This window comes from Selenomonas sp. oral taxon 149 str. 67H29BP, assembly GCF_000146365.1.
Classification (GTDB): domain Bacteria; phylum Bacillota; class Negativicutes; order Selenomonadales; family Selenomonadaceae; genus Centipeda; species Centipeda felix.
In genome coordinates, this window is record NZ_GL397087.1 from 1202762 (window position 1) to 1259877 (window position 57116).

Annotated in this window: 53 protein-coding genes, 1 other RNA gene and 1 pseudogene (1 of these 55 cut by a window edge); 12 read left to right on the top strand and 43 right to left on the bottom strand. The window is 59.0% G+C overall.

Annotation, left to right across the window (positions count from 1 at the left end; all coding sequences use genetic code 11):
• Window positions 1-57: 57 nt before the first annotated feature.
• The 8 genes from kdsB to lpxC form a co-directional block, all read right to left on the bottom strand.
• Window positions 58-792 (bottom strand): 3-deoxy-manno-octulosonate cytidylyltransferase, encoded by a 735-nt coding sequence (gene kdsB, locus HMPREF9166_RS05650; RefSeq protein WP_009753022.1) that lies wholly within the window; start codon window positions 790-792, stop codon window positions 58-60.
• Window positions 793-913: 121 nt separating this feature from the next.
• Window positions 914-3436: a tetraacyldisaccharide 4'-kinase gene (lpxK, locus tag HMPREF9166_RS05655; RefSeq protein WP_009753023.1), complete on the bottom strand. Its 2523-nt coding sequence runs from the start codon at window positions 3434-3436 to the stop codon at window positions 914-916.
• Between the two features lie 3 nt (window positions 3437-3439).
• Entirely contained in the window at window positions 3440-5164 is a 1725-nt protein-coding gene (msbA, locus tag HMPREF9166_RS05660) for a lipid A export permease/ATP-binding protein MsbA (RefSeq protein WP_009753024.1), read from the bottom strand.
• A 7-nt stretch (window positions 5165-5171) separates the two neighbouring features.
• Entirely contained in the window at window positions 5172-6317 is a 1146-nt protein-coding gene (gene lpxB, locus HMPREF9166_RS05665) for a lipid-A-disaccharide synthase (RefSeq protein WP_009753025.1), read from the bottom strand.
• 64 nt (window positions 6318-6381) lie between these two features.
• A complete protein-coding gene (locus tag HMPREF9166_RS05670; protein ID WP_039981091.1) occupies window positions 6382-7185 on the bottom strand; it encodes an LpxI family protein in 804 nt (267 codons plus the stop codon).
• Window positions 7186-7196: 11 nt separating this feature from the next.
• Window positions 7197-8009, bottom strand: a complete 813-nt coding sequence (gene lpxA, locus HMPREF9166_RS05675; protein WP_039981638.1) for an acyl-ACP--UDP-N-acetylglucosamine O-acyltransferase — start codon at window positions 8007-8009, stop codon at window positions 7197-7199.
• A gap of 166 nt (window positions 8010-8175) precedes the next feature.
• Entirely contained in the window at window positions 8176-8616 is a 441-nt protein-coding gene (fabZ, locus tag HMPREF9166_RS05680) for a 3-hydroxyacyl-ACP dehydratase FabZ (RefSeq protein ID WP_006690175.1), read from the bottom strand.
• Window positions 8613-9443: a UDP-3-O-acyl-N-acetylglucosamine deacetylase gene (gene lpxC, locus HMPREF9166_RS05685; protein WP_175279229.1), complete on the bottom strand. Its 831-nt coding sequence runs from the start codon at window positions 9441-9443 to the stop codon at window positions 8613-8615. Before lpxC ends, fabZ begins: the two co-directional genes overlap by 4 nt.
• Window positions 9444-9611: 168 nt before the next feature.
• On the opposite strand from lpxC, the gene ssrA reads away from it, so the two are divergent.
• Window positions 9612-9963: a transfer-messenger RNA gene (ssrA, locus tag HMPREF9166_RS11955) on the top strand.
• 87 nt (window positions 9964-10050) lie between these two features.
• On the opposite strand, the gene HMPREF9166_RS05690 is transcribed toward ssrA, so the two are convergent.
• Window positions 10051-10710 carry an exonuclease domain-containing protein gene (locus HMPREF9166_RS05690; protein ID WP_009753029.1) on the bottom strand — a complete coding sequence of 220 codons (660 nt, stop codon included), beginning with the start codon at window positions 10708-10710 and terminating at the stop codon, window positions 10051-10053.
• A 221-nt stretch (window positions 10711-10931) separates the two neighbouring features.
• On the opposite strand from HMPREF9166_RS05690, the gene HMPREF9166_RS05695 reads away from it, so the two are divergent.
• Complete coding sequence (locus tag HMPREF9166_RS05695; RefSeq protein WP_009753030.1) at window positions 10932-12128, top strand: MFS transporter; 1197 nt, start codon at window positions 10932-10934, stop codon at window positions 12126-12128.
• 117 nt (window positions 12129-12245) lie between these two features.
• Here the strand turns inward: HMPREF9166_RS05695 and leuB are convergent, their stop codons facing one another.
• The 9 genes from leuB to HMPREF9166_RS05740 form a co-directional block, all read right to left on the bottom strand.
• Entirely contained in the window at window positions 12246-13319 is a 1074-nt protein-coding gene (gene leuB, locus HMPREF9166_RS05700; RefSeq protein WP_009753031.1) for a 3-isopropylmalate dehydrogenase, read from the bottom strand.
• Window positions 13309-13812, bottom strand: a complete 504-nt coding sequence (locus HMPREF9166_RS05705) for a 3-isopropylmalate dehydratase small subunit (RefSeq protein ID WP_009753032.1) — start codon at window positions 13810-13812, stop codon at window positions 13309-13311. The genes leuB and HMPREF9166_RS05705 overlap by 11 nt, the downstream gene beginning before the upstream one ends.
• Window positions 13812-15074 carry a 3-isopropylmalate dehydratase large subunit gene (gene leuC / locus HMPREF9166_RS05710; protein ID WP_009753033.1) on the bottom strand — a complete coding sequence of 421 codons (1263 nt, stop codon included), beginning with the start codon at window positions 15072-15074 and terminating at the stop codon, window positions 13812-13814. Before leuC ends, HMPREF9166_RS05705 begins: the two co-directional genes overlap by 1 nt.
• Window positions 15075-15247: 173 nt before the next feature.
• Complete coding sequence (gene ilvC / locus HMPREF9166_RS05715) at window positions 15248-16261, bottom strand: ketol-acid reductoisomerase (protein ID WP_009753034.1); 1014 nt, start codon at window positions 16259-16261, stop codon at window positions 15248-15250.
• Window positions 16242-16772 (bottom strand): acetolactate synthase small subunit, encoded by a 531-nt coding sequence (gene ilvN / locus HMPREF9166_RS05720; protein WP_039981095.1) that lies wholly within the window; start codon window positions 16770-16772, stop codon window positions 16242-16244. The genes ilvC and ilvN overlap by 20 nt, the downstream gene beginning before the upstream one ends.
• A 132-nt stretch (window positions 16773-16904) precedes the next feature.
• Complete coding sequence (locus tag HMPREF9166_RS05725) at window positions 16905-17831, bottom strand: hypothetical protein (protein ID WP_009753036.1); 927 nt, start codon at window positions 17829-17831, stop codon at window positions 16905-16907.
• 114 nt (window positions 17832-17945) lie between these two features.
• The gene (locus tag HMPREF9166_RS05730; protein ID WP_009753037.1) at window positions 17946-18572 is read right to left on the bottom strand and encodes a class I SAM-dependent methyltransferase; all 627 of its coding nucleotides are present in this window, start codon (window positions 18570-18572) and stop codon (window positions 17946-17948) included.
• Between the two features lie 91 nt (window positions 18573-18663).
• Window positions 18664-19644 (bottom strand): diaminopimelate dehydrogenase, encoded by a 981-nt coding sequence (locus tag HMPREF9166_RS05735; RefSeq protein WP_039981097.1) that lies wholly within the window; start codon window positions 19642-19644, stop codon window positions 18664-18666.
• Between the two features lie 45 nt (window positions 19645-19689).
• Complete coding sequence (locus HMPREF9166_RS05740; protein WP_009753039.1) at window positions 19690-20004, bottom strand: hypothetical protein; 315 nt, start codon at window positions 20002-20004, stop codon at window positions 19690-19692.
• 145 nt (window positions 20005-20149) lie between these two features.
• Between HMPREF9166_RS05740 and HMPREF9166_RS13245 the strand changes: the two genes are divergently transcribed.
• Complete coding sequence (locus tag HMPREF9166_RS13245) at window positions 20150-20332, top strand: type II toxin-antitoxin system HicA family toxin (protein WP_009753040.1); 183 nt, start codon at window positions 20150-20152, stop codon at window positions 20330-20332.
• Between the two features lie 12 nt (window positions 20333-20344).
• Window positions 20345-20764, top strand: coding sequence for a type II toxin-antitoxin system HicB family antitoxin (locus tag HMPREF9166_RS05750; RefSeq protein WP_009753041.1), 420 nt, complete (start codon window positions 20345-20347; stop codon window positions 20762-20764).
• Between the two features lie 81 nt (window positions 20765-20845).
• Here HMPREF9166_RS05750 and HMPREF9166_RS05755 read toward each other — a convergent pair whose 3' ends face one another.
• Window positions 20846-27172, bottom strand: a complete 6327-nt coding sequence (locus tag HMPREF9166_RS05755) for an autotransporter outer membrane beta-barrel domain-containing protein (RefSeq protein WP_009753042.1) — start codon at window positions 27170-27172, stop codon at window positions 20846-20848.
• 241 nt (window positions 27173-27413) lie between these two features.
• On the opposite strand from HMPREF9166_RS05755, the pseudogene HMPREF9166_RS12925 reads away from it, so the two are divergent.
• Window positions 27414-27536 (top strand): annotated as a pseudogene (locus HMPREF9166_RS12925) (secretion protein HlyD); the annotation flags it as partial.
• A gap of 72 nt (window positions 27537-27608) precedes the next feature.
• Window positions 27609-28010: a thioesterase family protein gene (locus HMPREF9166_RS05760; protein WP_039981099.1), complete on the top strand. Its 402-nt coding sequence runs from the start codon at window positions 27609-27611 to the stop codon at window positions 28008-28010.
• 69 nt (window positions 28011-28079) lie between these two features.
• Here the strand turns inward: HMPREF9166_RS05760 and HMPREF9166_RS05765 are convergent, their stop codons facing one another.
• The 4 genes from HMPREF9166_RS05765 to HMPREF9166_RS05780 all read right to left on the bottom strand — a co-directional run bounded on the left by HMPREF9166_RS05765 (window position 28080) and on the right by HMPREF9166_RS05780 (window position 31553).
• On the bottom strand, window positions 28080-28817 hold the full coding sequence (locus HMPREF9166_RS05765; RefSeq protein ID WP_009753044.1) for a tRNA1(Val) (adenine(37)-N6)-methyltransferase: 738 nt from the start codon (window positions 28815-28817) through the stop codon (window positions 28080-28082).
• Window positions 28810-29868 (bottom strand): stage 0 sporulation family protein, encoded by a 1059-nt coding sequence (locus tag HMPREF9166_RS05770; RefSeq protein WP_009753045.1) that lies wholly within the window; start codon window positions 29866-29868, stop codon window positions 28810-28812. Before HMPREF9166_RS05770 ends, HMPREF9166_RS05765 begins: the two co-directional genes overlap by 8 nt.
• Before the next feature lie 186 nt (window positions 29869-30054).
• Window positions 30055-31098, bottom strand: coding sequence for a DNA polymerase III subunit delta' (holB, locus tag HMPREF9166_RS05775; protein WP_009753046.1), 1044 nt, complete (start codon window positions 31096-31098; stop codon window positions 30055-30057).
• Window positions 31098-31553, bottom strand: coding sequence for a YaaR family protein (locus HMPREF9166_RS05780; protein WP_009753047.1), 456 nt, complete (start codon window positions 31551-31553; stop codon window positions 31098-31100). Before HMPREF9166_RS05780 ends, holB begins: the two co-directional genes overlap by 1 nt.
• A gap of 317 nt (window positions 31554-31870) precedes the next feature.
• Between HMPREF9166_RS05780 and HMPREF9166_RS05785 the strand changes: the two genes are divergently transcribed.
• Entirely contained in the window at window positions 31871-32596 is a 726-nt protein-coding gene (locus HMPREF9166_RS05785) for a flagellar brake protein (protein ID WP_009753048.1), read from the top strand.
• Between the two features lie 99 nt (window positions 32597-32695).
• On the opposite strand, the gene HMPREF9166_RS05790 is transcribed toward HMPREF9166_RS05785, so the two are convergent.
• The 8 genes from HMPREF9166_RS05790 to HMPREF9166_RS05825 all read right to left on the bottom strand — a co-directional run bounded on the left by HMPREF9166_RS05790 (window position 32696) and on the right by HMPREF9166_RS05825 (window position 39469).
• Complete coding sequence (locus HMPREF9166_RS05790; protein WP_009753049.1) at window positions 32696-33181, bottom strand: YbjN domain-containing protein; 486 nt, start codon at window positions 33179-33181, stop codon at window positions 32696-32698.
• Window positions 33182-33209: 28 nt separating this feature from the next.
• Window positions 33210-33728, bottom strand: a complete 519-nt coding sequence (locus HMPREF9166_RS05795) for a YbjN domain-containing protein (protein ID WP_039981101.1) — start codon at window positions 33726-33728, stop codon at window positions 33210-33212.
• A gap of 453 nt (window positions 33729-34181) precedes the next feature.
• A complete protein-coding gene (locus HMPREF9166_RS05800; RefSeq protein ID WP_009753053.1) occupies window positions 34182-35093 on the bottom strand; it encodes a hypothetical protein in 912 nt (303 codons plus the stop codon).
• A 139-nt stretch (window positions 35094-35232) separates the two neighbouring features.
• Window positions 35233-35841, bottom strand: a complete 609-nt coding sequence (locus tag HMPREF9166_RS05805; RefSeq protein ID WP_050749698.1) for a hypothetical protein — start codon at window positions 35839-35841, stop codon at window positions 35233-35235.
• Window positions 35842-35943: 102 nt separating this feature from the next.
• A complete protein-coding gene (gene metA / locus HMPREF9166_RS05810) occupies window positions 35944-36870 on the bottom strand; it encodes a homoserine O-succinyltransferase (RefSeq protein ID WP_009753055.1) in 927 nt (308 codons plus the stop codon).
• Window positions 36871-36891: 21 nt separating this feature from the next.
• Window positions 36892-37776, bottom strand: coding sequence for a hypothetical protein (locus tag HMPREF9166_RS05815; protein WP_050749699.1), 885 nt, complete (start codon window positions 37774-37776; stop codon window positions 36892-36894).
• 29 nt (window positions 37777-37805) lie between these two features.
• Window positions 37806-38657, bottom strand: a complete 852-nt coding sequence (locus tag HMPREF9166_RS05820) for a histidinol-phosphatase (protein ID WP_009753057.1) — start codon at window positions 38655-38657, stop codon at window positions 37806-37808.
• A gap of 8 nt (window positions 38658-38665) precedes the next feature.
• Window positions 38666-39469, bottom strand: a complete 804-nt coding sequence (locus tag HMPREF9166_RS05825; RefSeq protein WP_009753058.1) for an HAD family hydrolase — start codon at window positions 39467-39469, stop codon at window positions 38666-38668.
• A gap of 133 nt (window positions 39470-39602) precedes the next feature.
• Between HMPREF9166_RS05825 and HMPREF9166_RS05830 the strand changes: the two genes are divergently transcribed.
• From HMPREF9166_RS05830 to HMPREF9166_RS05850, 5 genes are all read left to right on the top strand, one after another.
• A complete protein-coding gene (locus HMPREF9166_RS05830; protein ID WP_009753059.1) occupies window positions 39603-40370 on the top strand; it encodes a MurR/RpiR family transcriptional regulator in 768 nt (255 codons plus the stop codon).
• 154 nt (window positions 40371-40524) lie between these two features.
• Window positions 40525-42636 carry an alpha-glucoside-specific PTS transporter subunit IIBC gene (locus HMPREF9166_RS05835; protein ID WP_009753060.1) on the top strand — a complete coding sequence of 704 codons (2112 nt, stop codon included), beginning with the start codon at window positions 40525-40527 and terminating at the stop codon, window positions 42634-42636.
• 75 nt (window positions 42637-42711) lie between these two features.
• The gene (locus HMPREF9166_RS05840; RefSeq protein ID WP_009753061.1) at window positions 42712-44376 is read left to right on the top strand and encodes an alpha-glucosidase; all 1665 of its coding nucleotides are present in this window, start codon (window positions 42712-42714) and stop codon (window positions 44374-44376) included.
• Window positions 44373-45146 (top strand): HAD-IIB family hydrolase, encoded by a 774-nt coding sequence (locus HMPREF9166_RS05845; protein WP_009753062.1) that lies wholly within the window; start codon window positions 44373-44375, stop codon window positions 45144-45146. The genes HMPREF9166_RS05840 and HMPREF9166_RS05845 overlap by 4 nt, the downstream gene beginning before the upstream one ends.
• 14 nt (window positions 45147-45160) lie before the next feature.
• The gene (locus HMPREF9166_RS05850; RefSeq protein ID WP_009753063.1) at window positions 45161-46453 is read left to right on the top strand and encodes a hexokinase; all 1293 of its coding nucleotides are present in this window, start codon (window positions 45161-45163) and stop codon (window positions 46451-46453) included.
• A gap of 95 nt (window positions 46454-46548) precedes the next feature.
• On the opposite strand, the gene HMPREF9166_RS05855 is transcribed toward HMPREF9166_RS05850, so the two are convergent.
• The 12 genes from HMPREF9166_RS05855 to HMPREF9166_RS05910 all read right to left on the bottom strand — a co-directional run.
• A complete protein-coding gene (locus tag HMPREF9166_RS05855; RefSeq protein ID WP_009753064.1) occupies window positions 46549-46833 on the bottom strand; it encodes a type II toxin-antitoxin system YafQ family toxin in 285 nt (94 codons plus the stop codon).
• Window positions 46830-47105: a type II toxin-antitoxin system RelB/DinJ family antitoxin gene (locus HMPREF9166_RS05860; protein WP_009753065.1), complete on the bottom strand. Its 276-nt coding sequence runs from the start codon at window positions 47103-47105 to the stop codon at window positions 46830-46832. Before HMPREF9166_RS05860 ends, HMPREF9166_RS05855 begins: the two co-directional genes overlap by 4 nt.
• Window positions 47106-47118: 13 nt before the next feature.
• A complete protein-coding gene (locus HMPREF9166_RS05865; protein WP_039981104.1) occupies window positions 47119-47613 on the bottom strand; it encodes an HD domain-containing protein in 495 nt (164 codons plus the stop codon).
• Window positions 47614-47825: 212 nt separating this feature from the next.
• Window positions 47826-48062, bottom strand: a complete 237-nt coding sequence (locus HMPREF9166_RS05870) for an AtpZ/AtpI family protein (RefSeq protein ID WP_009753067.1) — start codon at window positions 48060-48062, stop codon at window positions 47826-47828.
• A 30-nt stretch (window positions 48063-48092) separates the two neighbouring features.
• A complete protein-coding gene (wecB, locus tag HMPREF9166_RS05875; RefSeq protein WP_009753068.1) occupies window positions 48093-49250 on the bottom strand; it encodes a non-hydrolyzing UDP-N-acetylglucosamine 2-epimerase in 1158 nt (385 codons plus the stop codon).
• A gap of 231 nt (window positions 49251-49481) precedes the next feature.
• A complete protein-coding gene (locus HMPREF9166_RS05880; RefSeq protein WP_009753069.1) occupies window positions 49482-50528 on the bottom strand; it encodes an MraY family glycosyltransferase in 1047 nt (348 codons plus the stop codon).
• 43 nt (window positions 50529-50571) lie between these two features.
• Window positions 50572-50970, bottom strand: a complete 399-nt coding sequence (locus tag HMPREF9166_RS05885) for a resolvase (protein ID WP_009753070.1) — start codon at window positions 50968-50970, stop codon at window positions 50572-50574.
• Window positions 50967-52136 (bottom strand): DUF3084 domain-containing protein, encoded by a 1170-nt coding sequence (locus HMPREF9166_RS05890; protein WP_009753071.1) that lies wholly within the window; start codon window positions 52134-52136, stop codon window positions 50967-50969. Before HMPREF9166_RS05890 ends, HMPREF9166_RS05885 begins: the two co-directional genes overlap by 4 nt.
• Window positions 52137-52179: 43 nt before the next feature.
• Window positions 52180-53280 (bottom strand): LptF/LptG family permease, encoded by a 1101-nt coding sequence (locus HMPREF9166_RS05895; protein ID WP_039981106.1) that lies wholly within the window; start codon window positions 53278-53280, stop codon window positions 52180-52182.
• 117 nt (window positions 53281-53397) lie between these two features.
• On the bottom strand, window positions 53398-53652 hold the full coding sequence (locus HMPREF9166_RS12930) for a hypothetical protein (protein ID WP_102493993.1): 255 nt from the start codon (window positions 53650-53652) through the stop codon (window positions 53398-53400).
• A 119-nt stretch (window positions 53653-53771) separates the two neighbouring features.
• Window positions 53772-56147, bottom strand: coding sequence for a hypothetical protein (locus HMPREF9166_RS12935; protein WP_254655010.1), 2376 nt, complete (start codon window positions 56145-56147; stop codon window positions 53772-53774).
• A gap of 460 nt (window positions 56148-56607) precedes the next feature.
• Window positions 56608-57116: the 3' portion of an MlaD family protein gene (locus HMPREF9166_RS05910; RefSeq protein ID WP_009753075.1), read on the bottom strand. 772 nt of this gene lie beyond the right edge of the window; the window shows 509 of its 1281 coding nt (coding positions 773-1281); the start codon falls outside the window, past its right edge — the gene reads right to left on this strand; it ends in the stop codon at window positions 56608-56610.

Below are 57116 nucleotides of genomic sequence, written 5' to 3' on the forward strand. Positions count from 1 at the left end.
ACCGAATTTATCAGTGCTTCCCTAGAATTTATATTATAAATATTTCTCATCCTGCGGTCAATCGAGCCCGCGCCGCTGATACTCTGCATTGACCGCCGCCAGATCCTCCTCGGTATCGACGCCGATAAATACGGCGTCCGTCTCCACGACGCGGATGCGGTACCCGTTCTCGAGCGCACGCAGCTGCTCCAGAGACTCCGAGCACTCCAGCTCCGTCTGCACCATCTTTGCATAGGCGAGCAGAAAATCCCTGCGGTAGGCATAGATGCCGATGTGCTTATAGACCTTTGCGCCCATATTGCGTGCATAGGGGATGCGCGCACGGGAGAAGTAGAGGGCATTCCCCGTACGGTCGGTAACGACCTTAACATTGTTCGGATTCTCCATCTCCGCCGCATCCGTGATCTCCGTTTTCGCCGTCGCCATCATGAGCGCATCGTCATGCTCAAACGGAGCGACAAGGGCATCGATCACGGCGGGATCGATCAGCGGCTCATCGCCCTGTACGTTGATGATGAGATCGCAGTCCGGCCGCTGTGCGGCAACCTCGGCGAGACGATCTGTCCCCGTTGCATGATCGGCGCGCGTCATGACGGCGTGACCGCCATGCTCCTCGACCGCCGCACGGATGCGTTCATCATCTGTCGCCACGACAACCTCATGGACACGCTGTGCCCGCACCGCCCGCTCATAGACACGGACAATCATCGGCTTCCCCGCGATATCGCGCAGGGGTTTCCCGGGCAGACGCGTCGATGCATACCGCGCAGGGATAATGCAGAGAACCTTCATGCGATCACCTCTATATGATGGATAACTGAATTTTCGCAGTGACACACCGCGCGAATCCCTCGCTGCGCAGGCAGCCGAGCACTGATCCTGCCCACTAGGATCCGCTGTGGAAAACGCAGCTTCATCCTATCGTGCACTGCTTCCCAAGCTTTGCTGCAAGCTGCTCCTTAAGGGTCTCGAAGAAGACCTCCTGCCCCTTCTGCAGGGTGACCTCGACAGAGAGCACATACATCGGGATACGCCATTTCGCGCGTACGACATCGCCCGGCACCTTCACTGCATCCTTTTCTGTAATGACAATTGCCTCAACGCCGAGCGTCTCCGCACGGTAGAGTACCTCTGCCATATCGCGTTCGCCGTAGTCGTGATGATCGGGATAGCGCATGCTCTCCACCATCTCAACACCGAGATCGGCAAGCGTCTGCTCGAAGGAGGCGGGGTTCCCGATGGCCGAGACAGCAAGCACCTTTCTGCCCTCCATCTCTGTCACGGGCACACCGCCCGCCGCAATGTCCTCAAACCAATCCGAAAGGCGGACAAACTGACGGGGCTGATGGATGCTCTCCATGATGAGCCCGTCCTGATTGTAGCTGCGGAACGTCTCCCAGATGTACTCAATCGCCCCCGGTGCCGCCTGATCGACTTTCGTCATAAGGCATACATCTGCGCGGTTGATATGCGAGAGCGGTTCGCGCAGAGTTCCGCGCGGCAGAAGGTAGCCGTTGCCAAATACATTGACCGCATCAACCAGCAGGATATCCATATCGCGCTCAAGCTGCCAGTGCTGATAGCCGTCATCGAGAATCGCCACCTGTGCGCCGAAGTGCTCAATGGCATAGCGTCCCGTCACGGCGCGGTGTGGCCCGATGAGAACGGGCACATCCGGCAAATGCTTGGCGAGCATAAACGCCTCGTCCCCCGCCGTCTCCGCATCCATCTTCAGTGCACGCCCGTCCGAGACGATGCCGACTGCTCCGCGCCACTTGGCTCGATAGCCGCGGTTGAGAATCGCAGCGCGATACCCCATCGCATGAATGGCACGCGCGAGATGCTGCGCTGTTGGCGTCTTTCCCGTTCCGCCGACCGTCACATTGCCGAGGCTGATAACGAAGCAGGGCAGCTGTTCTTTCTTAAACCAGCCCCAACGATACATGGCAAGCTTCAGATTGACCAGCTGTTCATAGATGAGGGAGAACACGTAGAACACGCCCATGATGAGGCGACGCGTGACGCCGTGTACCTCTTTGTCGTGAACGAGGTCGATGAAATAGGTCTGGAAGTTTGCGACCTTCTGTGTCGCGCGCACGCGGTGGGCACTGATGTGCTCCTGCGCGCGCTGAGCACGGCGCGTCTCATAGGCAGCAAGCATATCCACGAGGATCTTGGCCGACTTTTTCGATGCGCCCTTGTTCTCGTTGATGATCGCGAGCGTCTCGCGCTCAAGGCGTGCGCGCTCCGCGTCATCAGCGAAGAGGCGCAGCGTCTCCGCGGTCAGCTCCGCGCCGTTCGTAACCGTCACGACGGCGCTGCGATTGCGGAAAAGCGCGTGGATGTCCTTGAAATTGAACATCTGATTTCCGACGATGATTGCCTTGCCATGCGCCGCCGGCTCAAGGATATTATGTCCGCCGTGCGGGACAAGGCTGCCGCCGATGTAGATCACGTCGCCGAGCCCATAGACGCGGCCGAGCTCACCGACCGTATCGAGGATCACAATGTCCTCGCCGCCCTCTGCTCCTTTCTGGAGGTTCTTGCGCGTGTTGACCGTAAACCCGGCTTTGCGGCAGAGATGCTCCACCTCCATCGTGCGCAGCACCTCGCGCGGCGCGATGATGAGGCGTACGTTCGGATCTTTTGCACGCACAGCGGCAAAGGCGTTGAGCACCAGCTCTTCCTCCCCGCGGTGGGTCGAGCCCGCGATCATGATGCGGCTCGCCCCCGAGAGGCCGAGCTCCGCGATCAATGCTGCGCGCTCTTCGGGGCTGACACTCGTATACGCCTGATCGAACTTCGTATTGCCCGTCACGGTGACGAGCTCGCGGGGCGCACCAAGGCGCATGATGTAGTCCGCATCGATGCCCGACTGCATCGCAAAGCATTTCACCGTCCCGATCATCTCGCGCAGCATCCCGAACAAGTACTTGTACTGCTTCACGCTGCGGTCGCTGATGCGGCCGTTGACCATCATGACGGGCACATCGAGCTGCTTCGCCTTCTTGAGGAAGTTCGGCCACAGCTCCGTCTCCACGGGCAGAAAGACACGCGGGCGGATCCGTTCCACGACGCGCGAGGCAAGGAACGGCAAATCCAGCGGGAAATAGATGATCGCGTCCGCATCCTTGATGATGCGGTGCGCCATCTCATAGCCACCCGTTGTCACGACCGAGACGAGGATAGGCGTGTCAGGAAACGCCTTGCGGAACTCACGCACGAGCGGACTCGTCGCCACGATCTCCCCAACGGATGCCGCGTGCACCCAGATGGCATTCTTTCCCGCCACCTTGTCTATCGTGTCCTGCGGGTAGAAGCCAAAGCTCTGCTTGATGCGCTCGACAAAGCCGCGCTCCCGTGTGGCGCGCAGCATGAAGATAGGTATGATGATGGTGACGATGAGGATTGCCGCTAAATTGTAGAGAAATCGCATGCGTCACTCTCCCCGAAACTGAATGTCATAGAGATGCTGATAGAGCCCGCCCTTTGCCAAGAGCTCCTCATGGGTTCCCTGCTCCACGATGCGGCCGGCATCAATCACATAGATGCGGTCGGCATGGAACACCGTGGAAAGACGATGGGCGATGACGAAGCTCGTGCGCCCGACCATCAGATTGTCGAGCGCCGCCTGCACGATCTTTTCGCTCTCCGTATCAAGTGCGGAGGTCGCCTCGTCGAGGATGAGGATGCGCGGATCCTTCAGGATGGCGCGTGCGATGGCAATGCGCTGGCGCTGACCGCCCGAGATACTGACGCCGCGCTCCCCGATCTGCGTATCGTAGCCGTGCTCCAGCTGCGCGATGAAATCGTGTGCGTTTGCCGCACGCGCTGCCTCCTCGATCTCCGCATCCGACGCATCGAGGCGTCCATAGCGAATGTTCTCGCGAATCGTCGTGGAGAACAGCATCGTCTCCTGCGGTACCAGCCCGATCTGCCCGCGCAGCGAGGCGAGCGTAACACTGCGGATGTCGTGTCCGTCCACCGTGATTGCCCCGCTGTCCGGCTCGTAGAAGCGCGGGATAAGATTCGCAATCGTCGATTTGCCTGCGCCCGAGGGACCGACAAAGGCGATCATCTCGCCGGGCGCGGCCTCAAGCGTCACACCGTCGAGCGCCTTGCGTCCTTCCTTGTAGGAGAACGTGACATCCTCGAAGCGCACGTGCCCTGTCACGGGGGGAAGCGGCTTGGCGTCGGGACGATCTGTAATGCTCTCCGTGAGATCGACAACGGAGAACACGCGGTCCACGGCTGCCATTGCCTTCTGCAGGTTGCCGTAGATGCGCGAGAGGCGCTTGACGGGATTTGCAAGGTTCACGGCATAGGTGAGGAACGCGACGAACGCGCCCGCCGTGATGTCACCGTTGACGACCTCGTAGCCGCCGAACCAGACGATGAACGTGACGGCAAGAGCAGCGAGGAACTCCACCGTCGGCGTGAGCATACTCGTCTGCTGGACATTTTTCATCACTGCTTCGAAGTTGCGCTGGTTGCTCACGACAAAGCGGTCGATCTCATAGTCCTCACGGACGAAGGACTTCACGACGCGCGTCGCAGAAAAGCACTCCTGCAGGAGTGCCGTGATCTCTGCGAGCCGCTCCTGAATCACGGTGCTCGACTTCTTGATCTTGCGTCCAAAGATCTTCATCGCCTGCCCGACCATAGGAATGACGATAAGCGTCAGCAGGGAGAGCTTCCAATCCAGATAGAACATGAGGGCAAGCGATCCGATGAGGATACAGCCCTCCGTCACGAGATCGATGAGGTTGTCGACGAGTGCCGACTGGATTGCCGCAACATCGTTCGTGACGAAGCTCATGATCTCGCCCGTCTGGTGGCGGTCATAGTACGCGAGCGGCATCCGCTGGAACTTGCGGAACATCACCTCACGCACATCGATGATCACCTTCTGTCCGATGTAGGAGACGAGGTAGGACTGCCCGAAGTAAAAAATTCCGCGCAGGAAAAAGATGACGACAATGCCGATGCAGATGGCGTTCAGCAGAGCCATGTTCTTATCGGCGAGAACGTCGTCGATCATGTCCTTGATGATCCACGGAACGTAGAGATTCGCCGCCGAGGCAAGGATGATACACACGACTGCCAGCACGAATTTCTTTACGTACGGCCGCATGTAGGTCAGCAGTCTCTTATAATTCTTCATAGGTCTCCTACGGGGTACAATATCTCTTGCGTCCAAGAGCGAGAATCTTCTCCGCCACACGGCGCGCCGCATGGGGTTCACCAAGACGTGCTGCCGCGCGCGACAGGCGTTCCGTCACGTAGCGGCGATCCGCGCCGTCCGCGATGATCTTCTCCATCTCCGCCGCGATGCGGTTGGGCTGCACGGCCCCCTGCAGCAGCTCTGTCTCAAACGTCTCGCCGAGCAGGATGTTCGGCAGGGAAAAGCGCGGCACATCGACGAGCAGACGCCCGATGAGATAGGAGAGTGCCGACATCCGATAGAGGACGACGGCGGGCAGCCCCATGAGCGCCGCCTCCATCACCACTGTGCCCGAGGTTGCCATCGCAGCGCGTGCGAGCCCCATGAGGGCATAGCGCGCGTCGTGGGTCAGCGTCACCTCCGCCGTGGATGCAGCGAGATGCCTTCTGATGCGCTCCTCATCCACGCCGCCCGCGACGGGCAGAAAGAACCGTCGCGTGGGGTCTGCCGCTCCGAGCCGCTCCGCCGCCCCCAACATGGGAGGAAGGAGACGCTCGATCTCCTCACGGCGGCTGCCCGGGAGGAGCAGGATTGGCACATCATCTGCGCCGATGCCGAAGTGACGCCGTGCCTCTGTGGGCGGCATCTCGGCACGCACCGTATCGACAAGCGGATTGCCGACGAACGAGATGTTCGCACCCGCCGCCTCATAGGGCGACAGCTCATGCGGGAAAATCGCGACGATCTCGTCGGCGAGAGCCGCGCAGGACTTCGCGCGCCCCTTACGCCATGCCCACGCAGACGGAGGAATATAAGAAAAGACGGGAATCCCCCGCTCCTTTGCCCGCGCCGCCAGCCGCCAGTTAAAATCCGGATAGTCGATGATGACCAGCACATCGGGACGCTCCTCATCCATCAAGTGCGTCAAATCATCAAGCAACGCGAAAATTCGGCGGAGATTCAAAATCACCGCCGAAATACCCATCACATTGTAGTCCGCATAATTTTGACGGAGTGCCACTCCCGCCGCCGCCATCTCCGCACCGCCGAAGCCGATCAGCTTCACCGCCGGGTCAAGTGTGCGCAGTTCACGCGCTAACGCCGCCCCGTGGAGGTCGCCGGAGGTCTCTCCCGCCGAAAGCATGATCTTCAAATGGGCAAGGCCTCCTCGGTAGAATCAACAGCAAACACCGTCCGTATTTGCAAGGGATGCCTCACTACATCGCCGCTATCGTAATGCCGTTCGCCTCGGCAAGGGCAATCGCACGCTCCTTGTCCACAAAGAGTGTCTTTCCCGCCTCAATGGCGAGCGCAGACGCCTTCACCGCCACCAGCGACTCGATCGTATCGAGCCCGACGGCAGGTACATCAAAACGACTGTCCTGCTGTGGCTTTGCCGCCTTTGCGACGACCGCACCGCCGCCGGCAAGCTGCCCGCCGCGGCGGATGCAGGCATCCGTCCCCTCGATCGCCTCAAGCGCCATGACCGCACGGTCTTTCACCACCGCCGTCTGTCCCACATCGAGACGTCCGATCTCGCGCGCCATCTGAAGCCCATACTCCATATCAGCGCGCTCTGCCGCCGAAGGCTGACGGCTCGTCAGAACTCCCGCGGGCGGCATCAGGGGACGGATGAGTGCCGTCTGGTCAAGCGGCGTCACACCGATCTTCATCAATGCCCCGATGAACATCATCATAATTGTATCGTCATTCTGGTTCGGCAGCTGCATCAGCATCCCGCGCAGCATCTCATCCGGCTGAACCGCGCCCGTAAAGAGCAGCTCCTTGGTCACCTTGCCGATCATCGTGACCTTTTGGATCTTCTCCTGCTGCAGATACGCCAAAATCGATGCAATTGAGCCGATGCTGATCTCACGATAGGCATTCGCCGCATCCTTCAGCTCAGGGTCGCAGTCCGGCAAGAGTGCAATCGCATGCACCTCAAAGCCCTGCGCACGTGCCGCGCGTGCACACGCGGCGGGCAGGTGTCCGACACCTGCGAGCAGCCCCAGTTTTTCCATGGCAGTCTCCCTCACTCGTCCTCGTGGCGTTCTCGGCAGATCCCGCGCTCCGCATTGCGGAGGAAGCGCAGCATGTGATCGATCTCCTCGCAGGAGTCCACCTCCTGCTCAATCACGGCAATCGCCTGTGTGAGGTTCAGCCCCGAGCGATAGAGGATCTTATAGGCCTGCTTGATGCGGCGGCGCACATCGAGCGGGATGCCGGCACGCGAGATGCCGACGCTGTTTAGGCCCACGGCGCGCGCGGGATGCCCGTCCACCATGGTGAACGGCACAACATCCTGCACGAGTTTTGACGTGCCGCCGATCATCGCGTTGCGACCGATCTTGACAAACTGATGCACGCCCGCCATGCCGCCGATCACAACGCCATCCTCGACGATTGCATGACCCGCCAGCATGGCGGCGTTGCTCATGATAATATGGTTGCCGAGCACACAGTTATGCGCCACATGGGTATACGCCATCAGCAGGCAATCGTCGCCAATGCGCGTCTCCTCGCCCTCGCCCGTCGCGCGGTGCACGGTCGCACACTCGCGGATCGTCGTGCGGTCGCCGATGAACGTATAGCTCTTTTCCCCTTTGAACTTCAGATCCTGCGGCACCTCGCCGATGGATGCGCCTTGAAAAATCTGGCAGTCGCGCCCGATCTGCGTCCATTCCCTAATGACGACGTGCGGGGCGATCTTCGTCCCCTCGCCGATCTGGACATGATCCGAGATGACCGCATAAGGGCCGATCTCCACGTCGCGGGCGATGCGCGCCGTCGGTGCGACCACCGCCGCCTCGTGGATATAGGCAAGAACCTTGCTCGTGCCTGTCATCTGTTTCAACTCCTTCAGCCCCGCAGGAATCGGGGCAGACATATTCCACTATCCATTACAATCCGACAAAAGGGCAAGACTTTCACATGGCAAAATCAGCCATTATCGCCGGATTTCGCGTTTTATCGTGAATTATGTCCGTTTATCCTGTCATTATGACGCACAGTCAAATGTCTTCGCCGTTTTTCAGAGCAAACTTGAAGTCTGCCGATGCGACAAGATCCTCTCCGACGTACGCATCTGCATGAAGCACGCCAAACACGCCGCGCACACGCACCAGCTCCGCCTTTGTCACGACCACATCACCGGGAACGACGGGACGCTTGAACTTTACATTCTCCATCCCGCCGAAGAGTGCAATCTTGCCGCGATGTTCCTCAGGATAAAGCATTGTCACCCCGCCGACCTGCGCCATTCCTTCGAGCAGGAGTACCCCCGGCATAATCGGATGCCCCGGGAAATGTCCGAGGAAAAACGGCTCGTTCATCGTCACACACTTGATGCCCGTTGCCGACTTGAACGGCTCCAGCTCGATGATCCGATCCACAAGGAGCATCGGCGGACGATGCGGCAAAATCTTTTGAATCTCATTGATATCCAACGTCATGCTTGATCCCTCTCCCCTGCAATCTCTTTTGCCAGCGCGGTATTGAGTGCGTGTCCCGAGGCAACGGCGATGATATGCCCGCGAACCATACCTGCCAGACGAATATCCCCGATTACATCAAGAATCTTATGGCGCACCAGCTCATTGGGAAAGTTCAGCGGGTTCATCCATCCCTCGTCGTTGTAGACGATCACCGTCTCCAGCGAGCCGCCCAGCCCCAGACCATGCGCACGCAGTGCCGCAATCTCCTTTTCATAGGCAATCGTCCGTGCCGGCGCAATCTCGCGCTCGTACGCGGAGGGCGTCACCTCGATATCATAGTACTGTACCCCGATGAGCGGATGCTCATTCAGCGAGGTAAACGAAACGCGCAGCCCATCGTACGGCAGTGCCATGATGAAGTGTCCGCCATTGTCTACACGATAGATGCGGTCAATAACGGTCTCCTGCCGCACGGCATCCTGTTCGATGCTCCCGGCGCGTGCGATCAGCTCAAAGAACGCCCGCGCACTGCCGTCAGCGACGGGCGGCTCCTCTGCATCGAGCATCACGCGGCAGTTGTCAATCCCGTGCACATGCAGTGCACTCATCAGATGCTCAATCGTAAAGAACTTCAGTGCCCCCGCACCAATTGTCGTTGCGCGCACCGTCGCCGTCACATGTGCTGCCGTCGCCGCCACAGGCGGCACATCCGGCAAATCGGCGCGCGCAAACAGGATCCCCGACCCCGGCGGTGCCGGTGCGAGTTCCATGTGGACCGGTTGTCCCGAATGCAGCCCAATCCCATCGTAGACCACCCGTGACGCCAGTGTTTTCTGTTTTTGCAAGCGTAAACCTCCATGAACGGACGAGCAAAACAGCGTACCGTCCAACAATTCCGATTGCTTCTTCCCGTACATGATACTAAAAATTTTGCGAACATGCAAGAAAAAACAGGATTTGACAACATATCCGCCTTTTGTTATAGTATGGATAAGCACACAGCTTCCATTATCGGGGATGTAATGGTCTCGACGGGGATGGATGGTATGTGGACAGCGAGCCGGGGGGTCATCATCCCGTCAGTAAGGTGAAACTTTTATTTAAACATAAAAGCAAACGAAGACTACGCTCTGGCGGCTTAAGCCAGCCCCTTTCCGTCTGCCTCCCGCACGGATGGAGACAGGGGTCAAACGCGGGATACCTGAGAGCCACCGCACGATAACTCTCACGGAAACTTCATCGTGATCGGAACGGTGCACCCTGTCTGCGGGGGCCGCCGAACCTAAAGCAAAGCACAGACTGCGCTCGGAGAAATCCATGTGACGTTATCTTCGGACAGGAGTTCGATTCTCCTCATCTCCACCAAACGACACGACAAAAGCCGCCCAATCGGGCGGCTTTTTTTGTAAAAGACCGCCGCACGGCCCTCCGTGCAGCGGTTCAATACATCCATCATAGATTTCGTTTCAATTTTTCCAGATCGGGGAACAGCTCGCCGATCGAGTTTGAAAGGCCGTCGCTCGGCTCTAGGATCTCGAGGACGGGGCGCATGGTCTCACGAAACTTTGCGTCATCCTGCATGAGTGCGAGAACCGCACTCGTATTGACGGCATCGGCAAGTGCCGAGTGCTGACTTCCCTCGAACCGGCGCCCCATCGCGCCGAGTGCATGCTTCAGGGCAAGGCTGTTGTGGAGCCCGAGGCGATCGTCGAACTCCTGCTGGAGGTCAACCCAGCGCGCATCGAGCCACGTGACGTCAAAGTCCGGCAGCTTCAGACGGCACTCCTTGCGCAGCTGTTTAATATCGGACATGCTCCACGAGTAGATCTTCGTCTCTGCCTCGCCGATCCACACAACGAATGCGTGAAAGCTGTCGGCGAACGCGGGATGCCCTGCGACCTTCTCCTGGGTGATGCCCGTCAGCTCGGTGATGTGCTTCTTTACCATCCCATACTCAGGACAGACATAGCACTGAAATTCGTCCTCCTGCACAAAATCCTCATTCAGGCGCACCGCGCCGATCTCGATGATTTCTCCGTTCAATTTCCTGCGGACATCCCGGTATTCCTTCCCCACGGGATTCATTTCCAAATCTACGACGATGTGTTTCATGACAACCCTTACTTTCGAAAATTATCTGCCGTAAGTGACGCGCGGCAGATGGTGTTGCAGTAGTTTAGATTTTTTGATATCGTCACGTCGTTTTTCAATCATAGCACAATGACGCGTGAAAATCAATGTTTAAGGGTATTTAGTCCTATATTCATCGCTTACTTTTTCAATGAAACGTGGTAGAATGATAAGAGAAACACGATAAAGAGAAAGGGTTTGTCATGAACTGGAAAGTGGTACTCGCGCTGCTCACGTGCAATGTGCTCTTCATGTCCGCAAGCTATACGATGATCATTCCGTTCCTGCCGATGTATCTGACGAACGAACTGGGTGTGGACGATGCCTCCGTGAATCTCTGGTCAGGACTTGCGTTCTCGGTGACTTTTTTCGTCTCCGCGGTCATGGCTCCAATCTGGGGTCGTATCGCCGACCGCAAGGGAAAGCGTCTCATGGCCATGCGTGCGAGCCTTCTCATCGCGATCAGCTATCTGCTCGGCGGACTCGTCACGTCCCCCGAGCAGCTCATCATCGTGCGCCTTTTTCAGGGATTTGCCTCAGGACTCTGGCCGATGGATCTTGCGATCATGACGCTCTACGCGCCGCAGGAGCGGCTCGGTTTCTCTCTCGGCATCATGCAGGGCACGCTCACGGCGGGCGGCGTCGTCGGGCCTCTGCTCGGCGGTGTCCTCGCGGAGCTTTTCGGGATGCGCACGAGCTTCTATATCGGCGGTCTGGCACTCTTCATCAACTTTCTTGCCTTTACGTTTATCATCAAAGAACCGCCGATGCCGAAAGAGACCGCACCGCTTACAGCAGAGGAAAAAAATCCGATGCACCTCTGGCATATCCCCATCCTGCGCACGATGATGATCGTGAGTACGCTCGCGCAGGTGGTGCTCTACATTCTCATGCCCGTCCTGACAACCTACATCAAGGTGCTTGCGGGCGCGATGGACAACATCGTCTTTGTCGCGGGCGCAGTATTCTCTCTCGGCGGCATTGCAGGAGCGATCTCCGCGCCGCTCTGGGGGATCTACGGCACACGGCGCGGCTATTTCAGCGCGATGTTCCTCGCTATGCTGTGCGCGGGAAGCATGTTCATCCTGCAGGGCATCCCCGACACCCTCGTTCCCTTTGCCGTCATGCAGTTCGGCGTGGGGCTCTTCCTCGCCGGGATTCAACCCTCGCTGAACGCCGTCATCGCTCAGCATACGCCTGCGCAGCTCAAGGGAAGCGTCTTCGGGCTGCTCTTCTCCGCCCAGCAGATTGGCTCTGCCGCTGGGCCGCTGCTCGGCGGCGCCGTCGCGACGTACCTTGGAATGCACTACCTCTTCCCGACCTCGGGCACGATTCTCCTCATCCTCGCCGCCTTCGTGCGCTGGCGGTATGTGAGGAAGGGGCATCCTGCGGTGGAATAAAATAAAAAATGCTGTACAAAATCAAAACACTTCGTACAGCATTTTTACGCCCCCGCGGCAGGGGAACCGTTTACAGCATATCAGAGAAGCAGCGCACCGTGCCGATAGGGCAGCTCCTTACAAGTGTCTGAGCACCGCATCCGTCATTTCCTGCGTACCGACCTTCGTGCAGCCCGTATCCGCGAGGTAGATATCCGCCGTCCGCATCCCCTCGGCGAGTGCCGCATCCACCGCCGCCTCGATGGCGGCGGCCGCTTCCTCCTCATGGAGCGCATAGCGCAGCAGCATCGCCGCCGAGAGGATCGTCCCGAGCGGGTTTGCGATTCCCTTTCCTGCGATGTCGGGCGCACTGCCGTGAATCGGCTCAAAGAGACTCGTGCCCGTCCCGATCGACGCCGACGGCATAAGACCGATCGAGCCGCCGACCACCGCCGCCTCATCGGAGAGAATATCACCGAAGAGATTGCCCGTCACGACGACATCGAACTGTGTCGGGCGCACGGCAAGCTGCATGGCGCAGTTATCGACGTAGAGATGATCGAGCTCCACATCTGCGTACTCCTTTGCCAGTGCCGCCACCGTACGCCGCCAGAGCCGCGACGTTGCCAGCACGTTCGCCTTGTCCACGGACGTGACCTTGGAGCGTCTGAGACGCGCCGTCTCGAACGCAAGGCGTGCAATACGCTCCACCTCGGGCACGGAGTAGTTCTCCATATCCCACGCACGCTCCACGCCGTCCACCTGCTCCGACTCACACTTCTCGCCGAAATAAATGCCGCCGATCAGCTCGCGCACAATGACGAGATCGACACCGCGCACGAGATCGGGCTTCAGCGGCGAGTGCTCGATGAGCGCATCCGCCACCTTGACCGGACGCAGATTCGCATAGAGTCCGAGGCCCTTGCGCAGACCGAGGATGGCGCGTTCAGGACGCAGTGCAGGCTCCACCGCATCCCACTTCGTCCCGCCGACCGCGCCGAAGAGCACGCCGTCCGATGCCTTGCAGACGGCGAGCGTATCCTCGGGCAGCGGCGTACCGTATGCATCGTACGCCGTGCCGCCCGCATCGCGCGTTTCATAGGAAAGTCCGAGTGAGAACTTCGCATCGACAGCCTTCAGGACGCGTACGGCTTCACTCGTGATCTCCTGCCCGATGCCGTCGCCCGGGACGACCGCAATCTTATACCCCATGACGAAATCCCCCGTTCTCCCTGATATAGTTCAGCAGTCCGCCCGCACGCGCAATATCCTGCACAAAGCCCGGCAGAGGATGCGCATGGAACGTATCGCCCGTCGTCAGATTTTCAATTGTCCCCGTCTCCGTATCGACACGCAGACGGTCACCCGCGCGGATCTTCTCCACATCATCGCCGATCTCGAGAAGCGGCAGACCGATATTGATGCCGTTGCGGTAGAAGATGCGCGCAAAGCTTGCCGCAATCACGACGGGAATGCCCGATGCCGCGATGGCAATCGGGGCATGCTCACGCGAAGAGCCGCAGCCAAAATTCTTTCCGCCGACCATGATGTCGCCCTGCTGCACACTGCTCGCGAACGTCGTGTCGATGTCCTCCATGCAGTGCGCCGCGAGTGCCTTCGGCTCGAACGTATTGAGATAGCGTGCGGGGATGATGACATCCGTGTCAATGTTATCGCCGTAGCGCCAAACCTTTCCCTCGAACATCACGCCACCTCCTCAGGGGCCGCAATCCGCCCCAGTATTGCACTCGCCGCCGCGACATGCGGCCCCGCGAGATAGACTTCGCTGTCCACATGACCCATGCGCCCGCGGAAATTGCGGTTCGTCGTCGAGACGCACCGCTCGCCTGCCGCGAGGATCCCCATATAGCCGCCGAGGCACGGGCCGCAGGTCGGCGTCGAGATCGCCGCCCCTGCCTCCATGAAGATCGCCAGATAGCCGCGCTTCATCGACTCCTCATAGACGTACGGCGAGCCCGGGATCACGATGCATCGCACACGCTCATGCACCTTGTGCCCCTTCAGAATCGACGCCGCAATCTCCATATCCTCAAGACGTCCGTTCGTGCACGACCCAATCACGACCTGATCGATAGCGATGGGCGACGCGATATCCATGACGCGCTTCGTATTCTCGGGCAGATGCGGGAACGAGACGACGGGACGCAGTGCGCTGAGGTCAATCTCCACCGTCTGCGCATAGCGCGCATCAGCGTCGGCAGCCACAGGCGCGAACGGCTTCGTCATGCGTCCCTCGACGTACGCCCTGCATACATCATCATACGGGAAAATTCCGTTCTTCGCCCCCGCCTCAATCGCCATATTGGCAATCGTCAGACGGTCGGTCATGGAGAGTGACGCCACACCCTCGCCCGTAAACTCAAGGCTCTTGTAGAGCGCACCGTCCACGCCGATCATGCCGATGAGCGTAAGGATGACATCCTTGCCGCTGATGTCCTGCGGCTTCTTCCCCGTCAGATGCACATTGATCGCCTCGGGCACCTTGAACCACGCCTCGCCCGTTGCGATGCCGACGGCGAGATCCGTCGTACCGACGCCCGTCGAGAACCCGTTCACCGCACCGTAGGTGCAGGTGTGCGAGTCCGCGCCGATGGTCAGCATCCCCGGCCCCACAATGCCGCGCTCGGGCAGGATGACGTGCTCGATGCCCACGCGCCCCTGCTCGTAGTAGTGCAGGATGTTATGTTTGTGCGCAAAGTCGCGCATGATCTTCGCCAGCTCGGCGGACTTGATGTCCTTTGCCGGCTGGAAGTGGTCGGGAATCAGCGCGATCTTCGTCCGGTCAAAGACAGGGCGTCCCGTCTTTTCAAACTCCTTGATGGACGGGGGACCCGTCACATCGTTTGCAAGCACCATGTCAAGCCGACAGACAACCAGCTGCCCCGGCTCCACATGATCAAGCCCCGCATGGCGTGCGAGAATCTTCTCGCTCATGTTCATGCCCATATAGCCCTCCTGAAATTACGATATGGCAATCATTTTCCCGGCCCTGCTCCTCTAAGCGAATCCTAGTGAAGCACAACGAGGCATTCGCACGGAGCAGACAGGAAAAGCTCTCCTTTGAAAAAAGAAGTCTCTTCGCGCGGAAAGACTTCTTTTTCATAAAATACGTGTATCGTTTAGAAATTGAGCTCTTTCTTGTCACGCAGCCACGGCATCATATTGCGCAGCTGTGCGCCGACCTGCTCGATCTGATGCTCCTTGTGGAGGCGGCGCTGTGCGAGGAAGTTCGCACGGCCGGCAGCGCGGTTCTCAAGAAGCCAGTTGCGCGCGAACGTACCATCCTGGATCTCCTTCAGAACCTTCTTCATCTCCTTCTTCGTCTCCTCGGTGATGATGCGCGGTCCAATCATGTAGTCGCCGTACTCTGCCGTATCGGAGCAGGACTGACGCATCTTCGTCATGCCGCCCTCATAGCAGAGATCGACGATGAGCTTCATCTCATGGAAGCACTCGAAGTATGCCATCTCGGGCGGATAGCCCGCCTCGACGAGTACCTCAAAGCCCGTCTGCATCAGCTGGCAGACACCGCCCATGAGAACGCACTGCTCACCGAAAAGGTCCTCCTCCGTCTCATCGCGGAACGTCGTCTGGAGTACGCCGGAACGCGTTGCGCCAAGGCCGCGTGCGTAGGCAAGCGCGAGATCGAAACACTTGCCCGTCTCGTCCTTTTCGACGGCGAATACGGCCGGAACGCCCGAGCCCTCTTCGAACGTGCGGCGGACGAGGTGACCGGGTCCCTTCGGCGCGACCATGAACACATCGACGCCCTCGGGCGGAACGATCTGCTTGAAATGGATATTGAAGCCGTGAGCAAAGGCGAGCGCACTGCCCTTCTTGAGGTTCGGGCCGATCTCTTCCTTGTAGACATCCGCCTGCTTCTCATCAGGGATGAGGACCATCGTGACATCCGCCTGCTTCACCGCATCGGCAACCGACGTGACCTTCAGACCATGTGCCTCAGCCTTCGCCTTGGACTTCGAGCCAGCGTAGAGACCGACGACGACATTGAGGCCGCTCTCCTTGAGGTTCAGTGCATGCGCATGACCCTGACTGCCATAGCCGATGATCGCAATCGTCTTGCCCTCGATTGCACTCCAGTTGACGTCCTGGTCATAGTAAGTTTTTGCCATAGTACTCCCTCTCCTCACAGTGTTCATATATGGTGCGTTCTCCGCGTTCGAGCGCGATGAGCCCCGTGCGGATGACCTCGACAATACCGTAGGGCTTCAGCACCTTTAGGAATGCGGTCACCTTGTCATCTCCGCCCGTGATCTCAAAGATGATCGAGGAGGACTCCACATCGACGACATGTGCGCGGAACAGCTCGCCCATCTTCAGCACATCGAGGCGATTCTCATCACCCGCACGCACCTTGATGAGTGTCATGCCACGGCACGCCGCATTTTTTTCGTCCAGACGCTGGACAGCCCGCACGACGGGCATCTTCTCCAGCTGCTTGATCATCTGCTCGACGATATTCCCATCCCCGTGCATCACCACCGTGATGCGTGAGAAATCCGGCGACTCCGTCACACCGACAGCCAGACTGTCGATGTTGAACTCGCGCCGCGAGAACATGCTGACAACACGCACCAGAACCCCCGTCTGGTTCGCGACAAAGACGGACAGCACATGTTTCATGGTCATCCGCCTCCTTCCTCAGCACATTTTTTTCGGGAAAACTCCTTTATTATCTCCTTCACGCCTCCATTTGTCAATAGATTTTTCCGCGTGGAGCATATCGGGCGCGTGAATACAATGCGCGCAGCTTTTTCATACCCGCACCTCAAAATGCGGCTGATTCCCCTCCGCAGGCGCCTCCCCCGTCTGCCCAGCCTTCGGGGCGGGCGCGGCCGGCGGCGGCATGCGCAGTTCCTTGGGTGGGGCGGCAGGTAGGTTGGGCTTTGCCGCCGCAGGACGTGCGGCCGGTACACGGCGCGGCGGCTTCGGCACACGTACGGGCGGCGGGGCGGCCGCAGGTGCAGCGTGCTCCTCCTCCGCCAGTCGTTCCAGCACCTCGCCTGCCGTCAGCCCCGTGTACTCGGGGAGAAGTTCGCCCTGCGGCGTACGTCTCTGCCGTGCCCGTTCTGCCGCTGCGAGGAGATCCTCATGAGCGCGCGGCGGTGGTGCTTCCTGCGGCTCGCTCTCATGAGCGAGAATACGCTCGCCGAGCGACGGCTCTGCCGCCTGTGCATTCTCCTTTTTCCGAAAGAAGCGGAAAAAGAGGAACGCCCCGACTGCCGCCGCAAGGACGATCATCCCCGCCCAGTAGACACCGCTCGTCGCCGTATAGGACTTTGGCGGCGGCTCAGCCCCCGTCTGGCTGAGCTGCTGCTTGAGTGCCGCATTCTCCTGCGCCATATCCAGCCCGTTCGCGACATCTGCGCCCGTCTGTCCATCCGCCTTCGTGCCGTGGTCAACACGCGACGCAGACGTACTGACGTGATCGCCCTTCGCCGCATCGGAACGCGCGCCCGCATTCCCCGTCTTGCCCTGCTGAGCCTTGCCGTCCTGCGGTGCGCCCGTCGTCGTCTTGGAGAGCGCACCGTTCCCCTGCGCGACTGAGTCACGCGCCTGCTGCTCCGCCTGCGCGTCTCCTGTCGTATGCGTCGTATTCGACTGCGCGCCCTGCGCCGCGTCGCCGAGCGTGATCTTCGGCGGCGTCGGCGGTGTCGGCGGCGTCGGCGGTGTAATCGCCATGGCGCACCTTCTTTCTCACTTTACTTACCTCTACTATAACAGAAATTGAACGGTAGTGAAATACAAAAAGCGTCCCGTCAGTCACGGGACGCTTTTATGATGTCGAAACGATTATCACGCCTTATACGCCCGAACGTTCAGACGGTCATGCGCCAAATCCTCGTCGATCTCCACGCGCGCAAACCCCGCGCCCCTGAGCAGGCTTTCGAGTTCCTCGCCGGTATAGACGGACATGCCGTCGACAATCTTCAGCCACTTCTCATGACTCTTCGTCTTGCCGCTCGTCTCATTTGTAATCATAAACATACCGCCGGGCTTCAGTACACGGTGCACCTGTGCAAAGCAGCGTGCAATCTCCGGCCAGAAATACACCGTCTCGAACGCCGTCACAACATCGAACTGACTGTCATCAAACGGCAGTTCCTGTACATTTCCCTGCACGATTTCACAGCGTCCCGCCTCAATCGCCGCATGGTTGACCTCACGCGCCTTCTCCACAGAGACGGACGAATAGTCCAGCCCCGTCACATGCCCCTCGTCCACCATCCGCAGGAATACGGCGATGTTTGCACCGCCGCCGCAGCCGCAGTCAAGCACCTGCTCGCTCCCTTGCAGATCAAGATGCGAAAATCCCCACGCTGCAACCCCCGCATGTACACGATTCATCATAGCGACGACGATTTTTCCCATCGTCCCCTGAGGTTTTCCCGTATTGCTGAAAAATTTACGGAGCAGTCCCATGACTGCACCTCCTTTCTGCGAACACCGCAGTACCGATGCAAAAGTGCCCCGTACAAAGCTGCATGAGACACCGAAACAAACCAATTGAATTTTACAGCAGCGCCTTGCGCAGCTCTGCATCCGTCTGCACCGTGAGATAGCACGGCGCGATGTCGAGGACGGTCCTGCAGCCCTTCGCGCCCTCAGCGGCGAGACGGTATGCCGCACGCGCGTATGCAGCGAGGACGCACGCCGTGAACTCGGGGTTCGAATCGAGCTTCAGGCTGAACTCGATCACATGCTTATGCGCATTGTTCTCCCCCGTCGCGCCCGAGCGGATGACGAAACCGCCGTGCGCAAGCCCTGCATGACCCTGCTGCAGCTCCTCCTCACTGATGAAGTGCACCGTCGTATCATAGTCGGAGAAGTAGTTCGGCATCGTCACAATCGCCTTCTCGACCGCCGCCGCATCCGCGCCCTCCTCGAGCACGACATAGCACTCACGCGTATGCTTCTCGCGCGTCGTGAGCACCGGATTCGATCCGCTGCGCACGGCCTCGAGTGCCGCCGGGACAGGCACGGTGTACTGCTTGGCATCCCTCACCCCCGGGATACGGCGGATCGCATCCGAGTGTCCCTGGCTGACGCCGCGCCCCCAGAACGTGTAGTCCGCACCGTTTGTGAGCACCGCATTCGCATAGACGCGCGCGAGCGAGAACATGCCGGGATCCCAGCCGACCGAGATCACGCCGACATGCCCTGCTGCCTTTGCCGCTGCATCCACCTCTGCATAGTGCGTCGGGATATTGGCATGCGTATCAAAGCTGTCCACCACATTGAAAAGCTTCGCAAACTCCGGCGTCTGCTTCGGCAGATCGGTCGCAGATCCCCCGCAGAGGATGAGCACATCCACCTTGTCCTTCCACTCCGCCGCCTTCGAGGCCGCCACCACCGGCACCTGCGTGCGCGGCTTCACCGACGCAGGATCGCGCCGCGTAAAGACAGCGACCAGCTCCATGTCAGGATTTGCCTCGACGGCGTACTCCACGCCGCGTCCGAGATTGCCATAGCCCAGAATACCAATGCGAATCATATTTCCTCCCTTGCCGTCCCCCGACGGCATAGAATCTACAGCCGATTAGTAATGCGGATGTTCCTTCACATAGTCCACCGGCCGCGACCAGTCCACCTGTACGCCCGTATCATTCCACAGACGCGTCAGTGCGAGCGCCAGACTCTCCTTGTCTGCGAACGGCGTGATTGTCTCCTTGGTAAAATCCATCAGCGTCTTGTGCGGCACCTCGACCTCATGGTCTTTAGCGAGGAACTCCTCCACCGCCGTGCGCCCCTTTTCATCGGCAAGATGAACCTCCGCACGATGCGCACTGCCATCGTAATCAATCCAACCGAGAACGTCGCCGTAGCTGATGGCGACACTGTATGTATCACTCACGCATATCACCTCGTATTCAAATCTTTTGTCCCAGTGAAGGACGCATCTTATTATAGAACGATTCTCTCATACGCGCAACAGAGGGGCAGAAATTTATTCTGGACAGAAATGCGCACGATACATATAATGAGATAGAGGTGATGAGATGCGATTTATCGAACTTGAGCGTCTGATAAAAAAGAATGGTTGGTATCTCAAAAATTCGAACGGCTCACATATGCAATATATACATGATGATGAGCCGGGAAAAATCACGATACCGAATCACCCAGGCGACCTCGATCCCAAGACCGTCAGATCTGTCCTGCGCAGTGCAGGATTAAAGTGAGGAGGCATTGTTATGAATCTGGTCTATCCTGCCATTTTTTATCCCTGTGAAGTGAACCCCGGCTTCTGTGTCGTTGTCCCCGATCTCCCCGGCTGTGTCAGTGAGGGTGCAAGTCTCTCCGAGGCAATCGCAATGGGCGAGGACGCAGCATCGGGCTGGGTGCTCGGCGAGCTGGAGGACGGGAAAAGCGCTCCGCCCGCGAGCCGCATTGAGGACATTCACCCCGACCCCGAGATGGGTGAGGGGTTCGTCAGCCTGCTCTCCCTCGATATGGATGCCTACGCCGCCAAGTACGGCAGTAAATCCATCCGCAAGAATCTCACCATCCCCGCATGGCTGAACACCTTCGCCGAGCAGAAAAAACTCAACGTCTCCAAGGTGCTGCAGGATGCACTCACCGCACTCTATCAAAAGGAAGCGGCGGCACAGTAAAGAAGGAATGGTCAACAACGAGGACCGTGATACGGAATCGTATCACGGCCCTCGTTTATTGTGTCGATATTGTTTAACGTATTAGAACGCCCAGTGCATCTGGACGCCGCCGGAGATGCCCCGACGCTGGCCCGTCATACCCATCAGCTGGATGCCGTACGTTGCACGGCCGTTCTGCGGGGCAAAGCGATAGCCCAGCTCAAGGATGCCCGTGCCGCCCGTAAGGCTCGGGCTTGGCGTATTGTAGCCCTGATAGGATGCCGCAAAATCATCGCCGAACTCGTACTCATAGGCAAGCCCTGTGTAGAACGATGCGTCGCCCTTCTTCGAGGTGTAGCGCGTACCGAAGCGGATGCGATGCGAATTCGCCGCATCGAAGTCGTAGACAGCACCGTTGCTGAGACGCACCGTATCCCCACCCTGATGAGCAAAGAAATACTTCGCGTATGTATCAATCGTATTGCCGTTCTTCAGCTGCTTCTCCTGCCCGACACCAAGATGTCCGGCGTAGTAGGTGCTGCTGCTGTCGTACGTCCGATGCGTATCTGCAATTGTCCCTGCATAGTCGCTCTTTACGCGGCCGACGCGAACACTGCCCTCAACGTATGCACCGTTTTGGCTCTGCGACTTCGCCATAACGCCCACGCCGAGATAGTCCATGTCGCCGCTGCCGTGCAGACCGTCGTCCAGATAGGAGTCGTACGAGCCCTTTCCGTACTCGACGAACGGGCCATACGTGAGCGTATTGCGTCCCGACACGCGCTGCTTTGCAAAGCCGAGATTGAGACCCCAGCCCTTTGCATCGACATGCGAGCCGGAATTGAGGCGCATGGACGAGACGTTCTGCACCGCCCACATACCGTACTCCTTCGGTGTTCCGTCGACACGGGCGCGTCCTGCCTGCGACTCAGAAGCAGGCGTTGCCGCAGCCTCCATCGCCGCTGTCATCGCAGCGTCCGTCAGGAGATCGGATCCACTGTTGATGAACGCCATTGATGCCGCATGCGTCTCGACGAGAGACTTAGTCTGCGGGTCAAGTGCAGCCTCGGTGACCTTTGCAATCAGCTTGTTGTTCACCGCAGCAGTTCCGCCTGTCGTTGTCGGAACTGCCACAGCATCTGCCGCCGGCAAAGTAACGAGCTCGAATTTATACCTCAGAGCATCCTGATGCCCCTCTGCCGGTGCTTTGATCAGATGATCCGGCGTAAGCTCCACCGGTGTATTCGCATTGTACGCTGTCATCAGGCTGATATTATCACCGCTGTGCAGTACTGCGCGACGTGCATCAAGCTCCACACCGACCTTGATATTGCTGAGATCCTTCTTGCCATTTGCATCGACATTCGTCACGTTGGTAAGTTTCAGCATGGTCGGTGCATTGACATCATTCAGCGGATCATTCTTAACATCCTCCGGCAGGTAGAAGTTGAGGTTCTGTACCCCTGCAAAATCGCCAGCCTTGGAGTCGTATCCATGGACTGCGAGCGTATTATTCTTGCCGCTGACAACATCATGTCCTGCTGCATCCTGTGCCATGCCGCCGTAGATCGTACCGCCGATGACTGCCTTATAGAGGTTAATGGTATTGCTGTCCGTCGCAGCCGTCATGTTCGACGCATCCGCTGCAGCATAGGCACCATAGACATTGCCCGTAACAGTGACGCCGTCACGGAGCGTTACCTTGTTGTTGCGCAGGGCAGAGACCTCCGCCGTCGGCGATGCCCCCGTCGTTGCCGGTGTTCCTGCCGTCGTCGCATAGCCGCCGTAGACCGAGCCAGTAAGCGTGCCCGCAAGAATCTCGACAGTATTGTCTGTTGCCGTCGCGCCGTATCCGCCCGTTACATTGCCCTTCAGCGCCGGTGCAGTGGGTGTTGCCCCCGGCTCAGCAGCGCCAAGGACAACATGATTCTCCTCTGCCGCCCCCGTCGCCGAGCGTCCGCCGACGACATCCGCTGCATGTGTTGCATTACCTATCGTCCCGCCCGTGATCTTCAGAACGTTCCGGGTTGCCGTACCGGAGCCATCCGTAGCACCGCCGTAAATGCGTGGGGCAGGATCCGTGGCGACAGCATTGTTGAACTCGCCGCCCGCGATGAACACCTGATTCCCTGAGACATCCGACGTACTCGTGGTACTCTTAAGATAGCCGCCCATCAGATCATGGAGTGTTGCGCCCTGGGAGAAGGTCACGATATTCCCGCTTACTGCTCCTGCGTTCGCACCTTCTGCATAGCCGCCATAGACGGAGTCCAGATCGCCCGATGCCACGTTGCCCGGCAGTTCCTCCAGATTGATATGAACGGCGTTGTCCTTCGAGCCGCCGCGTGCGCCTCCTGTATAGCCACCATACGCCTTGAGCGTCGTTCCATTTGCGATGCCCTCGATGTTCAGTATATTGCTCTCGGTTGTCGTGCCAAGCGTTGTCAGAACGCCACTGACTTTCTCCGTATGATCGTAGCCGGAGTAGCCGCCGTATACCTCGGAGGGCGTCTGCGCCTCCGTTCCTTTATGAGTCACCTCATCGTTGCGGAAGCGGTTCAGCTCAAGCAGCACCTTATTTGCCGACGTATCCGTCGCGCCTGCAGCGGGTGCAACATCCGTCGTCATCTTTTTCTCGTAGACGCGGTCGATTTCCGCGATCCCTGCCGTATCTGTATAGTTCGCGAAGGCGAGCTCACGGGGATAGGAGATCGTTGTTCCTGTGCCCGGTACGACTTCCTGCATCAGTGTGAAGTTATTTCTGCCGTGGATGCCCCCGCCACGCCGATCAGTCAGCTTGGAGGTATTTGCCTTGACCTTCCCCCAATCAACCTTCACAGCAGGATTCGATGCTGCATTCGAGACTGTACCAAATCCGCCCGCCTCGGTGAGCGTGAGCATCGTATCTTTATTCTCGAAATTGTCGCCGAGGACAAAGGTATACGAATCGAAATTGCGAACCTTCTTCGCAGATACTCCCGTCGTCGTGACGATCAGCTCGTTATCTTTGATCTGGTCACTGGCGCTGTCAAAGGTCAGCTCTGGTGTTCCTGCCACGCCCGATGTCACGTCACGGTAGTCCGTCCCGTAGACGGACGCACCTGCAACGTTCATGTCCAACGCGCGGGTCGGCTCCTCCGAGCCGAGCATTACATTATTTCCGTTCGAGAGCGTATGCGTTGCCGTAGGTGTCGTATCGTATACGGCACGTGCGCCTGCGATCTCGCCCGTCACCGTGCCGCCGCGCACCTGAACTTTGTTCTTCGTCGCCGCCGCATCCACCTTGCCCACAGCACCGCCGTAGACATTCGTCACCGTGCCGCCATAGATCTCGGCTTTGTTCTCGGTCGCCTCGCCGCCATTCTCTGTGGCGATGCCGCCATAGACATTCGCGACGCTGCCGCCGCCAACAATCGCTTTATTATCCTGTGCCTTGCCCTTATTGCCCTTGGCGTAGCCGCCATAAAGACCTTCGGACACCGTTCCATCGTAGACAACAGCTTCATTTCCTGCGGCGACACCTGCGACGGCCTTTCCGTTCGTATCTTCGGCATAGTCAGAGACGGTGTAGCCGCCGTAAACATTCTTGATACCGCCGGTCATCCCTGCAGTCTGTGGATGCGTACCGATCACGTTGACGTGGTTATTCGTGGAGTTCGCCGCACCTGCAGCCGTCTTACCGCCGTATGCCGCCGCAAGTCCACCATCAGGAACAGATGTCACTGTGAGCACGTTGTTATCCGTCGTATGCCCCATATAGGAGATACCGCCGAACACCTCGTTCGACTCACTTGTTGGGCTGCTGTCTGCGCCGTCATACGTCCACGCATTATCTTTGAACTTCGCATAGGTGAGGAGCAGTTTCTCTGCCTCAGAATGTCCTGCCGACGACTCCGTCGGGTTCTCCAACTCAACAACGTGCTCGATATTGCCCACCGACATATTGTGTTTCGCATAGCCTGCAATCTTGAGCTTGTCGGACGCCGCGCCCTTAGCGAGGATAACTCTGCCGCCGGGATTACCGTCCTTCATCATCGTAGGCTCGTTTTCAACCACAACGCTATTCCAGTCGATCTCCCGACCAAAGCCGCCCTCAGCGATCGACAGCATGGTTGCGCCATCAGTAATCGCACGATCAAGGATGAAGCGATGGGTATCAAAGGCTCTGACGGTCTGGACATTTGCATTCTTGGCATAGACATTGAGCGCATTCCCCGACGCCGTGCCGGTTGCTTTTACGCTGCCGATGAGATCGGCAGCCGCAAGGTCCGCATTGTGGAGGTTGTGATTATCCTCATTGCCGAGGTTGACCGCATTGTTCGTCACATTGCCGCTGCCCGTCGCCGCGCCGCCATAGACTGTACCAACGACCGTGCCGCCTGTGATGGTGACGGAGTTACCATCAACGTTGCCATCGGCGCTCTGTGCCCCCATAACGCTGCCAAGTACCGCAGACGCAGGGGGCGCCGCGGGTGTGCCAATCGTGCCGCCCGTGATAAACACATGGCTGCCGCTGACATTCCCCGTCGTTGTCTCTGCGCCAACAACTTTTTGTTTGACTGATCCTCTACGAACAAAGACTTTGTTGCCTGACGCCGCTCCACTTACCGCCTTTGCACCGTAGACCTCACCATTGACCTCAGTGCTCTGAACCTCAACGCGATTCTCCGTTACTGCCGCACTGCCCGTCGCAAAGCCGCCATAAGCATTGACTGCTGTTCCGCCGTTCAGGGAAACAACGTTGTCCTTCACCGCTCCACTGCCAGCAGAGGCGCCGCCATAGACATCGGTCAGCGTCCCACCGCCGGCAAAAACGCCGTTATTCCCAACTGTTCCCGTACCGGCAGCATGGGCACTATAGCCGCCATAGGTTTTCGCAATCGCGGCATTACCACTAATTGCGGCAAGATTTCCCTGCACGTTGCCTGTACCCGCCGTGTAGCCGGCGTAGAGGTTCGTAATGGTCGTCTCACCAGACGCCATGATACGGTTGCCCTCATTATCGCCCAGTCCGCCGACCGTGCCGTTATTCCCCGCATTCGTAATTGCACCGCCGTAGGCATTCGTCAGTGTCTCCCGATGAGGTCCACCGGAAGCAGTAGGCGTATGATCCTGCGTACTGGTAATCGTGAGTGTATTGTTGAGTACGTCGGCAAGTCCCGCTACCTCTCCGCCGTATGCAGCAGTCAGCCCACCGGTGGGGAGGTTCGTGACACGCAGAGAGTTATCCTTAACTGTATTGCCATACGCCGAGTAGCCGCCGCGAACAGCATGGTCTGCGTCAGCAGGGCGTCCCATTGCATCATAAACTGCGTTCGCATTCCGGATGCGGTTGACCGCTGCCGTCACCTTCGCAACCGAAACAGACCCGCCTGCCGTCGACACAGCAGCAGCATTATCCGTCGCGAGTTTGTACTCAAAGTCGCCGCTCAGATCCGTACGGGTCAGCGGTGAAGCCGTTTCGTTATGAATAACCAGACGTTGATTCCCGTTCGACGTCTGGATAAGCGTCTGAACGCCACTCTTGCCATAATGTGTATGTGAACCGTCTCCGTTTTTGACATCCGTCCAGTTCTTGGCACTGAACTCAATGTTGCTCCACGCTACATTTGCTCCTATACCAAAACCATCGGCATCCGCAACGGTCAGCATGGACGCATCCCTCGCCACGCCCTTATTGAGGTTGAACTGATATTTCTCGAAGTTTCGCACTTTGTTGACCGTAACGTTCTGCGCGTTGACCGTGAGCGTGTTGCCAGTGATGGCAGCATTTCCGCTCGCGACAACCGCATCACCGCTATATCGGGTGCCCCAGATATCCGCCTGAGAGAGGTCCGCTGTATAGACGCCGTGATCCGATCCAAGCACGACCCTATTGTGGTTCGACGTTGTGCCTGTCGATGCCGCACCACCCGCTACGTTGGCATTGGAGAAAGTACCCCCCGCGATGGTGACCGTGTTATTGGTCGCCGTGCCGGTATCACTCTTACCGCCATAGACAGCATTGCTGCCGGCAAACGTACCGCCATTGATGGTGACCTCATTGTCATCCACAGCCTTATCGCCGTCTGCCAGTCCGCCGAATACGGACTTTGCAAGGGCAAGCGTCATATCGTCAACCGTGACGGTGTTATGCGTTACTGCATACGCATTTTTATACCCGCCAACGACATCCCCGTTGATGGCAGGTGTATCCACAGGCGACTTTCGGCCAATCGTGACGACATTGTCCTTTACACTGTGCGTCTCATTTGTCGCGTTAATCCCCGACGCGTACTTTGTCGAAAAATCCGGATCCGTCGACAAAACGGTTACATGATTATCGGGATTCGCATACGCCGTCGATGCGTCGAGCGTGAGCCCGCTTCCTGCGGAGAGGCCGAGCGCTACATAGAGCGCCAGTCTCTGCCGATCCTTCAATCCTGTCATCACAGTTCCTCCTCATAAGACACTTCGACCGGCACAGCAAACGCATGTTCTGTTGCTTTCGTCTAGGTCGGACTAAGTCCACTCCCTTAACTTTGAATTATACATCGAATATTTTTATATAGCAAGGTATTTCCTAACGGTCGTCTTGTTGTTGTATATTTATTCTTAATCTTCGATGCTCTGTTCGTAATAGTATTCTTTAGGAATCGCTGATAAAATGAAGTCCGTCAGATTGGCGTAGATTTTTCGTCCGATTGAGGAGGCAAGCCGGACGCATAGCCAAAGCTATGTGGAGGATTTGCCGACAAAAAGCGGGCAAAAAAGATGCGCTAAGATGGCGGTGCTGAATTTATCAGTGCTTCCTTTACCTATCGACAACGACAGCGCAGATGGTTATAATGAAAAAGAATCATGGTCTCAGAAAGAGAGGTTCGCTATGGAGTTCAACGAAAAAGTTCACGTCGGTGCAACGCATGAGGTACACGGTGCGGTCACAGAGGAGAATACAGCGGCGACGGTTGGGAGCGGCTCGCTCGCGGTCTATGCAACACCCGCAATGGCGGCGTTGATGGAGCGTGCGGCGGCGGAGCTGTGTGCGGCGGGATGCCCCGAGGGGTGGACGACGGTCGGCACCGAGATCGCGATCCGGCACAAGGCAGCGACCCCCGTGGGGCTTGACGTGCGCGCTGTCGCCGAGGTGACGGCGGTGGACGGACGCGCCGTCACGCTGAAGGTCACGGCGTACGACACACGCGAGGAGATCGGCGCAGGAACGCACACGCGCTTTGCCGTTGCCGTCCAGAAGTTTATGGCAAAGGCAGAGGGGAAGAAAGTATAAAGCTTATATAAAGACAAAAGGGACTGCCATACGAAGCTTGCCGATTCGTATGGCAGTCCCTTTCCTTTTTCACATCTCCTGCCCGTAGATGACGCGAATCTCGTCCGTGTAGTGCCCCTCTGCGTCGCGAACGATGAGCACCGGCTCGTGGCGCAGTCCTGCGGGTGATGCACCGCGCACGGCCTCCATGAGGAGGAGGTTCGGCGGGCGGTCGGCGCGCGGCTGTACCATGCGCAGACGCTTCATGGCAAGCCCTGCCGCATGGAGCGCGGGGATGATCTCGCTGAGCCGCTCGGGGAGGTGTACCATCGCCAGTCTGCCGCCATGGCGCAGGGCAAACGCCGCCGCGCGGATGACGTCGGCGAGGGTCGCCGTAAGCTCATGCCGTGCCGCCGCACGCGCGCCCATGCTGAGTGCACCGCGCCCGACGGGGCGGTAGGGCGGATTCGCAAAGACGATATCGTATGCCTCATACGAAAAAAGTGCGGCAGGGTCACGATAGTCGCCCTCCCGCACGGTGATTTTTTCCGTGAGTCCGTTCAGTGCCGCATTACGTGCGGCGAGCTCCGCCTGTACGGGGTCGATCTCGGCCGCCGTCACTATCGCCGCATGGTCGGCGATGAGGAGCGGGATGATGCCCATCCCCGTACCGAGGTCGAGTACGCGCTCGCGCCCCGTGAGCGTCGGAAAGTGTGCGAGAAGGACAGCGTCCATGGAGAAGCAGAACCGATCCGTGCGCTGGATGATGCGCCGTCCGCCCGTACAGAGATCGTCCAGCCGCTCCTGCGGGTGCCGCAGCTCACTCATCCGAGGAGCTGTTCGGACGAGGTGGACGCTGCTGTGGGCGGGGGCGGCGTCCGCTCTGCGGACGCCGCTTTCCGCCCTCGCCCTTCGCCGAGGGACGCGGCGGGCGATCACTGCGCTCTCCGCGTTCACGGCGGCGATTTGCCGGACGCTGCCTGCGCTCTCCGCGCTCACGCGGCGGGCGCTCTACGCGCGTGGCGGGCATGGGACGCGTCGAGCCCTCGTCATCCTCCTCCACGCGGACAATGTCCTCCCACGCAGAGACGAGTGTCTTGCCGTCGTCGAGGAGGATGGTCGCCGTCCGTCGCTGCTCATGCACCGAGACGACACGTCCCTCGCCCTCGTCGGCGACGACACGGTCGTTCTGCGCGGGGACATACTCCTCTTTCTTTTTCATGCGCATACAGCCGCCGCAGCCGTAGCCCTCACTCTCGTATTTCAGGCAGCACATAAGCCGTCCGCAGATCCCCGAGATCTTCGTCGGGTTGAGTGAGAGGTTCTGTTCCTTCGCCATGCGGATGGAGACGGGCACGAAGTCGTCGAGGAAGGTGGCACAGCAGAGCGGTCGCCCGCAGCAGCCCATGCCGCCCATCATCTTCGCCTCATCGCGCACGCCGATCTGGCGCAGCTCGATGCGCGTGCGGAAGACGCTCGCCAGTTCGCGCACGAGCTGACGGAAGTCCACACGTCCGTCCGCCGTGAAGTAAAAGAGCATCTTCGAGAGGTCAAAGGTCAGCTCGACGCTCACGAGTTTCATCTTGAGCCCGAGCTGCCGAATCTTCTCCTCACAGACCGTGCGCGCCTCGATCTCGCGAGCGCGGTTCTCCTCGACGCGGGCGCGATCGGAGGCATCGGCAAGGCGATGTACGACGCGCAGATGCGGCGGGACTGCCTCATCGGGGACATCGTGGGGCGCGACGACGACTTTGCCGCACTCCATGCCGCGCGTGGTCTCCACGATGACGTAGTCGCCCTCGGCGAGCGAGAGCCGTCCCTGTCCAAATGTATAGATTTTGCCCGCCGACTTGAAGCGGACACCAACAACCGTTTGCAAGTGTTCCTCCTAGGTATAAGGAGTGCCCCCACCACCGCTCCGCGGTCCTCCTCCCCCGCTCTGCATGGGAGGCTAAGGGCACACTATTTCAGACTGATGCGAAAACTTCCCTTCACTTTACCATCTCCCACACTGCGGGAGACCAGAGTGGCAGTATTCTCCACCCATGAAGTGCATCTCTTCATCTCAATCCCGCGCCGCCTGCCGTGCACGCAGAAAGAACGCCTCCGCCTGCAGGGCGGGGTTCACATTCGCACCGAAGCGGCGCAGGAGCGTCCCCGCCTCCTCCATGAGCGCGAGAACACGCGGCCGCGGCATCGCGGAGAGGAGTGACGTCAGGTCGGCGCGGCGGTCTCCGTGATACAGCTCCGCGCCCGCGTCCTCACGCAGGACGAGCAGGTCGCGCAGCGCCATCTGCAGATAGCCGAGCCATGCACTGCGCTCCTCATAGGGACGCGCACCGAGCTCCTCCGCGCGCGTCCACAGCTCCTCGACGCGCAGTGCGCTGAGCGAGGTGAGAAAGGCGAGCGCATCGTCGCGCAGGGAAAGCCCCTCCGCCGCGAGCCGCTCGGCACGCCCGATGCTGCCGTCCGCGAGGGCGGCGATGGTCTCCGCCGCCTCTATGCCGCGCCCCTGCAGCTCCGCTGCGATCTCCGCACGCGGCACGGTGCCGAAGGCAATACGCACTGCACGGGAGCGAATGGTCGGCAGGACGGCATCCCACGCGCTCGTCACGAGCAGAAAGAGCACCGTCGCGGGCGGCTCCTCAAGGGTCTTGAGCAGGCGGTTCGCCGCGACCTCATTCATGCAGTGCACATCGTCGATGAGGATGATGCGGCGATCCGCACTCCGCGGCGACTCACTCGCCGCGATGAGGATGTCTCGCACCGCGTCGGCACGGATCATGGCCGCACTCTTGCCGCGCGACTCAGGGCTCACCTCGAAGTAGTCGGGATGCACGCCCGCCGCCATCGTACGGCAGGAATCACAGTGCCCGCAGGGCGCATCTCCCCCTGCCGTGCAGAGCAGTGTCCGCGCGAGCACGTGTGCCGTCCGGCGCTTGCCGACGCCCTCCGTCCCCGTAAGCATCAGGGCGTGCGGCAGGCGTCCGTTCACCGCGAGATGACGCAGGCGGGCGATGACCGCCGCATGACCGCGGATGTCCGACCAGTCGCGGGGGAACGGCTCACGCTCTTCAGCTGCGGCGGGGATTTCCTTTGCCTTTGCCATCACATATAGAGATCGACGAGCAGCCCGCGTATGGCATCGTGGCTCGCGATGATGCTCAGCTGATCCGCCTGACCAAGGCGTATCTTCTCCGCCATCTCCTCGAGCTTCTTGTCGATTTTGCGCACGGAGGTATAGACCTTCTGCCGGCCGAGGCGATCCCAGCCCGCCTGCGTATGCAGCTCGTACATGCCGTCGACGGCCTCGCCGATAAAGCTCTGTATGAGCGCACGATAGGAGCGCAGCTCCTCATAGGTCGGCGACTTCGAGAGCCGTGCCCCCTGCTCGTCGATCTTTTCGAGCAGCCGATCCATCGCCTCGCGTGACATGGAGGACTTTTGATCCGCCAGCTCCGTACCGAAATCCGCCGCTGCGCCGCGCACGCCCACATCACTTGCCGCACGCGGCATCGTCATGGACGTACTCTGCGAAATCGTGCTGTCTATCTTCATTGCCATGGCACTCACCCATTCCCTTTGTCATGGTGCGCGCGTCCCCCTCTATCCACGGAGTTACAGCCGCGCTCCCATTCCCCTACTAAATGGGGATAAACATCCACGATTATTATAGCCTGAACCCGCATCAAAGTCAAAGCATGAAAGCTATCTTAAAAAGCACAGGCAACACGGAGCCCATCCGATTGGTGCAGAGTTTTCGTCCGAACCATGGACCTCCCCATTCGTACGGTCGTGTCGAATTTATCAGCGCTTCCCTTATGTCAGTGAAATCCGATTCCGATATAATAATGGAATAAACGACAGAAAGGACAGACACCATGACACTCGAAGGAGAAAAGCTCACGGCACTGTTAAAGCATGACGCTTCCATCCATATCATTGATCCCGAAACGGACATCGATTACTACGGATCACTCGAACTCAGCGAGGAGGAGCAGGAAGCCGGCGCACCTGAGGGGGCGCTCAGCGTACGTCTCAATATTCCCGTCGGAAAATTCGTCAACACCCCTGAGACGGGACATCTCTTCCCATGCCACCTCACGGGTCCGGGCTGCGTCTATCACTTCACCGTCGCCTATCGCTCGGCATCACAGCTGCCTGACACCATCTGGTATCTCGACCTCCCCGAGAGTGCCGAGCGCATCCAGCTGCGCGACTTCGTCCGCGTTCCCATCCCAATGAGCATCGAGGTAAAGCTGGCAGGCGACCACGGCAGTCTCAAGAACTTCCGTGAGATGCACCTCATCGATATCAGCGGGGGCGGGCTCTGCTTCGTCCACGAGGAGGAACTGCTCGAAAACGCGTCCGTCGTCGTGCGCGTGCCCGACCTGCCACATATCGGCACACTCGAGACGGAGGGCGCTATCCGCCGCTCCACGCCCATCGAGACGAACCTCGGCATAACGTACCACATCGGCGTCGAGTTCACCACACTGACGCCGCGCGAGCGCGAGCATCTTGTCCAGAGCATCTACCAGCTGCAGCAGAGCTACCTGCGCAAAGGGCTAAAAGTACCGCAGATCGATCATACCAAACGGGGCTGAGCAGCATAAGAAAAGAGCTGTAACAAGAAGGAAATCCTTCGCGTTACAGCTCTTTTTCATTGTCCTCGGATGCGGCGATGCGCGCCGCATCTGCCGCGCTCACGACCACCGCAGCTTCATGAGTTCCGGGTAGACCTCCTCGATCACTTGGAGTCCGACGCCGACCATCGACATGAAGCTCTCCACCTGGAAAGCGCCGACGTGCAGATCGAGAGGCAGATCGATGTCCACCACGACATCCTGATCGTCGTCCACCACGAACTTCACATAGCGGTACTCGCTGTTCCACTCGTTGAGTTTTTCGTGAAAGACCGTCGGCTCCGCCTTCTCGCCGAGCCGCACTAGGTCAAAATACTTGATCTTGATGAAGTCGTTCGTATCGCCGTTTTCCGTTACCACGATGGCAATGCTCACGACGCTGCCATTATCCAGTTTTTGCCGCATGCGCAGGATATGATCCTCACCATCTTCGGAGGTATCCTCGCCGTAGCTCAGCTCCTGCTTGTCAAATTCTGTCTTAATCGCCTCGTATGCACTATTTCTGAGCCCTTCTTCGCTTCCGCTGAAGCCGTCAAAAAGTCCCATACAGATAATCCTCCGTTCAATGTGCGTATCATTCCGACGCCTGTGCGTGCGGGCGGTGCCCCCGTTCGCACAGTCCCATCAGACTTTCATGAACCTGCTCCACGACGCGCATCCCGATCGCCATCATTGCAATGACGGCATCCGGTTTGAACTCACCGTTGTGGAGATCGAGCGGCAGGTCGATATCGACGACCACATCCCGATCGCCGTCGAGGCAGAACTTCACAAAGCGGTACTCGGCGTTCCATTCATTGAGCTTCGCGAGCAGCTCCGCGCGGTTCCCGTTTTCCTCGAGATAGGCGATGTCATAAATCTTGATCTTGATGAATCCGTCCGCGTGATTGTACTCGCGCACGGCAATGACGACGGTGACGGGCTCGTCATTCTCGAGCTCATTGCGCATATAGAAGTAGGCTTCCTTGCGCGTCTCGTCACTCTCCTCATTCTCCTCATAACTCCATTCACGGCGATCGAGCTCGGCCTTGATGGCACTGCGAATGCCCATGTCGACCGGCTCACCGCCTTTAAATCCATCAAAGAGTCCCATTGTCCCCTCCATATTCACCCTCTGCTGAGGGCATCGTCCCCATATACGTAGAAATCGCGGTAAGATGTGCAGCAAACGATGCTGAGATCACCCGTAATTCCCAATGATGCCGGAGCAATAAAGCCAATATGCATTCGCATATCGATCGCCGCGGTACCGCGTACATCGAAGTGACACGGCTATGCATCCATGTCCCCCAAACACTCCAGATCTGCGATGAGAACTTGACGTTTTTGCGTGATTTCCTCCCCTTTTGCCACTACTGCATCAGCACGGCGGAACGATGCCCCCCGCATCTGTTCCGCGTCGTGCGTCTCCAAAATAAATCGCTATGCCGGCACTGCAGCAGTCCGGGGACGAGATGTGCACACCCCCATGTGCACTGCTCATCCCTGCACTGCCGCAGTGCGCTCCGCCGTGAGAAACAGAGCTCCGGCCGATACGTGTTCTGTGCTATGCCCCCTCTGCCACGCCCGCGCGCAGCTCGCTCAGCCCCCAGGCGAAGAATGCGTCCATCCCGACAAAGGCAAAGGCATTGTCCGTCACCGCCTCGCCGAACTCCTCCATCGTACCGATGGCGAAGGAGCCGGCATAGCGTCCCGGCGCACGCTTCGGCAGATCGCCGCGCACGCCGCGCTCGAAGAATTCCTCCGTATCGAGGTTAACGGCGGCGAGCTCCTTCAGGAAGTTGCGCGCCATCTTCATCTTGCCGAGGCGATAGAAGAGCATCGCGAGCGGCAGGTACATCATCGCCACGCCCTCCTCGTAGCGCTGATACAGTTCAATCGCTGCATCGCCCTCCTCCATTGCGGCGTAGATGAACATGAGCTGGTAGCGGCGCCCAAGGCCATCGTGTTCAGAAAGCCGCAGCATCTCTTTGCACTCCTTCGCCGCAAGGCGGAACTTGCGTGCCGCGAGCAGCGACTCCAGATAGGAGAGACGGAGGAACATATAGGGCTTCGTCTGGGGCATCGACCAGAACTTGCCGATATTCTCCTCGGCAAAGAGCCCCTCCTCCGTAAGACGCGCCGTCGCCTTGCGTGCCAGGTCTTCGTAGTGATGGACGCGGTCATCGGCATTGCGTGCCAGATATTCCACGCGCATGCACGCCGCTGTGATGTTTTCCGGCTCGATGCGCAGAACACGCTTGATGATGCGGTAGCGCTCCTCGCCTGACGCCTTGCGTGCGCGTGCAATCAACTCATCCGCCGTAAGCGTGTTCATCTCACGCGGCAGGTTCGGATTTTCGCGCAGCCGCCGGCTGAGTTCCGAGACAATCTCGGTCATACGCTCGACGCTGATCTTACCGCCCTCCGCCTTCACCATGCGGTTCAGCTCATGCTGCATCCATTCCTTGTCTGTCATGCGCGTCACATCCTCCTCCTAGTAGGCTCATCCCTATTATACTTTGTTTTCAAAAAAAAAGCTAGAGACTCCCAAATAAAAAGAAGCGTCCCCCCTTGATATCGGTGGGACGCTCCATATTTTATCGTTTTATCTTGCTTTATGGATGCTTGACGGTTTTTTTCTGTTCTTTCGCCGCCTTTGCCTGCTGTTCCGCCAGTATTTTGCGGTCAGCATCGCTCAGTATCCCCTTCGAGCGGTGGATGAGCTCCTCCTGATGGGCCGCAGCGTAGGAAATAATTGCATTAAAAAATTTTTTCTCCACGTCCTTGTCCGAGAGGGAGGCGAGGGTAAACTCCTTCGCATTCTCCTCGCGCGAGATCGTCCCCCACGCGCTGTCCAGATCCTCATGCGCCGTCACGCGCACCGTGCCCGCGCGCAGGTCGATCAAAAGATACTCCGCCGCGCCCGAGAGGTCACCGTACCCCTCGAGCGGGAGCATCCGCCAGCGGCGCTTCGAGACAACATCTTGGATCTGGATATTATCGTAGACGCGCAGCGTCGGCACGAGGATCTTCGTGAGGTCGATGTAGCCGTGCGCATCGGCGGCGTACTGGATGTACTCCTTGTTGAAGTAGTAGCCCTGCCGCGCTGTGGACTGCACCCATTCGTAAATGTATTTTGGAATTGCCTCCGCCGCATCGGCGGTACGGACGCCCATGAGCAGGACGGCACAGGCAGCCAGCACTGCACCCCATCGTTTCTGCAAATCGATCGCTCCCATCGTATTGTTCTATTAACGAATACTATGGTAGTACCAAAAGCTGAATTTTCGCTGAACATTCCAGATGATGCAGCATTTCACCGCTCCTCAGTCCTCCGCGTTGTCAAGGCTGTCCAGTTCGTATGGTGTACCCTGATAGACGTAGTAGTTCAGCCAGTTCGCAAAGAGCAGATGTGCGACGCTGCGCCAGCGAACAACGGGCGGAAGACTTGGATCGTCGTTGGGATAGTAGTTCACCGGGATGTCGGGGTTCATCCCCGCCGCGCGATCGCGGTCATACTCTGCCTTCAGTGTCAGTGGATCATACTCGGCATGTCCCGTGATGAAGAACTGCCGCCGCCGCAGATTCGCGATGATGTAGACCCCCGCATCGCCCTCGGCGAGAACGGTCAGCTCGGGTACGGCATCGACATCGGCGCGGCGTGTCTCCGTATGGCGCGAGTGCGGCACGTAGAAAATATCGTCAAAGCCGCGCAGTAGACTCTCGTGGTGCACACAGCGATGGTGCTCATAGACGCCGAAGATCTTCTTCTCCGTCCAGTGCTTCGGGATGCCGTAGTGATAGTAGAGCCCCGCCTGTGCGCCCCAGCAGATGTGGAACGTCGAGAAGGCGTGCTTCTTGCTCCACTGCATGATCTCTGCGACCTCGTCCCAGTAGGCGACCTCCTCGAAGGCATACTGCTCGACCGGCGCCCCCGTGATGATAAAGCCATCGTATTTTTTATGGCGCACCTCGGCAAACGTTCCATAAAATTCTGAGAGATAGGCGCGTGACGTATGTGTCGGGACGTAGGACTCCGTATAGATGAAGTCAGCCTCCACCTGCAGCGGCGTATTGCCGAGGAGGCGCAGAAGCTGTGTCTCCGTCACCTCCTTGATCGGCATGAGATTCAGAATGAGCAGCCGCAGCGGACGGATATCCTGACTGTAGGCGCGCGCTGCGTTCATGACGAAGATGTTCTCCCCCTCGAGAACATTCACTGCGGGCAAATTGTTCGGTATCTTAATCGGCATATTTTTCCCTTCTCAAGGATATTATCGGACCTGATAGCGCGTGATCCATGTGCTGTAGCCATCGGCAAAGGCACGCAGGCGGACGAGCCCGCGCTCCTCGGGTGCGTCGCGATTGATCATGCGGTACGCTCCCTCATAGCCGTCGTCGAGTGCCTGCCAGCCCGCCTGCGGCGACCAATAGCGTCCCGTGACAATGCGCTCCGTGCCCTGTGGGAGGTTCACTGCACGTTTGTCGAACTTGATCTCAAGAGCCTTTCCGTCGGCATCACGAACCTCCGTCCATGCCCAGAAGACGAGATTGTCCCCCATGCGGCGCATGGTCGAGGTGTCTGCCGTCACCTGCGTTTTGACGCCGGACGTTTCATCCGACCAGAGCAGGATCCAGCGGTTATCCGCACGCAGGCGCTGCATCTCCCCCTGATGAAACACCGTGTCGATGATGGCTGCATAGAACTCCTCATCAAACTGCTGGGAGTTCATCTCCTTTTCCTTGCCCTCACCCTTCGACCAGAGCACCTTGCCGGCGCTGTCGTAGAACGTCTCACCGAGGTACTGCAGCGTACGGCTCTGCGGTACAACGCGCACCTGCGCAACGGAGTACGAGAGCTGCGCGGGATTTGGGATAACGTGGTTAATCTTGTAGTTGCGGATGGTCTCCTCCGCGCCCTCATAACTGAACGAGGTCTTGATCTCTGCCTCGATCTCCGTCGCCACCGCTCTGCCGTCACTCGTCGCCACGCTCTGGGCGATGCGGACAGAGGCGGGTGCGTAGTATTTCGAGTACCTGTCGTTCGAGCTCAGCCAGACCCACGTCTGCCCCTCGTCGGCAAGCACCGCAGGGCAGAACATGAGCAGGGAAAGGAGGAGCGTCGCCGCCCCCATCCAAAACGATCTCACTGCACTCATCCGTTGCTCTCCTCTCTCGACGCTGTGCATCAGATCAGCGGGACGCTCTCACGCGTGCGCCCGCCCGTAAAGTGAATCTGCTCCGTATAGCCAAAGGAGCGGGCATACTGCACTGCCTCCTCATTATAACGCGCACAGTCCTCGGGCTTATGCGCATCCGATGTCGTGATGAGCGGCAGGCCGTGCGCATGTGCCACGCGCATAAAGTCCGGATACGGCGAAAACTCGTGCACCGGATAGCGATAGTACGTCCCCGTGTTGAGATCGACGATCATATCTGCCGCTGCCATCGCCGCCGCCACGCGCTCGAGATACGGCGTCACATCGAACGTTGGAAAGTGACGATACAGGCGGATGTTGAACGGATGCCCGAGCACGTCGTAGAGATGTGCCGCCGCGAGGTGCTCTGCCTCCTCCGTATACCACTCGTAGATCTCCGTCAGCGGGTGGTTGTCCCACTCCGCCACGATGGCCTCTGTGTCGTACGCCCAGCCGTGCAGGAAGTGCACCGAGCCGATCACATAGTCGAACGGATAGGCGGCGAGAATCTTTGCGGCCGCCGCCTGATCGCGGAAATTGCAGACCTCGATGCCCGCGCGCACCTTGTGCTTTTTCCGCAGCTTTTCAATAAAGGAAAAATACTCGTCAAGTGTGTACTTGAACTTGTTCTTTTTCAGCCATTTCCGCTGAAACTGTCCCACAGTACTGTCGTCCAAGATAAGATCGTCATAGTAGAGCTGCTCGAACTCAGGAAAGGTATGGGAGTGCTCCGAAAAGCCGATCTCATAGACGCCGCGCTGCTCTGCCGCACGGAAGAATCCCTCCGCGTAGTCCTCATCGTACGAGCCGTACTCAAGATGCATGTGATAGTCAAAGCGCATATGACACCTCAGTCAAACTCCCCCGCGAGAATGCGCTCGCAGACCTCTATCACGCCGTGCTCGCGATTGCTCGGCGCACGGTAGCGCGCACGCTCCTTGACGGCGGGCAGGGCGTTCTCCATCGCAAAGCTGTAGTGCACGGCATCCATCAGCTCAAGGTCATTGTCGTAGTCGCCAAACGCCGCACACTCCTCGGGCGCAATACCGAGCTGCCGCTGAATCTGCGCGACGGCTGCCCCCTTGCTGACACCGAGGTTAAAGAGATCGATCCACTTCGTACTCGAGAGCGTAACCTGCAGGCGGTCTCTGTACTGCTGCATCGTCGGCAGTATAGAGGTCTCGGCGTGTCCTGTAAGATCACAGAGCGAGATTTTTATCAGGACATCGTCCACGCCGGCGAAGTCCTCTACGACCGACGACACTGTAACGTACTGATCCAGCTCATGGCGAAATGCCGGTACATTGTCGCGTGACAATATGTAGCCGCTCTTTTTCCCGCACATGACTATCTGCACACCGGGAATCTCCATGCCCGTCCGCAGGGCATCGAGCACAAGCGTCCGCTCAATCCCGCTCGAAAAGATCTCCCTGCTGCCCTCCATCACCATTGTCCCGTTCTCCGCGACGAAGATCAGCTCGTCCTTCCACGGAGCGAACGTCCGTCGGAGCGATGCGTACTGCCGTCCCGAGGCGGGGGCAAAGCGGATGCCGCGCTCCTTCAGCCGCGCATAGAGATCGCCGAACTCCTCCGGCAGCCGCCCGTTCTCATCCAAGAGCGTCCCATCCATATCTGAAAAAATCAGCCGTATCACATCATCGCCCCTCTCCCGTTCGATACAATGTTCTCATTATAACAAAGACCGCTGCAGAGCGCAACAAAGGCGCGCACATCGGTGCAGTATATGCTATAATGAAAGAAATATATGAGATGAAAGGGGATGCGCCATGCTCACGGAGCGAATCAATGCGCACCTGCGTGAACTGAGTGAGGCAGATCGCTGCATCTGGCGTTACATCGACGCCAACCGCGCGGCGGCGAGCCGCTCCTCCATCCACGAGCTGGCACGGGCGTGCGCCGTCTCGAGTGCCTCGGTCGTACGCTTTGCACAGAAGCTCGGCTTTGACGGGTTCGGCGAGATGAAGGCGATCATGCGCATGGAGGCTGCCCCTGCCGCAGTACCGCCGCAGGATGTCCGCACGGCGCTCAGCGGTTTCTACGATCAAACGTGGCGTGCGCTGATGCAGCGCGACTACACGCGGGCGAGCCGCCTGATGAACGGGGCGCACCGCGTCTTTGGCTACGCCTCTGGCTACGTGCAGACGAACGTGATGCAGGAGCTGAAACGGCTCTTTTTCTATGACAATATCTTTATCTATGAGATCGCGGGGCGCGAGGAGTTCTACTCCGTCTATCAGGAGGCGGGGCCGGACGATCTCTTTATCTTCATCTCGCTCTCGGGCGAGTCGGCGCGCACGGTGGAGTTCGCGGAGCAGCTGAACCTGAAGGGCATCCCTGTCCTCTCCATCACGGAGATGCGCCGCAACACGCTCGCCAGCCGCTCCACAGAGAACCTCTACGTCATGCCCGCAGAGTTCAATCTGCCCGAGAACGAGGCGCGTCTCCAGTTCAAGTCCATGCTCGCCTATTTCCTCCTGCTCGAGATCTGGTACGTCCACTATCGGCTCTATGCGGAGGAATGTGCCGGGATGTAACAAATTTCATATGATGTACTTCGGTACGACCTCTGTATATCGCTCCCGAATGCCGCGAAGCTATTGCTTTCGCGGCGTTTTTGCATTATCGTAGACATAACGGATTATGGCTGATCCAATATCGTTGCGGAATGGGTTAAGGAGGAGAAGGCACATGGCACTCAGCAAGGATGTCATCATGCAGAACATGCAGCGGTTCGGCGGCGCGATGTATACGCCCGTCATTCTGTTCGCGTTCTTCGGTCTCACGGTGGCGGTGTCCATCGTATGTAAAAACACGGGGCTGCTCGGCAGTATCGCCGCGCAGGGTACGGTATGGTACGATTTCTGGTACGTGGTCGAGCAGGGTGCGTGGACGGTCTTCGCACAGATGCCGATCCTCTTCGCCATTGCCGTGCCGATCGGCTTTGCGAAGAAGGAGCCCGCACGCTGTGCGATGGAGTCGTTCGTTATCTATATGCTGTTCAACTACTTCATTGCAGGTTTCCTGACGCTCCATGCGGATGTCTTCGGCGTGGACTACAGTCAGGCAGCAGGCCCCGGCACGGGACTCGCGATGATCGCCAACATCAAGACGCTCGACATGGGCATGCTCGGTGCGATCTTTATCGCCTGCTGCACGGCGTTCCTGCACAATCACTTCTATGACACGGACATCCCGGACTGGCTCGGCATCTTCAAGGGACCTGCCTTCGTCGTCGCCATCGGCTTCGTCGTGATGATCCCGATGGCACTCATCTTCTGCTTTGTCTGGCCTGCCGTCCAGCACACCATCGAGCACTTTCAGTTTTTCCTCAAGACCAGCGGCATCGTCGGTGTCTGGGCATATACGTTCTCGGAGAAAATCCTCCTGCCCGCCGGTCTGCATCACTTCATCTATCTGCCGTTCATCTATGGCCCCGCGATTGTGGACGGCGGCATTCAGGCCTACTGGCTTGGGCATATCAATGACTTTATGACGAGCGCGCAGAGTCTGCGCGACCTCTTCCCCGAGGGCGGCTTTGCTCTCCACGGCAGCGGCAAGGTGTTCGGTCTGCCGGGTGCGGCACTCGCGATCTATGTCTGCGCCAAGCCCGAGAAGAAGAAAAAGACGGCGGCGCTCCTCATCCCCGCGACGATCACGGCGATGCTCTGCGGCATCACGGAGCCGCTGGAGTTCACCTTCCTCTTTGTCGCACCTCTGCTCTATCTGATTCACGCGCTGCTCTCGGCAACGCTGTCGGCGACCCTCTACTCCTTCGGACTCTCGGGGAACTTCGGCGGCGGTCTGATTGACTGCTTCGTGCAGAACTGGATCCCGCTCTTCCCGTATCACTATACGGAGTACATCACGCAGATCGTCATCGGACTGTGCTTCACTGCCATCTACTTCTTTGTATTCCGCTGGGTTATTCTGCTGAAGGACTACAAGACGCCGGGACGCACGGATGATGCGGTGGAGGACAAGCTCTTTACGAAGGCGGACTACAAGGCAAAACAGGCGGGTGCCGCTGCGGACGGTGCCGCTGCGCCGAGCATGAAGCTCGATGAGCGCGATGTAAAGGCAAAGGCATTCCTCGAAGGGCTCGGCGGCCCGTCGAACATCGTCGATGTGACGAACTGTGCAACGCGTCTGCGCGTCACGGTCAGCGACCCCGAGCGCGTTGCCCCGGCGGTTGCCTTTACGGATGCAGGCGCACATGGTCTGGTGCGCAACGGTCACGCATTCCAAGTCATTGTCGGACTCTCGGTGCCGCAGATCCGCGAGCGTTTTGAGGCACTGCTCACCGCTCCCGCATCGGATGCGGCAGAGACGGCGATCGGCACGGAGAAATCCGTCGCGATCAACGCGGTCACGACGGGACATGTCATCGACATGACCGAGGTCAAGGATGAGATGTTCTCACAGAAGATGATGGGCGACGGCGTTGCCGTCGAGCCGACGGAAGGTGTCGTCGTTGCACCGGCGGATGCCGAGGTGACGATGGTCATGGAGGACAGCCGTCATGCGGTAGGTCTGCGCATGGACAACGGTGCAGAGATGCTCATCCACATCGGCGTGGATACGGTGAAGCTCGAGGGCAAGGGATTTGAGATGCACGTCGCGATGGGCGACCGCGTGAAGGCAGGAACGCCGCTCGTGACGTTCGACCGCACGGTGATCCACGACGCGGGCTATCAGGATACGGTCATCATGGCGGTGACGAACTCCGGCGAGTATCCGCTGATGAAGAAGACGACAGGCATGGATGCAAAGGCAGGCGAGACGCCCGTGCTGACGTTCTGAGAAGCACTATGCTGTTGTGCAGCAACAACAAGGCGTCTCGATAATAGGAAAAATAGGGAAAGGAAAGGGTCTGCGATGAACGAGTACAAATGGTGGCAGAACACCGCCGTCTATCAAATCTACCCGAAGAGTTTCAACGACACGACGGGCAGCGGGACGGGCGACCTGCGCGGCATCACGGAAAAGCTCGACTATCTGAAGGAGCTCGGTGTCGGCGCGGTCTGGCTCACCCCCGTTTACCCGTCCCCCATGATCGACAACGGCTACGACATCAGTGACTACACGGGCATCAATCACGACTTCGGCTCGATGCACCAGATGGAGGAGCTGATCGCAGGCGCAAAGGAGCGCGGCATCCGCATCATCATGGATCTCGTCTACAACCACAGCTCCGACCAACATCCATGGTTCCTGAAGTCGCGCTCCAGCCGCACCAACGAAAAGAGTGACTGGTACATCTGGCGCGACCCGAAGGAGGACGGCAGTGCGCCGACGAACTGGCGCGGCATCTTCGGCGGCTCTGCGTGGACATACTGCCCCGAGCGCGGGCAGTACTACCTGCACACATTTGCCGAGGCGCAGCCCGATCTCAACTGGGAGAACCTGGAGGTACGCGCCGCCCTCTACCGCGCTGCGAACTTCTGGCTCGACAAGGGCGTCGGCGGATTCCGCATCGACGCGATCACCTACATCAAGAAACCAGCCGTCTTCACCGACGGCACACCCGATGCGGCAGACGGCATGGTGAGCGTCCACACGATGACGGTCAATACGCCCGGCATTCTGGACTTCCTCCATGAGTTCCGCCGCGAGGTATTTGACGGACACGACATCTTCACCGTCGGTGAGGCGAACGGCGTCAGCCCCGCAGAACTCCCCGACTGGGTCGGCGAAAACGGCGTGTTCTCCATGCTCTTTGAGTTTGCCCACGTCCTCGTCCCCTACGAAAGCGGCGAGACATGGTGCAAGATGCAGCCGTGGAAGCTGACGAAGCTCAAGGCGGCGCTCTCCGCAAGTCAGGCGGGGGTCGCCCGCGAGGGCTGGTGCCCGATCTACTTTGAGAACCACGACCGCGCGCGCTCGGTGAACTACTTCCTCCCCGAGGACGCCGACCCCGTCCTCGGAGCAAAGGCACTCGCCACGGTGCTGCTCACCCTGCGCGGCACGCCCTTCATCTACGAGGGCGAGGAGCTCGGCATGACGAACGTCGCATGGGACAGCATCTCCGACTATGACGACATCTCCTCGCACGGACAGTACGAACTGGCGCGCGCGGAGGGATACCCCCCCACTGAGGCACTGTCCTTCGTTCATTTCAACAGCCGCGACAATGCACGCACGCCGATGCAGTGGGATGATACCGCACATGCGGGCTTTACGACGGGCACGCCATGGCTGCCTGTCAACGAGAACTATCCTGTTGTCAACGCGGCGGCAGAGGAAAAGGATGCGGACTCCGTTCTCGCCTACTACAAGAAACTCATCCGCCTGCGGACGGAACATCCGCTTCTGCTGCGCGGCAAGTATGAGGAACTGCTGAAGGACAGCGAACAGATCTATGCGTTTGCGCGGACGGAGGGGAACCGCCGCACGGTCACAGCGGTCAACTTTACGACAGAGCAGGCAGCGCTCCCCGCAGAGCTGCAGCGCGGAACGCGCCTCATCGGAAACTATGCGGATGCGCCGCTGTACGCGCTGCGCCCGCTCGAAGCCATCGTCTATGAGGAGGAAATCGGATGAAAGTAGCGGCAAGCGACTATGATGGGACACTCCTGCGCGGCGGCAAAATCGACGCCGAGACGAAGGAGGGCATCGCCCGCTGGCGCGCGGCGGGGCATAAATTCGGCGTCGTCTCAGGGCGTGACTACGGGATGCTCGTCCCGCAGCTGCGCGCCTACGGCGTTGAATTCGACTACACGGTCTGCAACAATGGCGGCATCATCCGCGGCACGGACGACAGTGTACGGTTTCAGGCGGAGATCGCACCGCGTGCGCTGACGGCAATCGCCGCCGAGCCGACGGCGCAGAAATCGTTCCACTTCGCCTTCTCGGCGGCAGAGACGACCTACCTCTGCCACCATTCCGAGGGCTCGTGGATCGAGCGCGAGGCAAAGGAGTGGGACTTCCCCATCACCTACATTGAGGAATCCGACATCGCGGGGCTGACGAAGATCCATCAGTTCTCGCTTGGCTTTCCGGAGCCGGAGCAGTCCAATGCGTGCGCAGAGGTACTGAATGCGAAGCTCGGCGACCTCATCCATGCCTTTCCGAACGCGTGCAGCCTCGACATCACGCCCGCCGGCATCGGCAAGGACGAGGGCATCCGTACCCTCCTCCGCGTCATGGGCTGGGATGATGCGGAGATCTACGCCATCGGTGATGAGACGAATGACCTGCCCATGCTGAAGGCATTTGACGGGTTTTCACTGACTACGGCGCGCCCCGCGATTCAGGAACAGGCGCGCGCGGTATTCCCGAGCGTCGGTGCGATGCTCGATCATTTTTGTTGAAAAGGAGGAAAATCATGGGTCTGGATCATAAGAAATTTAAGGAAATCAAGGCAGCCTTTACCTTGGACGACGATACGCTGCACCACATTGCCGATGATTTTCGCACTGAGATGCACGCAGGGCTTGCGCACGAAAAGGGTGCGAGCCTGCGGATGCTCCGCACGTTCGCGAGTCTGCCGACGGGTAAGGAGACCGGCACATTCCTCGCGCTTGACTTCGGCGGGACGAACGTCCGCGCCGTCCGCCTCCGCCTCGACGGCAGCGGCAAGTACAAGGTCGAAAGCAAGGTCGCCAAGCCGCTCACGCTTCCCGGCGTCTACGACTACGTCTGCGCGGATGCAACGGCGGATGAGATGTTCGACTTCCTCGCCGAAATCATCGACGAGGCAATCGAGGGCGACCACGAGACCAAGTATCTGCTCGGCCACACCTTCTCCTTCCCCTCGGAGCAGACGAACCTCTGCAACGCGCGGCTCATCACTTGGACGAAGGAGTTCGCCACGAAGGGCGTCGAGGGCAAGGTCGTAAACGATCTCCTCGAGGATGCACTCATGCGGCGCGGCATGAAGAACGTCGTGCCCGTCGCCGTCATCAACGACACGGTTGCCGTGCTCCTTGCGGCGGCGTACAAGCGCGAGCACACCTACATCGGCTCGATCTACGCCACGGGGCAGAACACCTGCTACTTCGAGAACTTCGCGGACGGCAGCGAGAAGCCAATGGTCATCAACATGGAGTCGGGCGGATTCAACCGCCTCCCCTTCTCGAAATACGATGATGCCATCGACGCCTGTTCCGAGCAGCCCGGTGCACAGCGGCTCGAAAAGATGGTATCGGGACGCTACCTCGGGATGCTCTACGGCTCGGCACTCGCCGATCTCCTCGGGGAGGAGGGAGCCTCGTATCCCTTCACGAGCATCGAGCTCTCTGCCATCGTGGCAGATGCCTTCCTCGACCGCCACGCCGCGGGCGCGATCATCGAGGCCAAGACGGGCATGACCTTTTCCGCCGCCGACCGTGCCCTCATGCAGGATCTCGCGGGGACGGTGATCCAGCGCTCCGCGCACATCGTCGCCGCGACCTATGCGGGCATCATCCGTCACCGCGCGGGTGAGACAAAGGCAGAGAACCAGTTCATCGCCGTGGACGGCTCGGTCTATGAAAAGGTGCCTCTCGTCGCGCATCATCTGCGCGGCGCACTCGATAAGCTCCTCCTCGATGAGGCGGTCAACATCCAGATCATCCTCGAAAACGCTGGCTCCGCTCTCGGCGCAGCACTCGCCGCCGCCATGACGGAACAGAGCTGAGCGAACAACCAAGATACAGCCGAATATACAGCAACGCCCCGCAGGACTGGCCTGCGGGACGTTTTCATCGTTTTTTTAGCAATTCCTTAATGTACTCAAGCACCAACCAGATCGCTATGGGTACCCGTTCGTGCAAGCGTCAACATCAGCATAGTATCTTCAACACGATAGATGAGCAGCCAATCGGGCTGAATGTGGCATTCACGATAACCACGCCATCGACCGAGCAGAGCATGATCTCTATTCCTATCTGGAAGAAGCTCTCCGCGAGCCAAGCTGCGAATCACATCATCAAGAAGCTCTATGGGTAGACGGCGTTTCATCGCCGCCTTATAGTCTTTCTTAAACTGACTTGTCCATACGATATCGAGGTTCTTCATGCTTTGAGTACCCTCAACGCTTCCTCAACATCGGAGTATCGCTTGACTGATGGATCGTGCAAAAGATGTTCTGCTTCCATCAGTGCCGCGGAAGTTTCATTGTTCGGAACATCCATACGTACCTCGAACGGAAATCCTCCGACACGAAGTGACTGACGAAGAAATACATTGATTGCTGTCGTCAGATCCACGCCAAGTTCACCATACAGCGCCTCGCTCCGTTCTTTCACATCACGATCTAGAGAAACATTGACATCCATAACAACAGCCATTGTCCACACTCCTTTACAGATAGATCGTCTTGAGCAGATGCGTGCCCGTCGCCGTCTTGAATACGTGGTCGCGGAAGTTGCGTATCGCCGCAGCCCCCATGTGGCTCTCGTCGGCGTTGACGAGAAAGTCCGCCTCAAGGAGGATCTGATAGTCGCGCCCGTCCACATCGTTATACGTATGGTGGTGGCTGACGAGGTAGACGAGGCGCTCCGCCATCCCCGCAGGGAGTTCGATGTCCTTGAGGAACTCCTCCGTCAGAGGGCCGCCCTCCTCCTCCTGATGATTGCCGTTCGTATTGCCGTATTTCTCGCGACAGAGAGGGCAGGCGATGTCGTGCAGGATCGCGGCGATCTCCACGGTCTCCTGCTCCGTCGGCGTAAGATTCTCCGCGACGCCGATCGTGCGGGCAAAGGCATAGACCTTCATAAAGTGTGCTATATCGTGCAGATTGCCCGCCGAGTAAGCAATCATTTTCTGCATGACATCGTTTACTGTCTTGTTCCCCATGTCATATATCTCCCATAAATTCCAATGGGGCTGCTGCACGAATCTAAAATTCTCGTGCATCAGCCCCGCCTTTGTGCCCCTTCCACCGCTCACGCGGTCCCCCTTCCCCGTCATAACGGGGAAGGCTTCGGGAAGTAACGGCATAATAGCTTCCCCCATCTACGGGGGAAGTGGCGAGCGCAGCGAGCCGATGGGGGCGTGCAGCAGTCCCATTACACCAGCTTGAAATACTTCAGCTGCCGATAGAGTGAGTAGATCGCGGCTGGAAAGCCGAGGAGGATGCCCGTGATGGTGCAGACGCGCCCCGTCCCGAGAAAATCATCGGCGCATTGGCCGAGAAAGAGGAAGATGCCGAGAAAGACGACAAAGTAGATGCCGACCCCCGAGAGCAGTCCAAAGGCGCGCATGGCCTCTGCCATCCCCGACGGCATTGGCTTCTTTTCCTGCATCGGTGTCCCCTCCTCTCTCACACCGAGCCGTCACGCGCCGCGAAAGGGCTCCGGCGGCGTGTGGATGTGTCCCGCGTGGTAGAGAACTGCCTCGATGATGCGGCGTGCCGCCTCCCCATCGCCGTAGGGATTGACTGCCTCCGCCATTACCGCGTATGCCGCTTGATCGGTGAGGAGACGCTTGGTCTCGGCGTAGACGCGCTCCTGCGCCGTGCCGATGAGATGCACCGTGCCCGCCGTCACCGCCTCGGGGCGTTCCGTCGTGTCGCGCAGGACGAGGACAGGCTTGCCGAGCGCAGGTGCCTCCTCCTGAATCCCGCCCGAGTCCGTAAGCACGATGTCCACACGTGCCATGAGATTGGCGAACGGTTCGTACTCCAGTGGGTCGATGAGGTGAACGTGCGCCAGCCCGCCCAGCTCCTCACGTACGATCTCGCGTACTTTCGGATTGCGGTGTACGGGGAAGATGACCTCCACGTCCCCCATCTCGTCCACGATGTCGTGAATGGCACGGTAGACGTGGCGCATCGGCTCGCCGAGGTTCTCGCGGCGATGCGTCGTCACGAGGAGGACGCGGTGGTGCTCAAAGTCCACCTGCGAAAGCTCCGGCGGGAGGACGTAGTTGGGGCGTACGGTATGATGCAGCGCGTCGATGACGGTATTGCCCGTGACGAAGATGCGCCGCTCGGGCACGCCCTCTGCCGCTAGATTATCGTGTGCCGTCGGCGTCGGGGCAAAGTGCAGGGTCGCGATGCCGCCCGTCAGGCGACGGTTCATCTCCTCGGGGAATGGGGAGTAGATGTCGTGCGTCCGCAGTCCCGCCTCAACGTGTCCGACGGGGATCTGATGATAGAACGCGGCGAGTGCCCCCGCAAAGGTCGTCGTCGTATCGCCGTGGACGAGGACGAGGTCGGGGCGATCCTTCTGGAACACCTCGTTGATGCCCTGCATTGCACGCGTGGTGATGTCAAAGAGTGTCTGTCCCGCCGCCATGATGTTGAGATCGTAGTCGGGGACGATGTGAAAGAGATGGAGCACCTGATCGAGCATCTCCCGATGCTGTGCCGTCACGAGCGTCTGTGTCTCAATCTCCTCTGGATGGCGCGCCAGCTCCATGACGACGGGCGCCATCTTGATCGCCTCCGGGCGCGTCCCAAAGATCGACATGACTTTGATTTTGCCGGTCATTCTCCTCTGCTCCTCTCTGCGAATAGCAGCATGTATATAAAACTGTCGTATGTGTCCCCCGTGAACGCCTCGTTCCGCATGTGATCGTGCGCTTGTACGCTGAAATACCGACGAACTTCTTAAACGCGCTTCGCTTGAACGAAAGAAGTCCGTCGGGGCGTACCGCGCACTTTACTCACATGCTTCACTAAGGTTCACTGGGGGACACATAGCTCTCTTTTCTCTTACACGCTATTTCTGCGGCGCATCCATGCCGAGGATGCCCAGCTTGCGCGCGCCGACGAATACCGCCGCTGCGACGAGCAGTATGATGAGTGCCGCCGCTTGGATGCTGACCGCCGTCAGAGCGAGTGCACACAGGCCGAACAGCGCGCTGACGACATACATGAGCAGCACCGCCTGTTTCTGACTGAACCCGTGTGCGAGAAGGCGGTGGTGCAGATGTCCCTTGTCGGGCTTGAAGATCGGGCGGTGGTTGCGCGCGCGCCGGACGATGGCAAACGTCGTGTCGAGGATCGGCAGGCCGAGCGCGAGAATCGGCACGATGAGGGCGATGGTCGCCGCGCTCTTGACTGCACCGACGACGGAGATGCCCGCGAGCATGAAGCCGAGGAACATACTCCCCGTGTCGCCCATAAAGATGCGCGCAGGGTTGAAGTTGTAGTAGAGGAAGCCTATCGCAGCCCCCGCGAGCGCAATGGTGACCATGGCGACGGGCGGTATGCCCTCCTCCATGGCAACGAGGAAGATCGTCAGCGCGGCGATGGAGGAGACCCCCGCCGCCAACCCGTCCAGCCCGTCGATGAGATTGACCGTATTCGTCAGCCCGACGATCCAGAAAATCGTTGCCGGGATCGCAAGGAACTCAAGGTAGATATAGTCGCCGAGCGGGTCGGTGATGACGTCGATGCGCACATCGAATCCGATAACGACCACGGCCGCCGCAATGATCTGCCCGAGCAGCTTCACCTTTGCCGGCAGGTCGCAGTAGTCGTCGATGATGCCGATGGCGACGATGATCGTGCCGCCGACCATGAGTCCGATGAGACTCGTCATGTACTCGGGCGCGAGGTCGACGAAGGTGAGCTGGACGAGAATCGACACCATGAACGCCGCATAGATGCCGATGCCGCCGATGCGTGGGATGGGGCGCACGTGCACCTTGCGCGCGTCGGGCTTGTCGAGTGCCCCCGTGCGGCGCGCAAAGGCGATCACAGCGGGGGTCAACAGTAGTGCCACGCCGAGCGCGACCAGAAAGGCTAAGACATTATCGGGCATGAATGATTGCTCTCCTTAAAGATGTATATAGTTTCATCTTACTTTATTGCGACACTTCTGTCAAATATCGCTGTGCAAGTATCACGGCGACGAAATCGTCCACCGGCACGGGCGGCACAAGCATCCCGCGCGGCATGAGCCGACGCCAGCCGCGCGGCGGGTGCGCCGTCCAGTAGGCCGCCTTTGCCGCGTCCGTCGTACGATACTCATCGACGAGAGTGACCTCCGTGCCGAGTTCCTCAATGCGAGCCCTTGCCGCTGCACTCGTCGTCCCGTTGCCCATGATCACCGTCGGTGCGTACGTATGGATGAGACGCACCGCCGTCGCTGTGAGCTGCGTCGTCGGCACGACCTCCTGCAGGAGCACTGTGCCGTCTGCCGCGAGGACAGCGACGCCACATTTCTCTCGCCCGGGATCAACGGCGAGAACTGCGCCGCTCAACTGCCGCTCTCACTTTCGACCTTGAAGCGCAGGCGCAGGGGCCCCATCGCATCCGTATCAGCCGCCGCGTAGGCGGAGAGAACGACGTTCCCCGTATGCGCCATCAGCTCCTGCACGAGGCCATAGAACTCCGCCCCCTCGATCACGCCGACCGTCCCGCGGATCGGATCGGGGAGAATCCCCTTTGCCGACGCCGCCTCGTTCACATCGCGCAGGAAGGAGACGACCGCCTGCTCCGCGGCTGGTCCCTGTCCCTCCGGTGCGTAGACACGCGCGGCGATCAGCTCACCGCCGCGATAGATGATGCGGTTCGGGTACAGCTGGATGGTCGCGCGGATCTCGTCGCCGCGCACGAAATTGCCCGCCGCGACGATGCGCACGACCATGTCCACGGGGCTGTGCATGATGGTCTGAACCGCCGACTCATACTCCGGCCCGTAGATCCATATATCCTGATCCGTGTGGTTCTCGCCGAGGCGGGTCGAGGCGTTGCGCGTGCCGAGCTGCGCGATGCCCTCCAGCCCGCGCTCCACCTCGTCACGCGTCAGCCCCGCGGGAATCGTTCCGCTCGCGATAATCTCCCCCGCCTGATAGACGATGTTGCCCTCGCGCAGGTTCACGATGTTCTCGCGCAGGACATTGGCACGCACGCCGAGCTCGTCGATGTCCGTCAGGAGCTTGGCGTTCTCGCCCGAGAGCCGCCCGTTGAGCGAGATCAGCCCTTCCTTTTCCATCATGAGCGCACGGTTGCCCGCCGAGAGGCGATCCGACTCTGCGCGCAGATCGTCCTGTTCACTGCGCAATCCGGCGATCTCCTCCTCGGACTTCACGAGTTCCGCATCCGCCTGCTGCTTTGCATCCTCCGCCGAGGTGAGTGCCGATGCCGTCGCATCGAGTGCCGCACGCGTGTCCGCGATCATGGCGTTCAGCCGATCCATGCCAAAGAGCGCTGTCCGCACATTCTCCGATGCCGCCGCGAGGATGCCGAAGGTCACCGTCGTGATGCAGACGCCCGTAAAGATCGTGACGACCACCGCCGTATGGCGCGGGCGCAGCCCAAAGAGCGTAAGTTTTTTCTTTCCGATGCGCGTGCCGAGCCGGTCGCCGATGACAGCGATGACGCCGCCGACGACAGCGAGCACGAGAATCAGCGTAACACCGTACATGACGTCACCTCCTTCATGCGTCAGGCAAGAGCAGCAGCGAACCTCAGCGCGATGCGCGCCGCAGGAGGATGATGCCCGCGATGATGCCGACAATGTTTGGAATCCATACGGCAAGCATCGGCGGAAGCACCTCGCCGCGTGCAAAGGCATTTCCCATGGTCATCAGCGCGTAGTAGATAAAGATGATGATGACGCTCATCGCAAATCCTGCCGAGGACGAGTTGCGCGTCGGCTGGAGCCCGAGCGGCACGCCGATCAGCGTAAAGATCAGGCTCGCCATGGGGACGGAGACGCGCTGATAGAGCTCCGCCTCGAGCTTGCTCGTGTTGACATACTGCGTCTGCATGAGCGCGATCTGATGGCGCAGCTCGCGCATCGTCATTTCCTCGGGGGATTTCTGCTCACGGATGATCTGGCGTGGATCCTTCTCCACGGGGAGCACCTGTGTCTCAAAACGCATCCGCCGCTCGAGATGTTCATCTGCGATGTCGTAGACATCCCCCTTGTGCATGATCCACTCGCTGCCCGTCCACTCAGCGTACTCGGCGTTCTCGACGTGCGAGACCTTGCCGTCCGCGCCGAAGATCTGCAGGCTGACCCCCGTCAGCTGCTGCTGTTCGGCATTGTAGGAGCGCGCGTAGACGAGACGCTTGATCTGCCCGCCCTCGATCTCCTTGATGATGACGTGCTCCTGCGACTTCATGCCCGAGTTGCCCTCGATCTCGTAGTAGATCACGTTGCGGTACGCCGTATTCGCGCGTGGAACGACGTGCTCGTTGAAGAGGATCGCACCGACGCTCACGAGAAAGCCAAGCAAAATCGCGGGCGCAGCAATACGGCCGAAGCCGATGCCGCAGGACTTCATTGCCGTGATCTCGCTCGACGAGGAGAGCCGGCCAAACGTCAGAAGACTTGCGAGGAGCATCGACATTGGGAACGTCCACATGACGACCCCGGGCAGACTAAACACGAATATCTTTATGACGGACGGCAGGGATGCCCCATAGTCCGTGATGTACTGTGCAATGCGAAAAAGCGTGCCCGAGCCGATGAAAACTGCCGAGAACGCACAGATGGCAAAGAGAAAGGACAGAAAGACCTCACGAAATATATACTTGTCAAGAATGCGGATTTTCAGATGCATACTCTCCCCTTTGTTGATGCAGAATTGCATCCTGTTTATTCTATCATTTTCGAGCGTCCTTGACAAGGAGACAAAAGAGGGACTGCCGCACGTGCAGCAGTCCCATATGGCACTGAATCAAAGTGCCCAGCTGACCTGGATGTTCCCCGTCATGCCGCGCCGCGTTCCCTGCCAGCCCGCCATGTGGATGTGCCAAGATAGACGGCTGTCCGGCGGGATAAAGCGATAGCCCAGCTCGACCATCGTGCTGCCGCCGCGCAGGGCAGGGCTGTCCGTGGCAAGCCCCTGATAGGATGCTGCACCCTCGCCGTCAAATTCGTACTCGTACGCAAGACCCGCATAGATCTCCTTGCCCGTATCCTCGCAGTGCAAGAAGGTGAATCCGACTCTCATTCGATGCGACGCAACCGCATCAAAATCATATATTTCGCCTGTATTGAGCTGTGCACTGACGCCATCCTGCCGTGAATAGAAGTATCGCAGGTAGGTGTTCAGTGTATCACCCGTGCGGAGCAGCCGCGTCTTTCCGATGCCGATATGCGCCGCATAGTAGGCATTTTCGCTGTCGTAGGTCGAGACCGTCCCGACAGAGACATCACCGCTATAGCTGCTTCGTACTCTTCCGCCGTGCAGCGCCGCCTCCGCCCAGCATCCGTCCGGGCGTTCGATGCGCCCATGAGGCCTGCACCAAGGTAACTGATCTTGCCGTTGCCATGTGTGCCGTCGTCGAGATATGCGTGATACGTGCCCCTGCCGTACTCCACAAATGGGGTAAAGAGTGTCTTAGCCGCCCTGAGCCTCCCCTCCTTTGCCCAGCCGACGCTAAGGTTGTAGCCGTTCGTCGTGACATAGGAGCCCGTCTCGGCGCGCATCGTCCCCTGGCTCATCGCCGCCCATAGCTGATAGCCGCGCTTTTCGTCGTCCTCCGCCCGACCGCCCTCCTTCGCCGCCGAGGAAATCCCCGACGCCGCCAGAAGGTCGGCCCCACGATTGATGAAGTCCGTCGCACCGCAACGCGGCTCGACGAGGGACTTAGTCTGGTCGTTCATCGCAGCGCCGATGAGGGTGAGGACGAGCTCATCGGTGCCGCGCTTTTGAAGTGCGAACTGATAGCGCATCGTAACGCCCTGCGTGCCCTCAATCTGATTCGCGATATCCGCATCAGTCAGCAGAGTTCCCCCCGGCAGTGTCTTCATGAGGCTGATTACATCGTTTCCGTGCAACACGGGCGCGCTTCCCGAGAAGCCGACACCGATATTGAGATTGCGGATATCCTTCGCAGCAACGCCGAGCTGTAGCATGGGCGTATAGCTTGCCCGTGCGTCATTCGGCAGGTAGAAGCGCAGTTTCTGCACACCGGAAAAATCGTGGATGGCCGACTGTCCAGGGTAGATGGCGAGCGTGTTACCCGTGCCGCCTGCGCTCGTACCGCCGACAACGTCACCCGTGACCGTCGCGCCGGAGAGGAGGATCTGATTATCGTCCGTCTGCGCACCGGAACTGCCTGTGACATCGCCCGCAATGACGGCGTCTGTGATTTCGACGCGGTTCGCCGAAGCACTGTGGAGAGCAGCGCCGCCCGTGACACTTCCCGCGACATCCGCGCGGATGACAACGGCATTCTCCACAGCGGACGCCCCCGTCGAGCTTGCGCCCGTGACCGCGCCTGTGACCGCAGATTCGATCTGTACCTCATTTTCCCGTGCGAGCCCTGTCGCCCTTGCGCCAAAGAGATTGGCCCCGACCGTGCCGCCCGCGACATGGACGGAGCTTCCCGTCACGTTCCCACTCGCAGCCGCATCCGTAATGGCTCCGCCGTAAACATTTCCTCCAACCGAGCCGCCCGTGATGTGCGCACTGCCTCCCGCGGCATTCTTCGTCGCAGCGACAGCCGTGAGCGCACCACCGTAGGCGTTGCCCGTCACCGTGCCACCTGAGATCTCTGCTGCATTGTCCTGCGCCGCACCGTCTTTTACCGTGACGTTCGCGCCGTAGGCTGCCGCGACCGTGCCGTCCAAAGCGAGGTGCTTTGCGCCCTTTCCGTCCGTGCCCTTGTTGTGGCGGAAGCGGAAGCCGTCCACATAGACCTCTTTCGCCGCCGTCACCGTTGGGTTATCCGTGTCGATCGTATACTCAAGATCGCCACTCTCGCGATTCTTCGCACGAATGGGGTTGTAAGTATTGACGCCCGCTTTCGTAAAGTCGATACCTTGGTCGTTGTGCATAAGTGTCGCAAGACGCGTCCGATACGTACTCGGCACGAAATCGTTCGCGCCTGTGACTTCCACTTTATCCCAGTCAAGCCCGCTCGTCTGCACGCCGTCGGTGAGCTTGAGGAGCGGCGTTGTCGCATTGGAGACGTGGCTGATGTTAAAGCTAATTTTCTCGAAATGCTTGATGTTCTTGACGCTGACCGCAGTATTGACCACGAGCTTGTTGTCCGTGTCGACGGTCTTGTTGCCGCCGTAGAGGTAGCCCGCGATATTCGTCCCCGTGGGAAGGGCATTCGTCCCATCCCCGATGGTGACGGTATTGCCCGTCGTCTGACCAGTGCCATTCGTGTAGCCGCCGTAGAGATTGCGCACCTTGCCATCGACGAGGTTCACGGTGTTTTCCGTACGGTCCTTTTTCGCCGTGCGCATCGTGCCCTTGCCCGCCATCGTCGCCGCAGAGGTCGCCCGTACCGTCAGCTTATTCCCGACGACGTTACGCACATCGCCTGCAAGAGGGAGGTCGGCAGCATTGCCGACCACGGCGTTTCGATTTGGCTCCCGATGCGGCGGGGTAGGCGTTGTTTTCTTATTGATCGGTCCCGGCTCACTCATTGTCACCGCAGGATGAGACGCATCAACGACAACTTCGGGCACCGTTACATCCGCCGCATACACCGGCAGAAGCGAGGGAAGCGCATATCCTCCGGACAACAAAAAAATCGACACATAGCGCGCTATATGTCGTCCCCTTTTACATTTCCTCGCATGAACCTCTACCCTCCCTTCCTTGGGCCTCCCCCTAGTTCCATTGTCCTAACAAGATATATTGTTTTCTTCCTTATGTTAAGTTAAATTGTAACCATTTTTATAAAAGAAAAGAACCCATAAAAAGGCGTAACAATCTGTTTATTTTCGATAAAAAACGCTCTACAGCAGTCTCCCTTTCTGCTATAGAGCATTTGTTTTATTTTATAAAGTCAACAGGCGCCGACCATGCGCCGTACCATCAGACAAATACAGATCGATCATTTCCCCATCCTCCGTGCATGCGAAGTCTAGTCGTGTGATTATAATTACATTATATACATGTTTTATCACACGTCAATCTGTACGTTCAAAATTCCTGTCGGATGCCCGTATAGAAGGCGCGGCGTTGGTGGTCGTTCACCGCATTCCACTCGCCGAAGAGGTAGGTGCCGCCGCTGAGCTGATACTGACTGCGCAGGCGGACGGTGAGGTCATTCGGGTTATAGGCATCGGCGGAGAATTTGAATTTATCCCCCGCGTAGGCGTCGACACCGACACCTGCGGCGCCGCCGATCACGCCCGCACGCGCACCGAACGCGCTGCCACGCTTTCCGAGCTGGGCGCTCACCTTGTCCCCGCCGCCGATGTCGTCCACACCGAAGGAGGCGTACATGCCCTGCTGCTCACCGACATCGAGGTTGAAATTCGTCCGCCAGTCGTCAGCCTTGCCGCTATACATAATGTCCACCTTCGGTGTGACCTTGATGCTGCTAAGCCGTCCCATCAGCCCCCCCGCCTTGTCCGTCATCGTGCGTGCGTTGTGAATGAGGGTTCGTGCATCCTCCTGCGTCTGCGGGTCGCCTGCCACCGCCTCGA

Excerpts from the sequence above, each read along its gene's own strand:
- HMPREF9166_RS05780 (WP_009753047.1), bottom strand. The coding sequence starts at position 31,553 with ATGGCAATGAAGATAGACAGCACGATTTCGCAGAGTACGTCCATGACG.
- metA (WP_009753055.1), bottom strand. The coding sequence starts at position 36,870 with ATGCCGATTAAGATACCGAACAATTTGCCCGCAGTGAATGTTCTCGAG.
- HMPREF9166_RS05695 (WP_009753030.1), top strand. The coding sequence starts at position 10,932 with ATGAACTGGAAAGTGGTACTCGCGCTGCTCACGTGCAATGTGCTCTTC.
- HMPREF9166_RS05835 (WP_009753060.1), top strand. The coding sequence starts at position 40,525 with ATGGCACTCAGCAAGGATGTCATCATGCAGAACATGCAGCGGTTCGGC.
- HMPREF9166_RS05705 (WP_009753032.1), bottom strand. The coding sequence starts at position 13,812 with ATGTTCGAGGGAAAGGTTTGGCGCTACGGCGATAACATTGACACGGAT.
- HMPREF9166_RS05880 (WP_009753069.1), bottom strand. The coding sequence starts at position 50,528 with ATGCCCGATAATGTCTTAGCCTTTCTGGTCGCGCTCGGCGTGGCACTA.
- holB (WP_009753046.1), bottom strand. The coding sequence starts at position 31,098 with ATGGCAAAGGCAAAGGAAATCCCCGCCGCAGCTGAAGAGCGTGAGCCG.
- HMPREF9166_RS05765 (WP_009753044.1), bottom strand. The coding sequence starts at position 28,817 with ATGAGTGAGCTGCGGCACCCGCAGGAGCGGCTGGACGATCTCTGTACG.
- HMPREF9166_RS05670 (WP_039981091.1), bottom strand. The coding sequence starts at position 7,185 with ATGGAAAAACTGGGGCTGCTCGCAGGTGTCGGACACCTGCCCGCCGCG.
- HMPREF9166_RS05790 (WP_009753049.1), bottom strand. The coding sequence starts at position 33,181 with ATGGGACTTTTTGACGGCTTCAGCGGAAGCGAAGAAGGGCTCAGAAAT.
- HMPREF9166_RS05840 (WP_009753061.1), top strand. The coding sequence starts at position 42,712 with ATGAACGAGTACAAATGGTGGCAGAACACCGCCGTCTATCAAATCTAC.
- HMPREF9166_RS05725 (WP_009753036.1), bottom strand. The coding sequence starts at position 17,831 with ATGGCGATTACACCGCCGACGCCGCCGACACCGCCGACGCCGCCGAAG.
- HMPREF9166_RS05795 (WP_039981101.1), bottom strand. The coding sequence starts at position 33,728 with ATGGGACTCTTTGATGGATTTAAAGGCGGTGAGCCGGTCGACATGGGC.
- HMPREF9166_RS05735 (WP_039981097.1), bottom strand. The coding sequence starts at position 19,644 with ATGATTCGCATTGGTATTCTGGGCTATGGCAATCTCGGACGCGGCGTG.
- lpxK (WP_009753023.1), bottom strand. The coding sequence starts at position 3,436 with ATGCGATTTCTCTACAATTTAGCGGCAATCCTCATCGTCACCATCATC.
- HMPREF9166_RS05785 (WP_009753048.1), top strand. The coding sequence starts at position 31,871 with ATGACACTCGAAGGAGAAAAGCTCACGGCACTGTTAAAGCATGACGCT.
- wecB (WP_009753068.1), bottom strand. The coding sequence starts at position 49,250 with ATGACCGGCAAAATCAAAGTCATGTCGATCTTTGGGACGCGCCCGGAG.
- HMPREF9166_RS05850 (WP_009753063.1), top strand. The coding sequence starts at position 45,161 with ATGGGTCTGGATCATAAGAAATTTAAGGAAATCAAGGCAGCCTTTACC.
- HMPREF9166_RS05870 (WP_009753067.1), bottom strand. The coding sequence starts at position 48,062 with ATGCAGGAAAAGAAGCCAATGCCGTCGGGGATGGCAGAGGCCATGCGC.
- leuC (WP_009753033.1), bottom strand. The coding sequence starts at position 15,074 with ATGGGCATGAACATGAGCGAGAAGATTCTCGCACGCCATGCGGGGCTT.
- lpxA (WP_039981638.1), bottom strand. The coding sequence starts at position 8,009 with ATGACAGGCACGAGCAAGGTTCTTGCCTATATCCACGAGGCGGCGGTG.
- ilvN (WP_039981095.1), bottom strand. The coding sequence starts at position 16,772 with ATGAAACATGTGCTGTCCGTCTTTGTCGCGAACCAGACGGGGGTTCTG.
- HMPREF9166_RS05855 (WP_009753064.1), bottom strand. The coding sequence starts at position 46,833 with ATGAAGAACCTCGATATCGTATGGACAAGTCAGTTTAAGAAAGACTAT.
- HMPREF9166_RS05890 (WP_009753071.1), bottom strand. The coding sequence starts at position 52,136 with ATGTACGGTGTTACGCTGATTCTCGTGCTCGCTGTCGTCGGCGGCGTC.
- HMPREF9166_RS05830 (WP_009753059.1), top strand. The coding sequence starts at position 39,603 with ATGCTCACGGAGCGAATCAATGCGCACCTGCGTGAACTGAGTGAGGCA.
- fabZ (WP_006690175.1), bottom strand. The coding sequence starts at position 8,616 with ATGACGTTGGATATCAATGAGATTCAAAAGATTTTGCCGCATCGTCCG.
- ilvC (WP_009753034.1), bottom strand. The coding sequence starts at position 16,261 with ATGGCAAAAACTTACTATGACCAGGACGTCAACTGGAGTGCAATCGAG.
- HMPREF9166_RS05820 (WP_009753057.1), bottom strand. The coding sequence starts at position 38,657 with ATGCGCTTTGACTATCACATGCATCTTGAGTACGGCTCGTACGATGAG.
- HMPREF9166_RS13245 (WP_009753040.1), top strand. The coding sequence starts at position 20,150 with ATGCGATTTATCGAACTTGAGCGTCTGATAAAAAAGAATGGTTGGTAT.
- HMPREF9166_RS05860 (WP_009753065.1), bottom strand. The coding sequence starts at position 47,105 with ATGGCTGTTGTTATGGATGTCAATGTTTCTCTAGATCGTGATGTGAAA.
- HMPREF9166_RS05760 (WP_039981099.1), top strand. The coding sequence starts at position 27,609 with ATGGAGTTCAACGAAAAAGTTCACGTCGGTGCAACGCATGAGGTACAC.
- HMPREF9166_RS05750 (WP_009753041.1), top strand. The coding sequence starts at position 20,345 with ATGAATCTGGTCTATCCTGCCATTTTTTATCCCTGTGAAGTGAACCCC.
- HMPREF9166_RS05895 (WP_039981106.1), bottom strand. The coding sequence starts at position 53,280 with ATGCATCTGAAAATCCGCATTCTTGACAAGTATATATTTCGTGAGGTC.
- HMPREF9166_RS05845 (WP_009753062.1), top strand. The coding sequence starts at position 44,373 with ATGAAAGTAGCGGCAAGCGACTATGATGGGACACTCCTGCGCGGCGGC.
- HMPREF9166_RS05730 (WP_009753037.1), bottom strand. The coding sequence starts at position 18,572 with ATGGGACTGCTCCGTAAATTTTTCAGCAATACGGGAAAACCTCAGGGG.
- HMPREF9166_RS05865 (WP_039981104.1), bottom strand. The coding sequence starts at position 47,613 with ATGGGGAACAAGACAGTAAACGATGTCATGCAGAAAATGATTGCTTAC.
- HMPREF9166_RS05815 (WP_050749699.1), bottom strand. The coding sequence starts at position 37,776 with ATGAGTGCAGTGAGATCGTTTTGGATGGGGGCGGCGACGCTCCTCCTT.
- kdsB (WP_009753022.1), bottom strand. The coding sequence starts at position 792 with ATGAAGGTTCTCTGCATTATCCCTGCGCGGTATGCATCGACGCGTCTG.
- msbA (WP_009753024.1), bottom strand. The coding sequence starts at position 5,164 with ATGAAGAATTATAAGAGACTGCTGACCTACATGCGGCCGTACGTAAAG.
- HMPREF9166_RS05690 (WP_009753029.1), bottom strand. The coding sequence starts at position 10,710 with ATGAAACACATCGTCGTAGATTTGGAAATGAATCCCGTGGGGAAGGAA.
- HMPREF9166_RS05755 (WP_009753042.1), bottom strand. The coding sequence starts at position 27,172 with ATGACAGGATTGAAGGATCGGCAGAGACTGGCGCTCTATGTAGCGCTC.
- leuB (WP_009753031.1), bottom strand. The coding sequence starts at position 13,319 with ATGGGGTATAAGATTGCGGTCGTCCCGGGCGACGGCATCGGGCAGGAG.
- HMPREF9166_RS05800 (WP_009753053.1), bottom strand. The coding sequence starts at position 35,093 with ATGACAGACAAGGAATGGATGCAGCATGAGCTGAACCGCATGGTGAAG.